This window comes from Rhizobium sp. B21/90 (assembly GCF_019355815.1).
Lineage (GTDB): Bacteria > Pseudomonadota > Alphaproteobacteria > Rhizobiales > Rhizobiaceae > Rhizobium > Rhizobium rhododendri.
The window spans coordinates 890,001-945,870 of record NZ_CP072162.1 but is presented as its reverse complement, the minus strand read 5'-3'; the positions used below and the strand labels follow the sequence as shown (position 1 = coordinate 945,870).

The 55,870-nt window shown below is 61.0% G+C and carries 56 protein-coding genes and 2 tRNA genes (1 of these 58 running past the window's edge); 23 read left to right on the top strand and 35 right to left on the bottom strand.

Features of this window, described 5'->3' with window-relative positions:
• Positions 1-1,884 carry the 5' portion of a PrkA family serine protein kinase gene (locus tag J5278_RS04570; RefSeq protein ID WP_209184990.1) on the bottom strand. 63 nt of this gene lie to the left of the window's left edge, so only the first 1,884 of its 1,947 coding nucleotides appear in the window; it begins with the start codon at positions 1,882-1,884; the stop codon falls past the left edge of the window.
• A 372-nt stretch (positions 1,885-2,256) separates the two neighbouring features.
• Positions 2,257-3,696 (bottom strand): NAD-dependent succinate-semialdehyde dehydrogenase, encoded by a 1,440-nt coding sequence (locus J5278_RS04565; RefSeq protein ID WP_209184991.1) that lies wholly within the window; start codon positions 3,694-3,696, stop codon positions 2,257-2,259.
• A 15-nt stretch (positions 3,697-3,711) separates the two neighbouring features.
• On the opposite strand from J5278_RS04565, the gene J5278_RS04560 reads away from it, so the two are divergent.
• From J5278_RS04560 to J5278_RS04535, 6 genes are all read left to right on the top strand, one after another.
• Positions 3,712-3,921: a hypothetical protein gene (locus J5278_RS04560; RefSeq protein ID WP_209184992.1), complete on the top strand. Its 210-nt coding sequence runs from the start codon at positions 3,712-3,714 to the stop codon at positions 3,919-3,921.
• Positions 3,922-3,959: 38 nt separating this feature from the next.
• Positions 3,960-4,370: a BA14K family protein gene (locus tag J5278_RS04555; protein ID WP_209184993.1), complete on the top strand. Its 411-nt coding sequence runs from the start codon at positions 3,960-3,962 to the stop codon at positions 4,368-4,370.
• A gap of 577 nt (positions 4,371-4,947) precedes the next feature.
• Positions 4,948-5,250 (top strand): hypothetical protein, encoded by a 303-nt coding sequence (locus J5278_RS04550; protein WP_209184994.1) that lies wholly within the window; start codon positions 4,948-4,950, stop codon positions 5,248-5,250.
• Between the two features lie 903 nt (positions 5,251-6,153).
• On the top strand, positions 6,154-6,537 hold the full coding sequence (locus tag J5278_RS04545; RefSeq protein WP_209187039.1) for a transposase: 384 nt from the start codon (positions 6,154-6,156) through the stop codon (positions 6,535-6,537).
• Complete coding sequence (gene tnpB / locus J5278_RS04540; protein WP_209187038.1) at positions 6,534-6,878, top strand: IS66 family insertion sequence element accessory protein TnpB; 345 nt, start codon at positions 6,534-6,536, stop codon at positions 6,876-6,878. The genes J5278_RS04545 and tnpB overlap by 4 nt, the downstream gene beginning before the upstream one ends.
• Positions 6,879-6,951: 73 nt before the next feature.
• Positions 6,952-8,550 (top strand): IS66 family transposase, encoded by a 1,599-nt coding sequence (locus J5278_RS04535; RefSeq protein ID WP_209187040.1) that lies wholly within the window; start codon positions 6,952-6,954, stop codon positions 8,548-8,550.
• An 809-nt stretch (positions 8,551-9,359) separates the two neighbouring features.
• On the opposite strand, the gene J5278_RS04530 is transcribed toward J5278_RS04535, so the two are convergent.
• The 10 genes from J5278_RS04530 to J5278_RS04485 all read right to left on the bottom strand — a co-directional run bounded on the left by J5278_RS04530 (position 9,360) and on the right by J5278_RS04485 (position 15,371).
• Positions 9,360-9,435 (bottom strand) — tRNA-Phe (locus tag J5278_RS04530).
• 193 nt (positions 9,436-9,628) lie between these two features.
• The gene (gene yacG / locus J5278_RS04525; RefSeq protein WP_111218937.1) at positions 9,629-9,841 is read right to left on the bottom strand and encodes a DNA gyrase inhibitor YacG; all 213 of its coding nucleotides are present in this window, start codon (positions 9,839-9,841) and stop codon (positions 9,629-9,631) included.
• Positions 9,842-9,844: 3 nt separating this feature from the next.
• Entirely contained in the window at positions 9,845-10,465 is a 621-nt protein-coding gene (locus tag J5278_RS04520) for a Maf-like protein (protein WP_111218939.1), read from the bottom strand.
• A 53-nt stretch (positions 10,466-10,518) separates the two neighbouring features.
• Positions 10,519-10,737: a translation initiation factor IF-1 gene (infA, locus tag J5278_RS04515; protein ID WP_004117876.1), complete on the bottom strand. Its 219-nt coding sequence runs from the start codon at positions 10,735-10,737 to the stop codon at positions 10,519-10,521.
• Between the two features lie 118 nt (positions 10,738-10,855).
• Positions 10,856-11,335 carry a low molecular weight phosphatase family protein gene (locus tag J5278_RS04510; protein ID WP_209184995.1) on the bottom strand — a complete coding sequence of 160 codons (480 nt, stop codon included), beginning with the start codon at positions 11,333-11,335 and terminating at the stop codon, positions 10,856-10,858.
• 5 nt (positions 11,336-11,340) lie between these two features.
• The gene (locus tag J5278_RS04505; protein ID WP_142830337.1) at positions 11,341-11,814 is read right to left on the bottom strand and encodes a UPF0262 family protein; all 474 of its coding nucleotides are present in this window, start codon (positions 11,812-11,814) and stop codon (positions 11,341-11,343) included.
• A gap of 3 nt (positions 11,815-11,817) precedes the next feature.
• Positions 11,818-13,116 (bottom strand): histidinol dehydrogenase, encoded by a 1,299-nt coding sequence (hisD, locus tag J5278_RS04500; RefSeq protein WP_209184996.1) that lies wholly within the window; start codon positions 13,114-13,116, stop codon positions 11,818-11,820.
• 57 nt (positions 13,117-13,173) lie between these two features.
• A complete protein-coding gene (locus tag J5278_RS04495; RefSeq protein WP_111218945.1) occupies positions 13,174-13,617 on the bottom strand; it encodes a DUF2948 family protein in 444 nt (147 codons plus the stop codon).
• A gap of 115 nt (positions 13,618-13,732) precedes the next feature.
• Positions 13,733-15,025, bottom strand: a complete 1,293-nt coding sequence (gene murA, locus J5278_RS04490) for a UDP-N-acetylglucosamine 1-carboxyvinyltransferase (protein WP_111218947.1) — start codon at positions 15,023-15,025, stop codon at positions 13,733-13,735.
• 115 nt (positions 15,026-15,140) lie between these two features.
• A complete protein-coding gene (locus J5278_RS04485) occupies positions 15,141-15,371 on the bottom strand; it encodes a hypothetical protein (protein ID WP_142830333.1) in 231 nt (76 codons plus the stop codon).
• A gap of 154 nt (positions 15,372-15,525) precedes the next feature.
• Between J5278_RS04485 and J5278_RS04480 the strand changes: the two genes are divergently transcribed.
• Positions 15,526-15,600: transfer RNA gene (locus tag J5278_RS04480), tRNA-Thr, on the top strand.
• 72 nt (positions 15,601-15,672) lie between these two features.
• On the opposite strand, the gene J5278_RS04475 is transcribed toward J5278_RS04480, so the two are convergent.
• Complete coding sequence (locus J5278_RS04475; RefSeq protein ID WP_209184997.1) at positions 15,673-16,485, bottom strand: glycosyltransferase family 25 protein; 813 nt, start codon at positions 16,483-16,485, stop codon at positions 15,673-15,675.
• 348 nt (positions 16,486-16,833) lie between these two features.
• Between J5278_RS04475 and J5278_RS04470 the strand changes: the two genes are divergently transcribed.
• Entirely contained in the window at positions 16,834-17,880 is a 1,047-nt protein-coding gene (locus J5278_RS04470) for an NAD(P)-dependent alcohol dehydrogenase (RefSeq protein ID WP_209184998.1), read from the top strand.
• A 64-nt stretch (positions 17,881-17,944) separates the two neighbouring features.
• On the opposite strand, the gene J5278_RS04465 is transcribed toward J5278_RS04470, so the two are convergent.
• Entirely contained in the window at positions 17,945-19,147 is a 1,203-nt protein-coding gene (locus J5278_RS04465; protein ID WP_209184999.1) for a multidrug effflux MFS transporter, read from the bottom strand.
• A 151-nt stretch (positions 19,148-19,298) separates the two neighbouring features.
• Between J5278_RS04465 and J5278_RS04460 the strand changes: the two genes are divergently transcribed.
• Entirely contained in the window at positions 19,299-19,958 is a 660-nt protein-coding gene (locus J5278_RS04460; RefSeq protein WP_209185000.1) for a TetR/AcrR family transcriptional regulator, read from the top strand.
• An 87-nt stretch (positions 19,959-20,045) separates the two neighbouring features.
• Here the strand turns inward: J5278_RS04460 and J5278_RS04455 are convergent, their stop codons facing one another.
• From J5278_RS04455 to J5278_RS04405, 11 genes are all read right to left on the bottom strand, one after another.
• Entirely contained in the window at positions 20,046-20,267 is a 222-nt protein-coding gene (locus J5278_RS04455; protein WP_142830324.1) for a helix-turn-helix transcriptional regulator, read from the bottom strand.
• A gap of 225 nt (positions 20,268-20,492) precedes the next feature.
• Complete coding sequence (locus J5278_RS04450) at positions 20,493-23,633, bottom strand: efflux RND transporter permease subunit (RefSeq protein ID WP_209185001.1); 3,141 nt, start codon at positions 23,631-23,633, stop codon at positions 20,493-20,495.
• Positions 23,634-23,658: 25 nt separating this feature from the next.
• Complete coding sequence (locus tag J5278_RS04445; RefSeq protein WP_219258316.1) at positions 23,659-24,810, bottom strand: efflux RND transporter periplasmic adaptor subunit; 1,152 nt, start codon at positions 24,808-24,810, stop codon at positions 23,659-23,661.
• Between the two features lie 46 nt (positions 24,811-24,856).
• Positions 24,857-25,459, bottom strand: a complete 603-nt coding sequence (locus J5278_RS04440) for a TetR family transcriptional regulator (protein ID WP_209185003.1) — start codon at positions 25,457-25,459, stop codon at positions 24,857-24,859.
• A gap of 206 nt (positions 25,460-25,665) precedes the next feature.
• Positions 25,666-26,097, bottom strand: a complete 432-nt coding sequence (locus J5278_RS04435) for an OsmC family protein (RefSeq protein WP_111218961.1) — start codon at positions 26,095-26,097, stop codon at positions 25,666-25,668.
• Positions 26,098-26,341: 244 nt separating this feature from the next.
• Positions 26,342-27,604 (bottom strand): ABC transporter substrate-binding protein, encoded by a 1,263-nt coding sequence (locus J5278_RS04430; RefSeq protein WP_209185004.1) that lies wholly within the window; start codon positions 27,602-27,604, stop codon positions 26,342-26,344.
• A gap of 49 nt (positions 27,605-27,653) precedes the next feature.
• Positions 27,654-28,082, bottom strand: a complete 429-nt coding sequence (locus tag J5278_RS04425) for a hypothetical protein (protein ID WP_142830312.1) — start codon at positions 28,080-28,082, stop codon at positions 27,654-27,656.
• Entirely contained in the window at positions 28,079-29,131 is a 1,053-nt protein-coding gene (locus J5278_RS04420) for an aldo/keto reductase (protein ID WP_209187591.1), read from the bottom strand. Before J5278_RS04420 ends, J5278_RS04425 begins: the two co-directional genes overlap by 4 nt.
• A 121-nt stretch (positions 29,132-29,252) precedes the next feature.
• Positions 29,253-29,606 carry a TIGR04076 family protein gene (locus J5278_RS04415; RefSeq protein WP_209185006.1) on the bottom strand — a complete coding sequence of 118 codons (354 nt, stop codon included), beginning with the start codon at positions 29,604-29,606 and terminating at the stop codon, positions 29,253-29,255.
• A gap of 1 nt (position 29,607) precedes the next feature.
• Positions 29,608-30,096: a DUF3830 family protein gene (locus J5278_RS04410; RefSeq protein ID WP_209185007.1), complete on the bottom strand. Its 489-nt coding sequence runs from the start codon at positions 30,094-30,096 to the stop codon at positions 29,608-29,610.
• A gap of 8 nt (positions 30,097-30,104) precedes the next feature.
• A complete protein-coding gene (locus J5278_RS04405) occupies positions 30,105-30,833 on the bottom strand; it encodes a GntR family transcriptional regulator (protein ID WP_209185008.1) in 729 nt (242 codons plus the stop codon).
• Between the two features lie 117 nt (positions 30,834-30,950).
• Between J5278_RS04405 and J5278_RS04400 the strand changes: the two genes are divergently transcribed.
• Genes J5278_RS04400 through J5278_RS04380 form a run of 5 tightly spaced genes read left to right on the top strand, consistent with a single transcriptional unit; the run spans position 30,951 to position 35,701 of the window.
• Positions 30,951-31,751, top strand: a complete 801-nt coding sequence (locus J5278_RS04400) for an ABC transporter ATP-binding protein (protein ID WP_209185009.1) — start codon at positions 30,951-30,953, stop codon at positions 31,749-31,751.
• Positions 31,748-32,509: an ABC transporter ATP-binding protein gene (locus J5278_RS04395; RefSeq protein ID WP_209185010.1), complete on the top strand. Its 762-nt coding sequence runs from the start codon at positions 31,748-31,750 to the stop codon at positions 32,507-32,509. The genes J5278_RS04400 and J5278_RS04395 overlap by 4 nt, the downstream gene beginning before the upstream one ends.
• Positions 32,506-33,414 carry a branched-chain amino acid ABC transporter permease gene (locus J5278_RS04390; protein WP_209185011.1) on the top strand — a complete coding sequence of 303 codons (909 nt, stop codon included), beginning with the start codon at positions 32,506-32,508 and terminating at the stop codon, positions 33,412-33,414. The genes J5278_RS04395 and J5278_RS04390 overlap by 4 nt, the downstream gene beginning before the upstream one ends.
• On the top strand, positions 33,411-34,400 hold the full coding sequence (locus tag J5278_RS04385; RefSeq protein WP_219258315.1) for a branched-chain amino acid ABC transporter permease: 990 nt from the start codon (positions 33,411-33,413) through the stop codon (positions 34,398-34,400). Before J5278_RS04390 ends, J5278_RS04385 begins: the two co-directional genes overlap by 4 nt.
• A complete protein-coding gene (locus J5278_RS04380; protein ID WP_209185013.1) occupies positions 34,397-35,701 on the top strand; it encodes an FAD-binding oxidoreductase in 1,305 nt (434 codons plus the stop codon). The genes J5278_RS04385 and J5278_RS04380 overlap by 4 nt, the downstream gene beginning before the upstream one ends.
• Before the next feature lie 80 nt (positions 35,702-35,781).
• On the opposite strand, the gene J5278_RS04375 is transcribed toward J5278_RS04380, so the two are convergent.
• From J5278_RS04375 to J5278_RS04345, 7 genes are all read right to left on the bottom strand, one after another.
• A complete protein-coding gene (locus tag J5278_RS04375; protein ID WP_142830295.1) occupies positions 35,782-36,498 on the bottom strand; it encodes a Bax inhibitor-1/YccA family protein in 717 nt (238 codons plus the stop codon).
• 20 nt (positions 36,499-36,518) lie between these two features.
• The gene (locus tag J5278_RS04370) at positions 36,519-37,286 is read right to left on the bottom strand and encodes an anti-sigma factor (RefSeq protein ID WP_209185014.1); all 768 of its coding nucleotides are present in this window, start codon (positions 37,284-37,286) and stop codon (positions 36,519-36,521) included.
• Positions 37,273-37,812 carry a sigma-70 family RNA polymerase sigma factor gene (locus tag J5278_RS04365; RefSeq protein WP_142830554.1) on the bottom strand — a complete coding sequence of 180 codons (540 nt, stop codon included), beginning with the start codon at positions 37,810-37,812 and terminating at the stop codon, positions 37,273-37,275. Before J5278_RS04365 ends, J5278_RS04370 begins: the two co-directional genes overlap by 14 nt.
• 64 nt (positions 37,813-37,876) lie before the next feature.
• The gene (locus J5278_RS04360) at positions 37,877-38,803 is read right to left on the bottom strand and encodes a bestrophin family protein (RefSeq protein ID WP_209185015.1); all 927 of its coding nucleotides are present in this window, start codon (positions 38,801-38,803) and stop codon (positions 37,877-37,879) included.
• Positions 38,804-39,052: 249 nt separating this feature from the next.
• A complete protein-coding gene (gene msrA / locus J5278_RS04355; RefSeq protein WP_219258314.1) occupies positions 39,053-39,790 on the bottom strand; it encodes a peptide-methionine (S)-S-oxide reductase MsrA in 738 nt (245 codons plus the stop codon).
• An 87-nt stretch (positions 39,791-39,877) separates the two neighbouring features.
• Entirely contained in the window at positions 39,878-40,372 is a 495-nt protein-coding gene (msrB, locus tag J5278_RS04350; protein ID WP_209185017.1) for a peptide-methionine (R)-S-oxide reductase MsrB, read from the bottom strand.
• Between the two features lie 124 nt (positions 40,373-40,496).
• The gene (locus tag J5278_RS04345; protein ID WP_209185018.1) at positions 40,497-40,706 is read right to left on the bottom strand and encodes a SlyX family protein; all 210 of its coding nucleotides are present in this window, start codon (positions 40,704-40,706) and stop codon (positions 40,497-40,499) included.
• Positions 40,707-40,865: 159 nt separating this feature from the next.
• On the opposite strand from J5278_RS04345, the gene J5278_RS04340 reads away from it, so the two are divergent.
• The 6 genes from J5278_RS04340 (at position 40,866) to J5278_RS04315 (ending at position 48,466) form a co-directional block, all read left to right on the top strand.
• Entirely contained in the window at positions 40,866-43,223 is a 2,358-nt protein-coding gene (locus J5278_RS04340) for an FdhF/YdeP family oxidoreductase (protein ID WP_209185019.1), read from the top strand.
• Between the two features lie 202 nt (positions 43,224-43,425).
• On the top strand, positions 43,426-44,262 hold the full coding sequence (locus J5278_RS04335) for a metallophosphoesterase (protein ID WP_209185020.1): 837 nt from the start codon (positions 43,426-43,428) through the stop codon (positions 44,260-44,262).
• Entirely contained in the window at positions 44,259-45,422 is a 1,164-nt protein-coding gene (locus J5278_RS04330) for an ABC transporter ATP-binding protein (protein ID WP_209185021.1), read from the top strand. Before J5278_RS04335 ends, J5278_RS04330 begins: the two co-directional genes overlap by 4 nt.
• On the top strand, positions 45,415-46,341 hold the full coding sequence (locus tag J5278_RS04325; RefSeq protein ID WP_209185022.1) for a carbohydrate ABC transporter permease: 927 nt from the start codon (positions 45,415-45,417) through the stop codon (positions 46,339-46,341). The genes J5278_RS04330 and J5278_RS04325 overlap by 8 nt, the downstream gene beginning before the upstream one ends.
• Entirely contained in the window at positions 46,338-47,174 is an 837-nt protein-coding gene (locus J5278_RS04320; RefSeq protein ID WP_209185023.1) for a carbohydrate ABC transporter permease, read from the top strand. The genes J5278_RS04325 and J5278_RS04320 overlap by 4 nt, the downstream gene beginning before the upstream one ends.
• Positions 47,175-47,200: 26 nt before the next feature.
• Entirely contained in the window at positions 47,201-48,466 is a 1,266-nt protein-coding gene (locus J5278_RS04315) for an ABC transporter substrate-binding protein (protein WP_209185024.1), read from the top strand.
• A gap of 198 nt (positions 48,467-48,664) precedes the next feature.
• On the opposite strand, the gene J5278_RS04310 is transcribed toward J5278_RS04315, so the two are convergent.
• Positions 48,665-49,147, bottom strand: a complete 483-nt coding sequence (locus J5278_RS04310) for a hypothetical protein (protein ID WP_209185025.1) — start codon at positions 49,145-49,147, stop codon at positions 48,665-48,667.
• A 498-nt stretch (positions 49,148-49,645) separates the two neighbouring features.
• Positions 49,646-51,232: an aldehyde dehydrogenase (NADP(+)) gene (locus J5278_RS04305; RefSeq protein ID WP_209185026.1), complete on the bottom strand. Its 1,587-nt coding sequence runs from the start codon at positions 51,230-51,232 to the stop codon at positions 49,646-49,648.
• Positions 51,233-51,472: 240 nt separating this feature from the next.
• On the opposite strand from J5278_RS04305, the gene J5278_RS04300 reads away from it, so the two are divergent.
• Positions 51,473-52,978 carry a cyclic nucleotide-binding domain-containing protein gene (locus J5278_RS04300; RefSeq protein WP_209185027.1) on the top strand — a complete coding sequence of 502 codons (1,506 nt, stop codon included), beginning with the start codon at positions 51,473-51,475 and terminating at the stop codon, positions 52,976-52,978.
• A 178-nt stretch (positions 52,979-53,156) separates the two neighbouring features.
• Here the strand turns inward: J5278_RS04300 and J5278_RS04295 are convergent, their stop codons facing one another.
• Positions 53,157-53,666 carry a Dps family protein gene (locus tag J5278_RS04295; RefSeq protein ID WP_209185028.1) on the bottom strand — a complete coding sequence of 170 codons (510 nt, stop codon included), beginning with the start codon at positions 53,664-53,666 and terminating at the stop codon, positions 53,157-53,159.
• Between the two features lie 318 nt (positions 53,667-53,984).
• On the opposite strand from J5278_RS04295, the gene zwf reads away from it, so the two are divergent.
• Both zwf and J5278_RS04285 read left to right on the top strand, forming a co-directional pair.
• The gene (gene zwf, locus J5278_RS04290; protein WP_247749811.1) at positions 53,985-55,577 is read left to right on the top strand and encodes a glucose-6-phosphate dehydrogenase; all 1,593 of its coding nucleotides are present in this window, start codon (positions 53,985-53,987) and stop codon (positions 55,575-55,577) included.
• 128 nt (positions 55,578-55,705) lie between these two features.
• Entirely contained in the window at positions 55,706-55,852 is a 147-nt protein-coding gene (locus J5278_RS04285) for a hypothetical protein (protein WP_209185029.1), read from the top strand.
• Positions 55,853-55,870: the final 18 nt, after the last annotated feature.

The window sequence follows — 55,870 nt, the reverse complement described above, 5'->3', positions numbered from 1 at the left end:
GCCGCGCGAAGTCATGCGCTCGACGAATTGCCCATGCTTCTTCTCCGTGTCGCCGTCCTTCTTCGAGCCGAAGGAAATCACCGGCAACAGGTCTTCCACCTGGCTGAACATCCGCTTTTCGATGACTTCGCGGATTTTCTCGTAACTCGTCCAGGATGGATTCTTGCCGCCGTTGCTCGCTCGCGACCGCAGGCAGAATTTTACCACCTCGTTGCGGAAGTCTTTCGGGTTGGCAATTCCTGCCGGCTTTTCGATCTTGGTCAGTTCCTGGTTGAGCAGGTCCCTATCCAGCATCTGGCCGGTATCCGGATCCTTGAAATCGACATCCTCGATCCAGGCATCGGCATAGTCCACATAGCGGTCGAAAAGGTTCTGGCCGTAGTCGCCATAGGATTCGAGATAGGCCTTCTGGATCTCGTGGCCGATGAATTCCGCGTAGCGCGGCGCCAGTTCCCCCTTGATATACTCCATATACTGCTTCTCGATCTCGGCCGGCAGTTGCTCCCGCCGGATCGACTGTTCGATGACATACATCAGATGCACCGGATCGGCCGCGATCTCTGTCGTGTCGTGGTTGAAGGTCGCAGCCAGAACCTTGAAGGCAAAGCGCGTCGAGACGCCGTCCATGCCCTCGTCGACGCCGGCTGTGTCGCGATATTCCTGCACGCTGCGGGCCCGGGGGTCCGTTTCCTTGACGCTCTCGCCATCGTAGACGCGAAGCTTGGAAAACGGCGTCGAGTTTTCATGCCGCGTCAGCCGCGACAGAACCGTGAAGCGCGCCAGGGTTTCCAGCGTCGACGGCGCGCACGGCGCCTGGCTAAGCTCGGACTCCTCGATCAGCTTCTCGTAGATCTTCTGCTCTTCCGTCACCCGCAGGCAATAGGGCACCTTGACGACGCAGATACGATCGATGAAGGCCTCGTTGTTCTTGTTGGCCTTGAAGGTCTGCCACTCCGCCTCGTTGGAGTGGGCCAGAATGACGCCTGAGAACGGGATGGCGCCGATATTCTCGGTGCCGATGTAATTGCCCTCCTGCGTCGCCGTCAGCAGCGGATGCAGCATCTTGATCGGCGCCTTGAACATTTCAACAAATTCAAGCACGCCCTGGTTGGCGCGGTTGAGACCGCCGGAATAGCTGTAGGCGTCGGCATCGCTCTGGGCGAGGCTCTCGAGCTTGCGGATATCGACCTTGCCGACCAGCGAGGAGATATCCTGGTTGTTCTCGTCGCCGGGCTCGGTCTTGGCGATGGCGATCTGGCGGAGCCGCGACGGCTGCATCTTCACCACCTTGAAGCGCGAGATATCGCCGCCGAATTCTTCCAGCCGCTTCAGGCACCAGGGGCTCATCAGCCCTGTCAGCCTTCGCTTCGGAATACCGTAGCGCTCCTGCAGCATGTCGCCCATCGCGGCCGGATCGAACAGGCTGAGCGGGCTTTCGAAAACTGGGCTGAGTTCGTTGCCGGCCTTCAGCACGTAAATCGGATGGACCTCCATCAGCGCCTTCAACCGTTCGGCCAGCGACGACTTGCCGCCACCGACAGGGCCGAGCAGGTATAGGATCTGCTTGCGCTCTTCCAACCCCTGCGCCGCATGGCGGAAGAAGGCGACGATTCGCTCGATCGTCTCTTCCATCCCGTAGAAGCCCTCGAAGGCGGGATAGGTCCGGATGGTCCTGTTGAGAAAGATACGTCCAAGGCGGGAGTCCCTCGACGTGTCTACAAACTGTGGCTCACCCATCGCGGCAAGTAGTCGCTCTGCCGCATTGGCATACATCAGTGGTTCGCCCTTGCAGGCTTCCAGGTATTCAGAGAAAGACATCTCGACTTCGCGCCGCGCTTCAAAGGAACGGGCGAAGGTGTTGAATAGTACATCCGTGTTGTACATGGCGCCTCATCGAGGTTGCTATTGCAAATACGCCTGATCAGCTGGATAACAATCCGCTGTATTCATATTTCGGTGACGTTTCTATGAAAGTGAAATGTGACCGTGAATCAAATGCTACGCTTGATTCGGCAATGCAGCAATATCCGAGGCAATCCCAAGTCACCGATTTAATGATAAAGATGCTCAGGGTTGCGCAATATTGAATGCGAATATACCTGAAGTGGCGAACGCGAGTGTGTGGTATTCAAGCGATATGCGCCATAAAACCGGTACCAAGCCATTGATTTCATAACAATCAATGCGAGTGGCACCGATAGAGGACGGCAAAATTGCCACATGCCGTCCGATTTTTTCCACAGAGCCTGTTTGTTATCAGGCGTTCATCTGGGAGATGAGGCGCGTTTCCAGATAGGAATCCACCGCCTCTGAGCCGCCTTCCGTGCCGTAGCCGGAATCCTTCATGCCGCCGAACGGTACTTCTGGAATAGAGAGACCGTTGTGGTTGATGGTCAGCATGCCTGCTTCCATCCGCTGTCCCAGCGCATGCGCCGTGTTGACTGACGTGGTGAAAGCATACGAGGCAAGCCCGAACGGCAGGCGGTTTGCCTCAGTGATCGCATCGTCGACAGTCGCGAAACGATTGATGATGGCGACGGGACCGAAGGGCTCCTCGTTCATGATGCGCGCATGGGTGGGCACGTCGGTGATGACGGTCGGCTCGAAGAAATTGCCTTCGTTGCCGATCCTGCGGCCGCCGGTGCGCAGCGTCGCGCCCTGCGACACGGCATCGTTGATCAGCGCTTCCAGCGCCGGGATCCGGCGCTCGTTGGCCAGCGGCCCCATCTGCACGTCTGCCTCGAGCCCGTTGCCGACCTTGATGGCCTTGGCGGCCGCGACAAACCCATCGGTGAACTGGTCCATGACGCCGTTCTGCACGAGGAAGCGCGTCGGCGCGACGCAGACCTGGCCGGCATTGCGGAACTTCGCCAGCGACGACACTTCGATGGCCTTGGCGATATCGGAGTCATCGAAGACGATTGCCGGCGCGTGCCCGCCGAGTTCCATCGTCGCCCGCTTCATGTGCAGGCCGGCAAGCGAGGCCAGCTGCTTGCCGATGGGGGTGGAGCCGGTAAACGAGATCTTGCGGATGACGGGGTGCGGGATGAGATATTCGGAGATCTCCGCCGGCACGCCATAGACGAGGTTGACGACCCCGGCCGGCATGCCCGCGTCGGCAAAGGCGCGAATCAACTCGGCCGGCGACGCCGGCGTCTCCTCGGGCGCCTTGATGATGATCGAGCAACCGGTCGCAACCGCTGCCGACAGTTTACGGACGATCTGGTTGATGGGGAAATTCCAGGGCGTGAAGGCCGCGACAGGGCCGACTGGCTGCTTGATCGTCATCTGCAGCACGCCGGTGTGGCGCGCCGGGATGATCTGGCCATAAGTGCGGCGCGCCTCTTCGGCAAACCAGTCGATGGTATCGGCAGCCCCGAGCGTTTCCGCCAGCGACTGCGCCAACGGCTTGCCCTGTTCACGTGTCATCACCCAGGCGATCATGTCCTTGCGCTCGCGCAGGAGATCGGCCGCACGACGCATGATCTTCGAGCGCTCGAAGGCGGACGTATCGCGCCAGACCTTGAAGCCCTTGTCGGCCGCAGCCAGCGCAAGATCCAGATCGCCCCGCTCCGCATAGGCGATCTGCCCGATGGTCTGGCCGGTCGCGGGGTCGCTGACAGGGATCGTCTTCTTCGAAAGCGCATCGCGCCATTCGCCATCGATGAAGAGTTTGACGTCGGGATAGGTATGCATGGAGAACCTCTTTGGATGATCAGGGCCGGCTTTCAGCAGATGCCGCAGGAAGCGGCGGTGCGACAAGCCTCCAACCGACCGTCGTCGATCGATAATGCTTTTATGGGAGCGCTGTACATGGTGTCAACGACGGCACAATTCCAGCCACTGGTCCAGCCACAGGTCCTGCCACTGGCGGCACCGGCCGAGGATCACGAAAACGCGAACAACTCTGGATTTCATTAGAAGAAGCGCCATATTCGTCTCACAAAAGGAGCGAGAACATGAAAAGACTAGCAATTATCGCGGTGTCGCTGATGACGGCATTCACCGCCATCACGCCTGCCGAAGCATTCCCCGTATCCGCTGCGCCGGTAGCCACGATCCAGAATTCGGATGTCGTGAACGTGCAATACAGCGAGTACAGGCACCATGGACGCCGAAACGGCGATCGGCGCAATTACTATCGCGGACGCGGCCACGATCGCCACTATGACCGCGGCTATCGTCGCCACAACAATACGGGTGCAATCATCGGCGGCCTAGCAGCCGGCGCAATCATCGGCGGCATCGTTGCCGGCTCCCGCTCGAACGGCAGCTCCCACGCCCAGTCCTGCGCCAACCGCTACAGAACATACCGCGCTTCGGACAACACGTATCAGCCGAATAATGGACCACGGGTGCAGTGCCGGTAAGCTATCGGTTTGAATGAGTTTGTGTGATGTTAGGCCGCCCGTGACGAGAGTTGCGGGCGGTTCTTTGTGTTTGCAGCCGCGCGAGACCTGCGCTTTTAAAGTCACGTAGTTTATAAAGATCGTCTAACCCCAAGGAGACGATGATAACAGACAAGGCATCCGGGTCCTACCCTGCGGGCACTATACGCCGAGCTAGCGGTCGACCCAAAGAAGACGCGATGCTGTTCGCGATCCGCAGAAATATCCAGAACTAGCTAAGCCGCAGTCGCGTTCGCCTTGACAATTGGTGAGGGTCTGGTGACGAAGAAGGGCGGAGAACTATTTACCGAAGGACTTGTCTAGAATCGGAAGAAGAGCCCGGCCTTTGCTAGGCAGCGCTGTTTTAAGTCAAGAGCTTTTGAGAGCCTATCATGTCTCCAACCGCTTTTGCAGGCGGTTGGTATTTTCCGGGATGACTACTACCGAATACAAGCCTTGGCAGTCGACTTATTAAACAATGCTGACCGCCCAAACGTAGGAATAGTTTGAAAGCGTTTGATGGATGAGGAAGTATCACTGCCAAGAGGAGCGTGGTGATATGGAAAAACAAGAATCGCAAAGGCGGATGAATATTGTCGTGGAGGAGTGGGACGGCATATTACCGTATTTCGAGGCTTTCTACCTTCACTCGATCATGTATGCAGCAGGTCAAGCTGCGATAGCGTTTGAGGGGTACGAGGGAGCCGTTAAAGAAAATCGATCAGCAGCTATCATATTCTCTGAGGTACAGGAGGGGCTTGCCTATTCCGCAGCGTTGTCAAGATTTTTTTGGCCAGTAAAAAAAAGGGAAATACTCTCTCAGATGCTCGTGGCGCTAAGCTGCGCGTGGCATTCGGATTGAATAATCTTTCGCCACTGAAAAGCCGTGAACTTCGAAATGCATTCGAACACTTCGATGAGGACTTGGACCGGTTCTTGCTGGAGAATGATGTGGGCTATTTCTTTCCCGCACCCATGGTCGACGACCATACGCTCGCGAACGAGGCTTCGGGAAAAATATTTAAGCTTGTTGACCCTGCCCACCACATATGTGTGCTTCTAGGTCGAAAATTCGATTTCAAATCCATTCGCACCGAGGTGACGAAGGTGTTGAACCAAGCTATTGCAATGGACAATGCAGGTTCAAGACTGACAGACCCGAGAAAACGATAGCGCGAGCAGGCCGCACTTGAACGGTTACAAGATCGCCCCTCGGCAGTCGATAGCCTCTTGCCCCGCGACTAGCCGTGTCGCAAAAAACGACCTCTCTATACCTGTGGGCATGAGCGGCCAAAAACCTTTAGATTTATACACCTACAACTATCTGAAGATAGGCAATAACAAATCGGCTGCCCCCTGAGTTTCATCGCTAGGGTTGTGTTTAATGCATTGATAGCGAACGCTTTAGATCAAACATGGGTATTTTCGTTACGGCCTACGACAAAGAACAGTGCTGGATTTGCGGATCAAAGGACAATCTTACTCGGGAGCATAAGTTCAAAGCCTCTGATATCCGTCGCCACTACGGTCGGCAAAACATGTATGTCGCCCGAGAGGTAGAAGATGGCTTTCAAAGCCTTCATGCCCAAGGGCCGAATTCTAAACATCTTAAATTTGGAAGCGTGATTTGCCATCACTGCAACTCTACGCTGACGCAGGCGTCAGACCGCGCGTACGATCAGTTCGCTGTAAGCGCTAAGGCTACCCCACGTAGCATTGAGCAGGAAAATCGCTCATTTTCAGTGTGAATCATGCTGGGAAACCTATGAGTGAAGATATGAATCAGGGTCGTACGTTCGAAATTCTGACGGCTGATCCTGTGCGAACGCGGCGGAAGCCGAAGTTGTGGTCAGACGAGGAGAAATCTCAGATCTTGGAGGAAGCGCTTGCTCCTGGCGCGAATGTGTCTGCGGTTGCGCGTGCTCATGGAATGGACCCGTCGCAGCTTTTTGGTTGGCGGCGAATAGCGCTTGCGTCTGGTTCGGTTCAGCGCCTGAGCGCAGCCGGAGATGGCGAGGCCTTTACCCGTTTCGAAGCAGTCCGAACGGACACCGTCGAGATAAAGGTTGGCGACGCGACACTTCGCGTCAGCGCCTCGATCGATCCGGCGCTGCTGAGCGGCATTGTCAGAGCGGTACGGCAGGCATGATCGCTTCGGGTGTCGTGGTCTACGTGTCGTGCCAACCGGTCGACTTCCGCAAAGGAGCCGCGTCGCTGATGGTCCTGGTGCGGGATGGCGGCCTTGACCCCTTTAGTGGCGCACTTTTTGTCTTCCGGTCGAAGCGAGCAGACCGGATCCGGATTGTTTGGTGGGATGGGACAGGTGTCTGCCTTTACGCAAAAATTCTTGAGGAAAATGGCTTCTGCTGGCCAGGGCAGTCCAGCGCCCGTATCCGTCTCGACCATGCGCAGTTGATGGCACTTCTAGCCGGAATGGATTGGAAAAAGATCCATCCCGTCCAAGTGCGCCGACCACTGTCAACGGGCTGAATTGCCTGCGACAAGATGAATCATGTCGCTGTAAGTGTTGGGAAATCGGCCGCTTTTGTGCTTTACTGGCATCATGATTTTACCCGGTCCCGCCCTTCCCGACGACGTCGATGCGCTGAAAGCGATGATCATCGCTTTGAACGCGGAGAAGGCTGCGACTGATGCTGAAATCGCTCGAATGAAGGTTGCCCAACAGAAGGCCGACGAGCGGATCACCAATTTGACGGCAATCTTAAAGGTTTTGCAGCGTGCTCAAAAAGGAACGCGCTCCGAGCGTCTGCGGCTGGCGATCAACGACGACCAGATCGACTTCGCCTTCGAGGAGGTCGAGACTGACCTTGCCGCGATTGATCGTGAACTCAGCCAGGTCGGCAGAGAACGACCAAAGAGGCAAGCCCGTCCTCGCAAAGGTTTTGCAGCCCATCTGGAGCGCATAGAGGAAGTCATCGAGCCGGAGATCCCAGAAGAATACCAGGGCTTGGAGAGGGTTCTGATCGGCGAAGATCGATCAGAGCGGCTCGATGTCATCCCGCCGAAGTTCAGGGTCATCATCACACGCCGCCCCAAATACGCGTTCCGGGAGCGTGACGGTGTGCTACAGGCTTTGGCACCCGCGCATATCATCGAAGCTGGCCTGCCGAGCGAACGGTTGCTGGCCTATATCGCTGTCTCCAAATACGGCGACGGTCTTCCGCTTTATCGCCAGGAGGCGATCTATCTGCGCGACAGCGTGGTTCTCAGCCGCTCCTTGATGGCCCAATGGATGGGGCATCTGGGCTTCGAGCTGCGGATCCTTTCGGATTACATCTTGGAGCGTATCAAAGCCAGCGAGCGGATATTTGCGGACGAGACGACCTTGCCGACGCTGGTTCCAGGCTTTGGCAAGACAATGACGGCCTGGTTATGGGCCTACGCTTGCGATGACCGACCTTTTGGCGGGTCTGGCCCGCCTATGGTTGCCTATCGCTTCGAAGTCAGCAGGGGTGGGAAGTGTGTCGCGCGTCATCTCGAAGGCTTCAGCGGCATCCTGCAGGTTGACGGCTACTCGGCCTATACCAGCATGCTCAAAGAACGCGCCAAGTCCGGCAGCAATGAAACGATCAAGCTGGCCGGATGTTGGGCGCACGTCCGCCGCAAGTTTTATGAACTGCACGTCGGTGGCATCAATGACGCCGCGACAGCGTCGATCACCGCGATGACGGGACTTTGGCAGGTTGAGGACGAGATCCGCGGCAGCGACGCCGAGACCCGCGCAAGGCGTCGTCAGGAGACGTCCGCTGGCATCGTCGCCGATCTCTTCCAGGTGTGGGAAAAGGAGCTATCCAAAGTCTCCGGGAAGTCCAAGACAGCCGAGGCAATCCGCTACGCTCTGACACGCCGAGAGGCGCTGGAGCACTTCCTGAATGATGGCCGTGTCGAGATAGACTCCAACATCGTCGAACGCGCGATCCGGCCACAGACAATTACCAGAAAAAATAGCTTGTTTGCGGGAAGCGAAGGCGGTGGAGAGACTTGGGCAACGATCGCCACACTCTTGCAAACAGCGAAAATGAACAACGTCGATCCGCTTGCCTGGCTTTCCCAGACGCTGACGCGCATCGCAAACGGTTGGCCCGCCGCCGATATCGAGCTGCTAATGCCCTGGAATTATAAGGCAGACGCTGTCGGCTAAACGCTTACAGTTCGCTCACGTTGTCGGAAGCGAGAGTCATGCGGAAATAGCATGTCTACGCGCCTACGAATATCTAGATAAGATTAGGGAGAGCGAGGAATACCTCAATCTTTTTAGATATTTTGCAAAGCTCCTTGGCTGCCATCTAGCGGATCTCGGCGCTCCGATCCCAACACATTTATCCAAATTCGTGGCACGGGAGATCGATAGAAACTGTATTTGGCTTGGGGTGCAGCCAGATCATGGCTACACCGATATGGTATCCCGCGTGGGTAGCCACGGTCCTTACGTTGCACATGGAGGGCTTATCGTGATCACCAAGAAGCCGAAATTGTTGCCATCGAGATTTCATTCGACCTCTACGGTTGGTCCAATTCAATTCGTGTATTATTACAATCTAACTCTACGCGAGCTATTCGAGATGCGAGTAAGACATCCAAGCTTCATCAAATGGTGTGCTGAATACGCAAACGCGGCAATCGTTAACCCAATACTGGAGGAAAAGCTAAAGCATCTAGGCTTCTGACGGAAATCTAATTGTCCGACTGACACTTAGACCAATCATTGATCTGTCGTGTCATCGCCCGCCGCATCGGCCGCGCTTTTTCTGCGGACAATCACCGGCAACGGTCTCAATCACATTTCAAATTCTTCCATCCGCACCGTAAGATTTTGACCGGTGCCGGAAAACCGGTTTTCCCGAATCTGCGTGTCAAATTATGGGACTTGGGCGTCCGGTTACGCGCCTTTGGCTTCGGAAGCCACATCAGGCACACGCACCACAAAACATTGATTTTGCGAAATAAGAGTGGTGCCCGGAGGCGGATTTGAACCACCGACACGCGGATTTTCAATCCGCTGCTCTACCAACTGAGCTATCCGGGCATACCTGCTTCATCCCGAAGGATTTGCCTCGCTTGAAGGCTTGGGGAGCTTGGTTTTCCCCGGAAGCGTGGGCGTTATAACATCTTGTTCGGCCATGTCCAGCATCAATCGCTACTTTTTCGACAGGAAATGCAAGATCGGCAATTGTTGAACGCCATCAATGCCTTGCCGTTCGTTTCCGACAGGTTTGTGACTATTCCTCGTCCTCGTAGTCGGCCTTCGTCTCGTCGTCGGCAACCGGAATGGCATAGGAACCGCTTAGCCAGCGCGACAGGTCCATCTCTCGGCAGCGGTCCGAACAGAAGGGATAATGTTCGCGCATCGAGGGCCGGCCGCATTCGGCGCAGGCGCGCGGCTTGCGCAGGGGCTCGACCTTGGCGCCGAGCTTAATCTCGTTTTCCGACATGGATCATCCTTCCTGCCAATGGGCGTGAACGTCGAATCCCTCGCCTGAAAGCAGCAGCATGGTCTCGTAGAGCGGCAGCCCGACGACATTCGTGTAGGAGCCGACCAGTTTCTGGACGAAACCGCCAGCCAGCCCCTGAATGGCATAGGCGCCTGCCTTGCCGCGCCATTGACCGGAGGCGAGATAAAATTCCATGTCGTTGCCGGAAAGCCGCTTGAAACGGACCTTCGTCTCGACGACCTTCTGGCGCATCTTGCGATCCGGCGTAATCAGGCAGATCCCGGTATAGACGGTGTGGCTCCGACCCGAGAGCAGGTGCAGCGCCGCCGATGCTTCCTCGACGAATTCGGCCTTCGGCAAAATGCGCCGCCCGACGGCAACCACGGTGTCGGCCGATAGAAGATAGCTGCCCTGCCAGGCGACGTCGCCCTTCAGCGCCGCATAGGCCGCCTCGCCCTTCTCGGCCGAGAGACGACGGGCCAGCGAGCGCGGATGCTCGGCCTTTTTCGGGGTCTCGTCGATATCCATCGGCATGAGGCGCGCGGGTTCGATACCCGCCTGGTGCAGGAGATCAACGCGGCGCGGCGAACCGGAAGCCAGTATCAACGAATGTTTCAGCGCCATAAAACCTCGACGTCAGCGGGAAGACGGGGGAGCCGGCGTCAGAACCCGCCGGACTACTTGAAGCGGTAGGTGATGCGGCCCTTGGTCAGATCGTAGGGAGTCATTTCCACCAGAACCTTGTCGCCAGCCAGAACGCGGATACGGTTCTTGCGCATGCGGCCCGCCGTGTGGGCGATGATTTCGTGTTCGTTTTCGAGCTTGACGCGGAACGTTGCGTTCGGCAGCAATTCGGTCACGACACCGGGAAATTCGAGGACTTCTTCTTTAGGCATGTAAGACGGTTCTTCCTGTCGTTTGACGCCGGGGCTGATGCCGCCGGAAAATTTGCGCGGAAACTACACAATCGACGCGGTCTTGTGAACCTCGTTGATCAGGCTTTCTGCATTTGTTTCATGCCGATTGCGCGGCAATTCCATTTCGCCGGGCCAGCCGGCTGTCGATCAGCCCGTACAGATGGTCGCGCACGCCACGATAGGCTTCGACGATCTGTTCGCGCGTTCCGGATATAACCGTTGGATCGAAGGTTGGCCAGTAGATGACCTCGACCGCCTGCGACCGCGTCAGTTCCAGCGCCGTGTGGTGGGCTTCCGGCGAGAGCGTGATGATCAGATCGAAGAAGTCGTCTTCCAGCTGCTCCAGCGTTTGCGGCTGGTGGCGACCAAGATCGAGGCCTATTTCGTCGAGCACCGCATCCACGAAGGCATTCCGCTCGCCGGCCCTAACGCCAGCCGACATGATATAGGTGCCCGATGGCAGAATGCTACGGGCGATGGCTTCCGCCATGGGCGAGCGGATCGAGTTCATCCCGCACATGAACAGCACGGCCTTGGGCGTGTGGCTTGGCGTCGGAAAGCGATCCTGCGTTTCCATGGCGCTTAACCCCGCCAGTAGAGAACGCAGACGAGCGTGAAAAGCCGTCGCGATGTGTTGAAGTCGATGTCGATCTTGCCTTTCAAGCGGTCGCTCAGCGTCTGCGACCCTTCGTTGTGGATACTGCGGCGACCCATGTCGATGGCCTCGATACGGCTCGGCGTCGCCGACCGGATCGCCTCGTAGTAGCTCTCGCAGACCAGGAAGTAGTCCTTGACGATACGCCGGAATGGCGTCAGCGACAGGATATGCGTGGCAACCTGGGGCTCGCCTTCGGCACTGATATCCAGCACCAGCTTGGAATCCAGCAACGACAGTTTCAGGCTGTAGGGCCCACCGGCATGACCGATGGGCTGGAAGAAATTTTCCTCGACGAGGTCGAAGATGGCAACGGCGCGCTCGTGTTCGACGTCAGGGCTAGCGCGGCCGATCGTATCGTCGAGGACCACATCGGTCAGCCGGAAGTCGCCCGCCGCCATCGCCTAGCCTTCGAGGTTGAGCCGGATCGCCACCGAGCGGGCATGAGCATCGAGACCTTCGGAATTGGCAAGCGCGATGGCCGCCGGCCCGAGCGCCCGCAGCTGTTCGGCCCCGAGCTTCAGCACCGAGGTGCGCTTCATGAAGTCAAGCACCGAAAGGCCGGATGAAAAGCGCGCCGAGCGGGCAGTCGGCAGCACGTGGTTGGAGCCACCGACATAATCGCCGATAACCTCAGGCGTGTGCTTCCCGATAAAGATGGCGCCGGCGTTGCGGATGCCGAGCATCAGCGCGTCGGGATCGTCGACCGCAAGCTCCAGATGTTCGGCAGCGATGCGGTTGGCGAGCGGGATCGCGTCTGCGAGGCTCTCGACGATGATGATGGCGCCGAAATCCCGCCAGCTCGCCGCTGCGGTCTCGGCGCGGCCAAGCGACTTCAGCTGCCGCTCGACAGCCTGTTCGACGGACTTGGCAAGCAGAGGATTATCGGTAATCAGGATCGACTGGGCACCCCGGTCGTGTTCCGCCTGGGCAAGAAGGTCGGCCGCGATCCAGTCGGGATTGTTATCCTTGTCGGCAATGACCAGCACTTCGGAAGGACCGGCGATCATGTCGATGCCGACGGTACCGAACACATGGCGCTTGGCGGCCGCCACATAGGCGTTGCCCGGCCCGGTGATTTTGGCGACCGGCGCAATCGTCTCCGTGCCATAGGCGAGTGCCGCGACTGCCTGCGCGCCGCCGACGCGGTAGATTTCCTCGACACCGGCCATGCGGGCAGCAGCCAGCACGGCGGGATTGACCACGCCCTCCTTCGCCGGCACCACCATGACGACACGCTCGACACCGGCGACCTTGGCCGGGATGGCATTCATCAGCACCGAGCTCGGGTAGCTTGCCGTGCCACCGGGCACGTAAATGCCGACCGCCTCGATCGCCGTCCAGCGCGAGCCGAGCACGACACCGAGTTCGTCTTCATAGCTGTCATCGCGCGGCAGTTGGCGGCGATGGTGCGACTCGATGCGTACGGCGGCAACCTTCAGCGCGCCCAGCACTTCCGATGGCACCTCTGCGATCGCAGCATCGATTTCCTCCGAAGTCACCCGCATCGGCGTCGCATCGAAATCGATACCGTCGAAGCGGACGGAATATTCCATCAACGCAACATCGCCACGCGCCCGAACGTCGGCGATGATGTCGCGGACGACGGCGTTCACATCCTCGGACACTTCCCGCTTCGTGGTCAGGAATGCCGCGAACTGCGCCTCGAAACCTTCCGCCGCCTGCTCAAGCCAGATCGCCAATGCCGATATCCTTTGCTTTCAAAAACCGCCGCAGCGGCAAGAACCAGTCTCTGCCACTCAGGCAGCGTCGTCGGGATGCGTCGGTTTCTTGGCCGTTTCCCATGCGCCGCCGATATCGGCCAGCTGCACTTCGATGCATTCCACGTCGAGCGCCAACGTGGCGTTGCCGGCAAGCGTCAGTTCGATCGTGCCATCCGGCCCCTCGCCCTTCTGCTCGAAGCGAATGGCCAGAAGCGAAAGCACCGTCTCGCGCCTACGGCGGTCGATGCCCAGCGTCCGCACGGCCAGCACCCGCTTGAACACGAGCGCCGCGCGATGGCGCTGATAGCCCTTGGCCTTGCCATCTGCCTTTTCCCAGTCGAAGCGGTTTGCCGTCAGGGAAAACTGCAGGCCGCGCGGCTCATAGGCCATGTCGCCGACCTTGAAGACGGCGTCCTGCATATGGGCAGAAACAACCGCCAGGTCTTCGCCATCGAGCGCCACAAGCTTCAGATCTGCCATGCCTTAGTTCCCCACATCGTCAGCCGCCACATCCAGCGGCCCGTTCCACCCCGAGATAGGGTGCCTGGGGCTTGGACGCAACGGCAGATGCGGCTCCCGGCAACGCTTTCAGGGCCTATTCGCTGAGCCGTTCGACGATGGCGCCGCAGCGCGTAAGCTTCTCTTCCAGCCGCTCGAAGCCACGGTCGAGATGGTAGACGCGCGAAACGACGGTTTCGCCTTCTGCGGCAAGCCCGGCAATCACCAGCGACACGGAGGCACGAAGGTCCGTCGCCATGACAGGCGCACCGCGCAGCCGCTCGACACCCTCGATCTTCGCCGTTTGGCCGGACAGCGAGATCCTTGCGCCGAGACGGGCAAGCTCCTGAACGTGCATGAATCGGTTTTCGAAAATCGTCTCCGTGATGTGCGCCGTGCCGGATGCCCGCGTCATCAGCGCCATGAACTGCGCCTGCAGATCTGTCGGGAAGCCCGGGAACGGGTCGGTGACGATATCGACCGGCCGGATGCCGCCGCCGTTGCGGCGCACGCGCATGCCGTTGTTGGTCGGCGTGATCTCGGCGCCGGCGCGACGCAAGGTTTCGAGCGCCGTCTCGAGCAGCGACATGTCGGTATTTTCAAGCGTGACGTCGCCGCCGGCCATCGCAACCGCCATGGCATAGGTGCCGGTCTCGATACGGTCTGGCAGCACGCGGTGGCGGGCGCCAGAGAGGGATGTGACGCCATCGATGGTGATGGTCGAGGTGCCGGCGCCGGAAATCTTGGCGCCCATGGCGATAAGGCAGTTGGCGAGATCGACGACCTCAGGCTCGCGGGCGGCATTGCCGATGACCGTGGTGCCGCGCGCAAGCGTTGCCGCCATCATCATCACATGAGTAGCGCCGACGGATACCTTCGGGAACGTGTACTTGGCACCGATCAGGCCGCCCTTCGGGGCGGTAGCGTTGATGTAACCGGCATCGATATCCATGTTGGCGCCGAGCGCCTGCAGGGATTCGATGAACAGGTCGACCGGCCGCGTGCCGATGGTGCAGCCGCCCGGCAGCGATACGCGTGCCTGGCCTTCGCGGGCGAGCAGCGGCCCGAGCACCCAGAAGCTGGCGCGCATCTTCGAGACCAGCTCGTAGTGCGCCGTGGTATCGACGATCGTCCGGCAGGTGAAATGGATCGTGCGGGAATAGGCGTCGTCCTGACGCTCGCGCCGGCCGTTGACCGAGACGTCGACGCCGTGGTTGCCGAGAATGCGCAGCAGCAGTTCGACATCGGCCAGGTGAGGCACGTTTTCGAGCGTCAGTGTGTCGCTCGTCAGGAGCGACGCAATCATCAGCGGCAATGCGGCATTCTTGGCGCCGGAAATCGGAATGACGCCATTGAGCTCATTGCCGCCGACAATCCTGATACGATCCATGTGCGATTACGGGCGAACCCGCCTTTCTGAAATCTTGATGCCTTGCAGAGGAAGGCGGTGTTTAAAGGAAATCGGTCGCCGCTTCAATTCGTTTGCGGCGTGTAAGACCTAATCATTACAATTCGTCCATTTTTGCGGCAGGCAGGCCATCCGTCTCGTCAGCCTCGCCGGCGCGCCGTGCGCGCACCTGCTGCTTGCGGCGAGAAAGATTCTCCTTCAGCTTGGCAGCCGCCCTCGCCCGCCGCCGATCCGCTTCGCTGAGCAAGGGCTGCTGCGGTTTAAGCAAGGGGCCATCTGCGACCGTGGCACTCGTGCCGCCACCACTACTTTGTTCGTCTTCGTTCATGTCTGCCTTGATAGCGCAGATGACGATATTTCAAAAGCCACGCCGACGTTTTCCCGTGCTTGTTTCAAGAAGATTGGATTTTGCGGCTTGCGCTTGCCGATCAGCTATGGCAATAGCCGCTTCGCCCGATACGGCGCATCCGCTGCGCCACGATGCTGCTATAGCTCAGGGGTAGAGCACTCCCTTGGTAAGGGAGAGGCCTGGGGTTCAAATCCCCATAGCAGCACCATTTTCCCAAACGATATTGCCGCCTCATCCATCACAGATAGACACATTGCGTCGATCGGCCGCGTGAAAGCGCCTAACTATCTGCCTGCGTCGGCACCGCAGCGGATTGGTACCAGCGCGTCTGCGCCCTGGATCGAGGGACGAGCACGTAGGCGAGGCGCCGGAAGAAATCGACGGTGCGGAAAAGATGGGCCGGAAGGCGCTTCCAGGCAGACAGCTTGGCCGCGCGGTAGTCCCGGCGACGGCCGATCATCGTTTCGCGTTGTGATTTGTTGAAGCCGACGAGATTGGTCTTGCTGGAAAAAACCGAAATATCCATATCCCACCCTCGCTCGATGGCGACGTCCCATGGCAAGGACATGACCGCGAGCGACTGGGCTATTTTCTCTGCACCGCGCCGCGTCACCAGATAGCAAGCCGTGGACCCCTGGGGTCCGAACAGGCAGCGGCCGATAGTGTCACCACGTTCGCTGCGGGCGTGGAAACGGAAGCCTTTCCAGCGGTGATTGACGAGCTTGATCATGTCGGCGCCGGGCACAGCACGGCTGGCGGCCAATGCCCTCGCAATGAATTCACCATCAAGCGCAATATCGTCCTCGATGATCACGGCCGCCTCGTTGCCGCTTGCGATAAACTGGCGTAGCGCCAGCAGGTGGCTTCGGTAGCAGCCGTACTCGCCCGGAAGAATACGCCTGCCATGACGGTTACCGAAGCGCTTCTGGTCGACGTCGACCCATTGCGCCTCTGGCACCAACAACCCGTCGACGCCCTCCACAAGCTCTATGGCGATGCCGAGTTCACGGCCGCGAGAGCAAACTTCCTGCAGTCTCTCCTTCGCCCGAGCGATATTGATGAGATAAACCGGAAGAGGCTGCAGGGTGGACATAAATGGCCTCGGTACGCGTAAATGAAGGTGGACAGAACCGGATGCGCTCAGATCACGCAACCATCCTACGAATCGATCAGGCGGGCTTAGTGCAGGGCACAGTTAAGAACTCGGCCGCTCCATAACAAGCTGGCGGCGAGACCGCCACCCTCACACTTTGTTGTTCAAAGCCACTGAATTTTGTTATCCCGGCAAGGTCGCTGTCAGCACAGATTGCAAAACCCAAACGCCCGTTTGAACAAACCGCTTTCCCTTTCTATAGTCGCCTCGAACGGACATTCCAATGTCGTCCCTTCCGCTACCCTGGCGGCAGAAGCGACGACCCTATCGACAACGGAGGAGAAGACGATGACGAAGATGCGTGCGCTGGTTCTCGAGCGCCAGCACGAACTGGCCTTACGCGACATAGACCTGCCGCAGGAAGTCGGCGCCGGACAGGTGAAGATCAAGATCCACACGGTCGGTGTCTGCGGCTCCGATGTCCACTACTACACCCATGGTCGGATTGGCGGCTTCATCGTCAATGCACCGATGGTGCTGGGACACGAGGCAGCCGGCACGGTGGTCGAGATCGGCGCCGGCGTGACCCACCTCAAGATCGGCGATCGCGTCTGCATGGAACCGGGTATCCCCGATGCCAATTCCCGCGCCAGCCGGCTTGGCATGTATAATGTCGATCCCGCCGTCGTCTTCTGGGCGACCCCGCCGGTCCATGGCGTTCTGACGCCCTATGTGGTTCACCCGGCCAATTATACCTTCAAGCTGCCTGACAATGTCTCGTTTGCCGAAGGCGCCATGGTCGAACCATTCGCCGTCGGCATGCAGGCGGCAAGCAAGGCGCGCATCGCGCCTGGCGATACCGCAGTCGTGCTCGGCGCCGGCCCCATCGGGACAATGGTGGCAATTGCAGCGCTTGCCGGCGGCTGCTCGCGCGTCATCGTCGCCGATCTCGCCCAGCCGAAGCTCGACATCGCCGCGCAATATCAGGGGATCATTCCCGTCAACATCCGCGAGACGAAGCTGCTCGACGAATTGAACAGGTTGACGGACGGCTGGGGAGCGGATGTCGTGTTCGAATGCTCGGGCTCACCAAAGGCCTGGGAGACGATCATGGAACTGCCACGTCCTGGAGGCGCAATCGTTGCCGTCGGCCTGCCGGTTGCACCTGTTGCCATCGACGTCTCGATCGCTACCACCAAGGAGGTGCGGATCGAGACGGTGTTCCGCTATGCGCACCAGTATGACCGTGCCATCGCCCTGATCGGCTCCGGCCGCGTAGACCTGAAGCCTCTGATTTCCGAGACTTTCGGCTTCGAACAATCCATTCAGGCGTTCGAGCGCGCCGCAGAAGGCCGGCCCAGCGACGTCAAGCTGCAGATTGTCATGGACCAATAGGAGAAAGCCAAAATGCCCGCACGACATCCGTGCGGGCATTTGCAGAGAGGCGCTTAAAAGCCTGCTATTCGGCGGCCGCTTTGACGCCGCTGGCGTGTCGACCCATCGTCAGCTGTGCAAGCAGGAATGCAGTGACTGCAGCGCAGGCGATGGCTACCGTCATCGGCACGGCTGTTCCGTTGGCAAACAGGCTGGCCAGCACCATCGCAATCGCGCCGGTGGTGAACTGCAGCGTGCCCATCAGCGCCGAGGCCGTGCCGGCGATGGCACCATGCTCCTCGAGTGCGAGCACCGCCGTCGTCGGGATGACAAGACCGAGAAATCCAAATCCGACGAACAGAAGGACAACCAGCACCGGAAGTTGCTCGAAGCCGAGGCTCATCGCTGCGACCAGAGCCACCATCGACGCAGCAAAGCCCGTAACGGCGAAGCGCATGACACGCACAAGCCCATAACGCTGGCCAAGCCGGCCCGTCAGTTGCGACACCGCAAAGAACGACACCGCGTTGACGGAGAAGGCAAAGCTGTATTCGGTCGGTGTCAGCCCATAGTGGTTGATCAGCACGAAGGGCGAGTTGGCGAGATAGACCAGGAAGCTGGAAATGCCGAAACTGCCGATGAGGGACAGCGTCATGAACGTCCGATCTCCGAGCAGATAGACATAGGCCGCCATCGCGCTGCGGAAACTGCTGCCGGCGCGGTCTTCTCTGGAGCGGGTTTCGGAAAGCTGCGTCGAGAGCAGGACCAGGCCAATGAAGGCAGCGATGGTCACAGCCCAGAAGACACCGCGCCAGCCGAAGAAGGCAATGACCGCGCTGCCGGTCAGGGGCGCCAGGATTGGCGATATGCTGAACACCAGCATCAGCAGCGACATAAGCCGCGCCGCCTGCACACCGACATGCATGTCGCGGACAACCGCCCGTGGCACCACCATGCCGGCGGCACCGCCGATGCCCTGAAGGAAGCGGAAGGCGATCAGCATTTCGATACTGGTAGCCAGAGCGCAGCCGATGCTGGCGACGGCAAACAGACCGATGCCGATATAAAGTGGTGCCTTACGGCCGTACATGTCGGCCAGCGGACCGTAGAGCAGTTGAAATGCAGCGAAGGGAATGAAGAAGGCAAGCAGGCTCATCTGAACCAGATTGTCCGGCGCACCGAGGTCATGGCCAATGGATGGCAGCGCCGGCAGGTACATGTCGATGGCAAAAGGCCCGATTGCTGACAAAAGGCCAAGAATCAGCGCGATGCGAAAGAAGGGTGTCATGGGGCGAATACTCTCGAAAATTGGATATGGGCCGATTTCGCTGGAAGCGCGGTAACGGATGCCGGATGCAGTATAGCCCGGTCACATTTTGGACACTGGTGTCAAATTAGACAGACTTGTCTAAAACGTCAATGCGACTTACTCTCCGATCATGACAAATGCGCGAACTGCACCACCGCAAACCATTTCAGACGTCCGGCGTGGGCTTTCGACCAAGCGGGTCTCCGTTCTCACGGCTGCAACAGAGGTTTTCTGCCGCGAAGGTTTTTCCGGAGCCTGCATTGATGAAATCGCCGAGCAGGCCGGTGTGTCGCGCCAGACGATCTACAACCACTACCGCGATAAGGAAGCACTCTTTGTCGCCATCGTCGAAGACATCACGGCGCGCACCGGAGAGGCGCTTTCATCGACGATCGCCACCTTTCCAGACATGCCAGCCGACATAGAGACGGAAATGACAGCGTTGGTGTCCCTGCTGGTGCGCAACTGCCTCTGCAACCGCGATGGTCGCTTTATGCGCAAGCTGCTGCAATCCGAGGGCGAGCGGTATCCGCAGTTGTTCGCGACGTGGCGCCAAAAGGGCTCGGGCTTGCCGGCCGAGGCGGTCTCTGGCCTTTTCACGCGCATCGCCAAAGCGGGTCTACTGGATATCGACGATGCAGACCTAGCGGCCCGGCAATTTCTGGCGCTCATCCATGCAGACTTGCAGACGACCACCTTGTTCGGCGGCATTCCCGAAGATGAGGATGTGGCGCGAGCAGCCCGCAACGCCGTGCGTACATTTCTCCGCGCCTACTCCGTACCGGCATAAGGCCGCAGTCCGGCTTGAGGTAGGGTAGAAAATAAGGCGCCCATATCGTCGTCACATCGACGAGGATACATCAGGCGCCTGAAAGCATCAGGCGTCCGGCAAGTCGATTTTCAGGGCAGATGCAATTCGCTTGATTTTGAGCGGATCAGTGTCGGTGCCGGCCTCTATGGCGACGATTTCGTCAACTGTCAGTCCAACTGTCTCGGCCAGATCGTCGACGCTGTAGCCGAATGAGCCGCGCGTAATGCGAATTCGCGTTCCGACATCGGCGAGCTGGGCGGACGGTGTGTCATGGATGGGGTTGGACATGGAGTTCTCCTTCGCCGCCGGTGATCGTACTCGACCGCTGGCGACATCGTTTACCAATGCCGACCCTCTTTATTGCCGCAATATCGAATCGGCAAGCAGAATTGCTGCAGAGCACAAAAGGATTGCCCGCCGGTTAACCGGGCCGCCATCGTCCCCAATGTCACCCCGGTTCACCGAATGACGAGGAAAACAACGCCTCTAGACGCTGTTAAAACCAGGCGAAGCCTACTCCGCAGCCATTGCCGGCGGCATCGGTTGTTGCTGTTCGTCCACCGTCCCGGCCTCGTTCTTGCCGGCCTTTAATTTCGGCTCCTTGCCGAAGAACAGGGCATAGGCGGCGGGCAAGACGATGATCGTCAGGACAGTAGCCACCAGGATACCGCCCATCATCGCATAGGCGAGCGGCCCCCAGAACACGCCGCGCGAGATCGGGATCAGAGCCAGAACGGCGGTGAGCGCGGTTAGCATGATCGGCCGGAAGCGACGCACGGCTGAGCCGATGATCGCCTCCTGACGCTCCATGCCAGCAGCGATATCCTGATCGATCTGGTCGATGAGGATGATCGAGTTGCGGATGATGATACCGAGCAGCGCGATGACACCGAGGATGGCAACGAACCCGAACGGCGCACCGCTGATCAGGAGCGCAGCCGCAGCGCCGATGATGCCGAGCGGTCCAGTCGCCAGCACCAGCATCGCCTTGCCGAAGTGCTGCAGCTGGATCATCAGGAGCACGACGATAACGAGCAGCATGATCGGTGCCTTGGCGGCAATGGAGGCCTGACTTTCCGCCGCATCCTCGGTACCGCCCTGCACCTCGATCTGATAGCCGGGCGGTAGGCTGTCGCGGAGCGGCTTCAGGTCGGCGTAGAGTTTTGTCGTCACGTCGTTTGCCTGCACATCGTCGGGCAGCGTAGCCCGCACCGTGATCGTCGGTAGGCGGTCGCGGCGCCATTCCAGTCCCAGTGTCATGGTCGGCACGACCTTTGCCACCTGCGACAGCGGCACGAAACCGCCGGCATCGCTCGGCACGGAGATGGAATTGACCGCCGACAGCAGATGCCGATTGGCTTCCGGCTCGCGTGCCACGATCGACACGGTCTCTTCGCCTTCGCGGAAGTCGCCGAGCGAGGCCCCCGTGACGGCAGCGGCCAGCACCTGGCGAATGCGCTGCGACGTGACGCCGAGGGCCCGTGCCCGATCCTGATCGATCACCAGGCGCATTTCGGGCACCGGCTCGAGCCAGTCGTCGTGGATCGCACCCATGCGGGGATCGGCGGCGAAACGCTGCTTCACCTGGTCGGCGATACGACGAACCTGGAGAAGGTCGGGGCCAAGCACCCGCATCTGCACGGGCCAGCCAGTCGGCGGACCGAGGAACAGCCGGTCGACCTTGGCGCGGATGTCAGGGAAGTCGGCGGCGAGAATGCCGCGCAGCTTGACGATCAGCCGCTCGCGAGCGGGTTCATCGTTGGCAAGCACAAGCAATTGCGCGAAATTCGGATTGATAAGCTGCTGGTCGAGCGGCAGGAAAAAGCGCGGCGCGCCCTCGCCGATATAGCTGGCAACAAACCGCTTGTCCTTGTCGTCGGCAATCCGGGCCTCCAGCGCCGCCGCCTGCTTTTCAACCTCGGTGATGCTGGTACCCTCGGGAAGCCAGAGGTCGACAAGGATCTCAGGCCGCGACGATTGCGGGAAGAAATTCTGCGGAATGAACTGGAAGGCCCAGAGACTGGTGCCGAAGGTCAGCAGCATCAACGCCAGCACGATGATCCGATGCCGCACGGCCCAGCCGACAGTGCCGCGCAGGCGACGGTAGAAGCGGGTATCGAAGACGTCGTGATGGCTGCCCGCATGATGCCGCTGCTTGAGGATCATGTAGCCGAGCCACGGTGTGAAATAGACGGCGACGAACCAGGACGTCACCAGCGCGATGCCGACCACATAGAACAGGGTGCGGACATACTCGCCGGCGGTAGACGCTGCAAAGCCGACCGGGATGAAACCTGCCGTGGTGATCAGCGTTCCTGTCAGCATCGGGAATGCGGTTGATGTATAGGCAAAGCTGGCGGCGTCGAGCTTGACCATGCCCTCCTCCAGCTTGCGCTCCATCAACTCGACGACGATCATGGCATCGTCGACCAGAAGGCCCAGCGCGATGATGAGGGCACCCAGCGAAATGCGCTGCAGGTCGATGCCGAATTCGTACATGATGGCAAAGGTCGCGGCCAGCACCAGCGGAATGGCGATGGCAATCACCAGACCCGAGCGCCAGCCGATAGACACGAAGGAGACGATCAGCACGATGACAAGCGCCTCACCCAGCGCATGCATGAACTCGCTGACCGCGTCGGTGACGACATCGGGCTGGTTGGCGATCTGGTCGACGGCAACACCGAGGGGCAGCGACGATTCGAACCGCTGGTAGACGGCATCGACGGAATGACCGACGTCGGTGACCTTATAGCCTTTGGCCATGACCACGCCGACCTGTACGCTCTCATGGCCGTTATATTTGAATTTGGCCGTGTAGGGGTCCTGCAGCCCCGCATAGACGGTGGCAATGTCGCCGAGACGCGTCACCTGGTTTCCGGCCTTCAACCTCAACTCACGGATATCTTCGATCTTCCTGACATCGCCCTCGACGGAAATACGCACCGACCTCAAGCCGGTATCGACGGAGCCGGCCGAATCGACGCTGTTCTGGCCCGTGACGGCAGCACGAAGGGTATCGAGCGTTAGTCCGCGCTCGGCCAGCGCCTTCGACGAGACGTCGATGTAGATTCTCTCCGGCTGGTCGCCGATGATCACCGCTTTTTCGACGCCCGGCACGGTCAGCAGCATGTCCCGCGCCTGGATGGCGAACTTCTTCAGCTCCGGATAGCTGTAGCCGGTGCCGCTGATCGAATGGAGCGTGATGAAGGTGTCGCCGAATTCATCGTTGAAATAGGGTCCGAGGAGGCCCGACGGCAGCTCGCTCTGGATATCGCCGACCTTCTTGCGCACCTGATAGAAAGCGTCGTTCACCTCGGCCGCGTTGGTGTCGCCCTTGACCTGGACAGTGATGATGGCGCTGCCGGCGCGGGTGTAGGATTTTACCCAGTCGAGATGCGGCGTCTCCTGCAGCTTGCGCTCGATCTTGTTGACCACCTGGTCTTCCATCTCGTCGATCGACGCACCGGGCCAGACGGCCTGCACCACCATGACGCGGAAGGTAAAGTCGGGATCTTCCTTCTGGCCCATGTGGGTCAGGCCGAGGGCTCCGGCGATGATGATCAGCCCGAACAGGAAGCGGGCGATACTCGGATGGCCGATTGCCCAGCGCGAGAGATTGAATGGCTGCTTGGGTTCAGTGGGTGTGGTCATCATCTTCATCCGCTTTCGAGTGCGATCAGCGCATGACGGCCGCAGACGCAGCAGCGTCTACAGGCTCTGCGGCGGCGGCCTGCTGCCCACTGCCATCGGGTAGCTTGACCTGCATGTTTTCGGCCATGTACTGCGTGCCTGCGGCGACGACGAGATCGCCGGCTTTCAGGCCATCGGAGACCCGGACGCCGACCCCGGTAAACTCGGCAAGCCTGACGTCCTGCGCATGCACGGTGGCCGTTGTCCTGTCGACCAGCCAGACGACCTTGCGACCGTCCTTCTCGGCAAGCGCACTGAGCGGTATGGACACGAAAGGCACGGCGTTTTCCGCTGTCGCCTCGACGGTAGAAGTCATCCCGAGAAGCACGCGCGGGTCGTTCGGCAGGCTGACCCGGACTGAGAACGTGCGCGATTGGGTATCGGCGCTGCCGGAAACCTCGCGCACCTTGCCATCGAATACGAGGCCGTCGTTCGCCCAGAAACGCGCCTTGACCGTCTTGCCGACGCTGAACTGGCCAACATCGGTTTCCGGCACGGCAATAGCGACTTCCTTCTCTCCGTCGACCGCAACGGTGATCACCGGCGTGCCAGTGCTGACCACCTGGCCGACATCGGCATTGACGGCGGTGACGATGCCATTGAGATCCGATGCGAGACTGGCATAGGCGACCTGGTTCTTGGCCTCATCGAGCGACGAGATGGCCGAATCGCGCGTTGCGACGGCCTGGTCGTAAGCCAGCTGTGCCTGCTCGAGTTGCGACTTCGAGGAGACGTTCTTATCGAACAGCTGCTGGGCGCGATCGCGAGAAAGCGTTGCGGTCTGGACCTGCTTCTCGGCGGAAAGACGATCCGCCTCTGCACGCTTGACCGCCAATGCGTAGTCCGTGGCATCGATTTTCGCCAGCACGTCGCCCGGCTTGACACGCTGACCGATATCGACACGACGCTCGACGATCTTGCCGCTGACGCGAAAGCCGAGATTCATCTCGGTGCGGGCCCGCACGGAGCCGGAATAATCCAGTGTCCGCGTTGTTTCCGCCTTGGCAATCTCGACGACCTTGACGGGGCGGATGACCGGCTTGGTCTCGGCCTGCTTCTCGTTGCGGCCGGAAATGACAGCCGCAGCCACGAGGAGGACAAAGGCGGATGAAAGGCGCAGTTTGATTGGCGAAATCATGATCGCACTCCTCGGGTCGACGGCGGATGGACGGGCAGCAGGCAAATTATCTCAAGGCACGAATGGCGTATTCCACGAGATCGTCGGGCATCGCCCGGTTCTCCTTGGCAAGACACTGCGCCACCATCTGCGGGTGACAGAGGGTAACCGTCGCCGCGCCAAGACACTTCGACGCGATATGGGGGTCCTGTGCGGCAAACTCGCCCGCAGCGATTCCTTCGGAAATGATCCCGGCCATGACGTCGTGGATGCGATCGATATGCTTTTCGATCACATGCCAGTCACGCTCGATGGCGACGACGACCATCTCATGGACTTTCTCCTCATCGAGCATGGTATCGAGGGTGAGCTTGTACTGGCCATGGACGAGCGCACGCAGCCGGTCCGCGGCACTCGCCTGCTTCCGCGCTGCGCCGAGGGCAAGCTCATAACCGGTATCGAGCATCCGCCCGCAGAGCGCCTGGTGGATTTCGATCTTGGAGCCAAAGAAGCGATAGATGTTTGCCGTCGACATGCCGAGATCCTTGGCGATGTCGGCTACCGTTGTCTTGGCATAGCCGTAGTGGCGGAAAAGACGCTCGGCACAATCGAGGATGCGCGCAACATTCTCCTGGCGGTTGACCTCTGAGGAATCGGCGATGGCGTTCATAAGGCACTTTCGATTTACGACTGACGAAATTCTATTTTCGTCATTCGTAAATCGAAAGTCATACTTTGTCAACGCACTACCAGTCACCTGGCGCGGGTTTCACTGTGCGGGAGTTGATAGCCGAGGCGTGCGGGGCTCGGAGTCCACGCTGCATTAAAAAAATGCCGGACCATCGGCTGGTCCGGCATGTCAGGCAGCAGTTTTTCTTAGGAGAACTGCACGTCGAGCGTCATTGGCACGGCGGCAAGCGCCTTGGATACCGGGCAACCGGCCTTCGCCTGTTCAGCCAGTTCCTTGAACTTGGCCTCGTCGGTGCCGGGCACGCTGGCAACCAGGGTCAGGGCGATACCGGTGATGCCGAAGCCGCCTTCGACGCTCTCGAGGGTGACCTTGGCAGTTGTCTGCATGCTCGTTGCCTTCAGGCCAGCGCCATCGAGGATGCCGGAAAGAGCCATCGTGAAGCAACCGGCATGGGCAGCGCCAATGAGTTCTTCCGGATTGGTGCCGGCAACGCCTTCGAAACGGCTGGCATATCCGTAAGGATGCTCCTTCAGAGCGCCGCTCTGGGTGCTGATCTCGCCTTTTCCATCCTTGATTCCGCCAGCCCAGTGGGCCGAGCCCGTGCGTGTGATCTTCATGTGGTGCTCCTTATGATTGGTTGTCGGGAGACGGCGGCTGCCGCTCCAGGGCAATCGATCGGAAAAACCTCAAAAGGCTCCCCCATCGGCAATATAAGGTTTTCCCCGCAAAAGACGACCGCGGCAGCATGAAACTTCAAAAACGGCCAAGGCTTCTTTTCCAAGGCATGAAAAGCCCCGCGATCCGTCGGGATCGCAGGGCTCTTCGAAGACCGTGCTAGACTATGGCTAGTTCCGCCCAGCCTTACTTGTTGAGCGTCGCCTGCAGCTTGTTGACGTCGTCCGTCGACATCTCACCATCGGTGGCGACCTTGCCGTCGGCAATCTTCCAGAGACGGAACGGGCCGGTGATATCCCCGTATTTGTCGAAGGCGACGGGACCGATGACGCCTTCGTAGCGGATCGGTTTGCCATCCTTGATCAGGCCGAGTGCCTTGGTGAACTCTTCCTTGCCGGCATAGATTGGCGTGCCCGAGGGATCGACGGTCTTGTAGATCGCATCCTTGATCTTGGCCGGATCTTCCGAGCCGGCAATGGCGATGGCAAGCCCCGCAATTGCGCCGGCATCATAGGAGCGGTCGGCAGCCGGATTGGAAGGCTCGATGCCGGAGAATGCCTTGTAGTTCTTCATGAAATAATCGGTCGAGGCCGTCGGGCTGGTGCCGGAAGACGTGCCGTAGGCTTCCTTCAGGTAATCGGCGCCGACAGACTCGATGAAGTCAGGGCTGTTCATGCCGTCGTTGAGCAGGAATTTCTGCACCCCGCCCTGCGACACCCAGGTACGGGCAATCGTCGCACCGTCGACCGGGGTGCTGATCAGGTAGAGGCCATCCGGGGTGCCGGACATGGCAGCGGTGACCTCGGAGGCATAGCTCGACTGCTTTTCGTTGTACGGCGTGTCGGAGATGATCGTGCCGCCGAGCGCCTTGTAGGCGCGCGAGAATTCGGCCGACATGTTGACGCCGAAGTCGCTGTTGACGTGGATGATGGCGAGCTTCTTGAAACCCTTGTCGACTGCGTATTTGGCAGCGGCAACGCCCTGCAGCGCATCGGACGTGATCGTTCGGAAGAAGATGCCGTTGGTCTTGCCATCGCGGCCGAGCGCCGTCAGCGTCGGGGACGAGGAGGCAGGCGAGATCTGCACGACTTTGGCAGGCGCCGTCACCGAAGTCAGGATCGGAATCGACACCGACGAGATGATACCGCCGATGATCACAGGCACCTTCTTGACCTGAACGAGCTGGGTTGCCGCATCGACGGCGACGTTGCCCTGGCTCTGGCTGTCGCGGGTATCGGTGACGAGGTCGCAGCCGCGCACGCCGCCGGCAGCATTGAGGTCGCGGAAGGCCATTTCGACCGACTTGGCGCCGGCCTGGCCGTATTCTCCGGCAGGACCGGTCAGTTCCATGACGAGGCCAACAGTAATCTTGCAATCGGCAGCATTGGCAATGCCCGCGGCCGCGATCAGGCCGAGCGCTGTGGTTACGGAAAGAAGCGTCTTTTTCATGATTGTTCCCCTTGTTAGGTACGACTTCTATTTTTACGCAGTAATCCTGTCAGGTCTCCGGTGTCTGCAACCAGGTTTCTTGCAGATGCCGCCATTGGACGCCCGATGGCGCCGATGAACTCGCGGTAAAAAGGGCACTCGCCTGCCGACGGGACCGGACGCCCCTGCGGCACTGCACCTCGACATAGGTGACGACGACAGTATCGTCGGTCTGGAAGCCCGCGCGGATGTCCTCGATGTCGATCGAGAAATCGCCATGGAAGGTGGCGCGATTGGCCCGGATCAGATCAATGGTCGCCGCCCTGTCGAAAACGCGGCCGGTCGGCGGTATCATCTGGAAGCCGTCTCCGAACGCCTGCTCACAGCGTCCGAAATCCGTCAGGTCAGCCGTCGCCGCATCGTACCAGCCGACGAAGAATTCGTGGAAGGCGATGACCTCGGCGCGGGCACACTCGAAGAGTGACTGATCCTGGCTCATACTTTCCCCGCGTTGAGATTGTAGTGCATGATGGAGCCATGCCTGCCGTTTCGGTCGCGCTCCAGCGTGTAGACGTCACCGAGGGGGCCCTTGCTTTCAGCGATGATCGCTTCGATCTGCGCGATGTCGCCTGCCGAAAGCACGACATCCATGATGCCGGCATTGGCCAGCGCATGCGCCTGGTTGCGGGCGCCGACGATGACCGCAGCCACCTGCGGCTGACGCAGCACCCAGGCGCTGGCGACAGTGGCGATATCGACGCCATGTCGGTCGCCAATGACTTTCAATGTCGAAAGCAGCGATTGAAATAGATCCCAGCCGCCGAAATCGTCGATGATCAGCTTGTATTTGACCAGCGACCGGTTCTCCAGCGGCATCTCCGGCTCCGGCTGGCCCAGCCACTTGTCGCTGAGGAAGCCGCCGGCAACAGAACCATAGCACAGGAATTTCACATCATTCGCAGCAGCCAGCGTAGTCAGGCTGTTGGCCGGTCGCTGGTCGAGGACGGAATATTGCAGCTGCTGGCTGACCAGCGGGATGCCCGCCTTCAGGATCTCGGCAACATGCGGGGTGTCGAAATTCGTAGTGCCCACATTGCGGACCTTGCCCTCCCCGTGCAATTCGTTGAGCCAGCCCAGCGCATCGAGATAGCCGTCGAGCGAGTAATCCCACCAGTGAAACTGCACCAGATCCAGGCGCTCCGTGCGCAACCGCCGCAGCGACTGCTCGACGATGCCACGAATATAATCGCGGTTCATGTTGCCGAGCTTCTCGAGATCGGGCACCAGCTTGGTGTGCACCTTCATCTCGGCCGCCGCCTCGCTCCCGCGCTCATGGCGCAGGCGGTCCCGGGCAGCGCCGATCAGTTCCTCGACGCCGGTATAGATGTCGGCACAGTCGTAGGTCCTGATGCCGGCATCGTAGGCGGCGATCAGGTCGGTCACCGCCTGGTCGCGATCGATCGCCCCATGGCCACCGGCCAGCTGCCAGCCACCGCGAATGACGCGGGAAATGGCATAGCCGGGGCGAAGTTCGAAGGTTTTCGTCATGTCATGCAGCTTTCAAATTGGTAGAACTGTGGAGCGCATATTGCTCCCCCTCATCTGCCCTCTGGGCATCTTCTCCCCACGGGGAGAAGAAAGATATCGCTCCTGCGCCGCGCGCCTTCGTTCAGGCCTCGTCACCCGGCAGCGGCACCGCCGTCGTCTCGGCATGGCTGAAGCGACGCTTGCCCGTGCGCACGATCCTTAGCCGGCTAGCGCAGCTCGGGTCGGGACAGGCGATCTCGGCATCCGAGGTCATCCAGTCGTTCCGGTGCGTCGGCCGCTGCTTTGCAGCCAGGAGCGGCAGCACGGCGGAAATCGAATAGATGGAAAATCCCTGGCCTGCAGGCATCGACAGCATCTCGCCTTTCAGTTCGAAATAATCACCCTCGCTGGCACCACAATAGATCGGCTTGCCCTCGGGGATCACCGCCTCGACACGCAGGTCGTAAAGCTCGAAACTGTCGTCGATTTCGCTCACCTCAAACCTCCGTCAGCGCGAAGGTGACGTCGCAGCCGCCGTTGCGGCGGATGATGCCGCAGGCGGCAGCGAAATGCTCGCGCTCCTCCGGCCGCACCTGCGCCATGACGCTGCCGGCCAGCCAGCCGATCGGGAACAGCAACCGCGCACCCTGCCCGTAGAACAGGCCGATGTCGAAAATGGCGTTGGGGCTGCCGCCCCACATGCGCGCCGGCACGTAACTCAGCACAATATCGCCAGGCTGCGGCGTCACCGTAGCGTTCTCGGCCGGCAGCGCGGTTGCATAGGCGGCGCCCTCGAGATGAGCCACCGGTATAGGGCAGGAGATTTCCGGGCCGGTCCACATCGCATGGATGCCGGGCACGATGCGCGGCTCGGAGAGATATTGCATGAAGAAGGCAACGTTCTCCGGCGCCTTGCCGGCCAGCAGCGGCGCGATCACGGACAGTCCGGAACGGGGCTCGGTGATGTGGATCGCATTCTGGCTCATGATCGGTCTCAAATCCTGGCTGCGTCTGTCTGCAGCTTGTTGCGCAAGAAGGTGAAGGGCCGGCTGATATCGGCTACCAGCGCGGCCCGTGCCGCGTCGGCATCCTGGGCGGCCAATGCCGCGACGATGCTGCGATGGTAATGGGCGGTATCGACCTCGCCGGCTTCGGAGAAGGCATAGATCGCCACCCGGATACACGGGCCCGATTGCAGCCACAGGCTTTCGATCATGGGGATGAGCACAGCCGAGCCGCAGGCCCGGTAGATCTCGAAATGGAATGTCTGGTTGAGCGTGACCTCGCGGTCGACGTCCTTCTTCTGCTTCAGGGCGCGCATCTCGTCCCATTCGTGCAGCATGGCCTCGATGACCGTGATATCTTTCGGGCCCATGCGTTTTGCGGCCAGCGCGATGGCTTCGCCCTCTATCAGCATACGGGCGCGCAGGAGATCGTCGATACGCTCCAGCGTGATCGGCGGGACACGTACCGAACGGTTGGGCAGTGCCTCCAGCGCCTTTTCGGTGATCAGCCGCCCGAGCGCCTCGCGCACCGGCATGGTGCTGGTAACAAGCGCATCGGCAAGTCCGCGGATCGTCAGCACCTGGCTCGGCTCGAAAAGCCCGCCGATGAGCGCCCTGCGAAGCTCGGAATAGACACGGTCCTGAACGGTTTCGCGGCCAACCGGGGCCAGTTGGGCGGCAATCAAATCATTGCTTTTTTCGGCTGCGGCCTTTTGCATTGCGATCCCGTTTTTGACTTGCAGAACGGATTAAAGCTGAATAGCGTGATCAATGCAAGTGTGATCACAAATCAAAAATCAGGGTGCGACAACGATCGTTCCCGGCCAGAGGGATCCATGAGTTTACCATCTGAACGGCAGGGTGAGGATACCCGGGAGCCTGTTCTGAGTGCGAAGAATATCGTCCGCCGGTTCGGCGGCATCGCCGCCGTCAACGACGTATCCTTCGAAGTGCGGCACGGCGAAATCCTTGGCCTGATCGGCCCTAACGGCGCCGGCAAGACGACGATGTTCGATCTCCTCTCCGGCAGCGTCCTGCCGACGAGCGGTGAAATCCGACTGAACGGCACAGTCGTTTCCGGCGAATCCGCACACCGGCGCATCGGTCGCGGTCTCGGCCGCACCTTCCAGATCCCCCGCCCGCTGCCCAACATGACGCTGATCGAAAACGTCATGCTGGCCGCCCAGCACCAGACCGGCGAAAAATTGTTTGCGAACTTCCTGGTGCCATGGCGTGTTGCCGCCGAGGAGAAGAGTGCCCGCGATAAAGCGATGGAGTTGCTCGATCTCGTCCTGCTGACGCGGCTGGCCCACGAGCCGGCCCGCGTACTCTCCGGCGGCCAGCGCAAGCTTCTGGAACTCGCCCGGGTGATGATGGCAGATCCCGCGATTATCCTGCTCGACGAGCCGGCGGCCGGCGTCAACGCCACGCTGCTGGAAGTCATCATCGACCGCATCCGCGATATCAACGCCCGCGGCATCACATTCCTGCTGATCGAGCACAATATCGACATGGTCACCAGGCTCTGCAATCGCGTGCTTGTCATGGCTGGCGGCCAGCTGCTCTGCCAGGGAACGGCGGAAGAAGTGGCGCGCGACCCCCGTGTCATCGAAGCCTATCTCGGAGGTGCGGCATGAGCGAACCCGTTCTCCTCGTGCGCGATCTCGTCGCCGGCTACGAGCCCGGCGTGCCGATTGTCCGTGGCGCCTCGATTACCGTCAACAAGGGCGAGATCGTCGTCGTGCTCGGCCCCAACGGTGCCGGCAAATCGAGCTTCATCAAGGCTGTCGCCGGCCTCGTGCCGATCTCCGCCGGCACCGTGCTGCTCGACGGCAGGGATATCACTGCGGCACCGGCCCACATGATGGTTCGCCTCGGCCTTGCCTTCGTGCCGCAGACGGAAAATATCTTTCCGCAGATGTCGGTGGACGACAACCTGAAGGTCGCCTGCGGCATCCTGAAGCCGAATGACGTCCCGTCCCGCATAGAGGCGATGTACACCGCCTTTCCGGACCTTGCCCGCCATCGCAAGATCGCGGCAGGAAATCTTTCCGGCGGACAGCGGCAGATGCTCGCCGTTGCCCGCGCGCTGGTCGTCGACCCCAAGGTGCTCGTCCTCGACGAGCCATCGGCTGGTCTGTCGCCGAAATTCGTGTCGATGGTGTTCCAGATGCTGACCGAGATCCGCAAATCCGGCGTCACAATCCTGCTGGTCGAGCAGAATGCCAAGGCGGCGCTAGCGATCGGCGACCGCGCCTATGTGCTGGTCGAAGGCAAGGACCACCATGAAGGCATCGCCTCCGAGCTTTGGAACGATCCCGTCGTGGCCGAACTCTATCTGGGCCAGCGCCCGAGCCAGCCTGCCAGACCGACCGAGACCGGAGGTGCCGCATGAACCTGCAATTCATTGTCGACGGATTGCTGACAGGCTCGATGGTCGGCCTCGGCGCCATCGGCGTCACGCTGACCTATTCGATCCTGCGCTTCTCAAACTTTGCCCATGGTGACTTCATGGCCTGGGGCACCTACGCCACCCTCACCGCCGTCAGCGCCATCGGCGCTATGTTCGGCAAGATCGCTCCGATCGGTCCATTTTCCTTCGGCTGGCCGCTGATCGTTGCCGTCGTCATCGGCATGGCTTTTACCGGGCTGATGGCGCTGCTGCTCGACAAGATCCTGTTTGCGCGGCTGCGGGCAAAGGGCCAGACGATCATCGTCGTGATGGCCAGTTTCGGCGCCTCGATGGCGCTGCGCAGCCTGCTGGAGTTCATCTTCACCTCGCGTCCGGCCTATTTCAGCCGCTCGATCCAGATCGCCATGCCGGTCGGGTTCGGCATCCGCATTACGCCCGACCAGATCGTGCTGCTGCTGATGACGGCTTTTCTGGTGCTGGCCGTCCACCTACTGATGACGCGCACCCAGATCGGCCGCTCGATGCAGGCCGTCAGTCAGAACCCGGCGCTCGCCCGCGTCGTCGGTATCGACGTCGCCAAGGTAGTGCGCGTGACATGGTTGGTCGGCGGGGCGCTTGCCTGCATGGCCGGCGTCATGATCGGCATCCTCGTGCAGATCCGGCCGCTGATGGGCTTCGACATGATGCTGCCGATGTTTGCCGCAGCCATTCTCGGCGGTATCGGCAGCGTGCCCGGCGCTGTGCTCGGCGGTCTGATCATCGGCCTGACGGAAGCCGGCGCCGTCCAGTTGATCGGCGCAGAATGGCGCGCGGCGGTCTCCTTCGTCATCCTGATGGCGGTGCTGCTGGTCCGGCCGATCGGCCTCTTCGGAGTGAGAGAGAGATGATGGACATTCTTGGCTATGGCGCCTTCTTCCTGACGACGGCGCTGATCTTCTCGCTGATCACCCTCGGCCTCAATCTGCAATGGGGGCTGACGGGCCTTTTCAACGTCGGCCTCGCCGGTTTTGTCGCCATCGGCGCCTATACCTCGGCGCTGCTGACGACACCCGATACCGTCGGCCGCTTCGGCGGCTTCGACATGCCGATTGTAGTTGGCTGGCTCGGTGCGATGATCGTCACGGCTCTGGCTGCCGCCATCACTGGCGTAGCCACGTTGCGGCTGAAATCCGACTACCTTGCCATCACCACCTTCGGCGTCGCCGTGGTCGTGCAACTGGTAGCTCTGAATGCGCAGAAACTGACTGGCGGCCCGTTCGGCATCGGCTTCATCCCGCGCCCCTTCGCAGCACTTGCAGAAACGCCCGTGCTCTTCAACTTCTCCAACCTCGCTGTCGTCGCCGTCGTCACGCTCGTTACCTATCTGGCTCTGGAGCACCTTGCCCGCAGCCCATGGGGGCGCGTGCTGAAGGCCCTGCGCGAAGACGAGCGGGCCGCCATCTCGCTCGGCAAGAGCGCCCGCTTCTACCGGGTCCAGGCCTTTGCCGTCGGCGGCGCGATCATGGGACTGGCCGGCGCGGTGCAGGCGCATTTCATCGGCTTCATCGCGCCAGACAACTACATGCCGACGCTGACTTTCCAGGTCTGGACCATGCTGATCGTCGGTGGTTCCGGCAGCAACAAAGGCGCCATCCTCGGCAGCGTCCTCGTCTGGGCGATCTGGGCGGGCTCCGGCGCGCTGACCAGCGCAGCCTTCCCGACCGACCAGCAGGCCCGCGCCGCCTCGCTGCAGATCGTCGCCATCGGCTTCATGCTCTGCGTCATCCTGCTGGTGCGCCCTAACGGCATCCTCGGCAACATGCCGCGCCGCTTGCGCTGGTTCGGCAAGAAGCAGCCGCCGGCCATGCCCGACCAGAATGGTGCCGCCTCGTGAGCAAAGCAGACACCGCATCGCCGGACGCGCCGTCCCTCTGGCACGTCGTCGGCCGCAACCGGCGGCACCGGCCGCAACTCCAAGGCCCGCTCGATGCTGACCTCGTAATCGTCGGCGGCGGCTTCTCCGGCCTGTCGACTGCGTTGCATGCGGCAGAAAAAGGTCTCTCCGTGATACTGCTGGAGGCCGGGATCATCGCCTGGGGTGCCACCGGTCGCAACGCCGGCTTCGTGGTTCCAAACTTTGCCAAGGTGGACCCGGATAACGTCATCCAGCAACTGGGCCCCGAGCGCGGAAAGCGGCTTGTAGATTTGGCAGCCGGCAGCGGCGACCTGGTCTTCGAGCTGATCCGCCGCCACGCGATCGAGTGCGCCGCGCAGCAGAGCGGCTGGATCCAGCCGGCCCATTCCGCTACCGCCCTCGAAAAAGTACAGTCCCGCGCCTCGCAATGGCAGGCCCGCGGACGCCCGGCGGAAGTCATGGACCGACAGACGATCCGCGACGTGATCGGTGCAGACGGCTATTTCGGCGGCTGGACCGACAAATCCGGGGGCGTGCTCAATCCCGTCGAATATGCGCGCGGCCTTGCCGACGCTGCGGAAGCGGCTGGCGCCCGTATCTTCGAGCGCTCGCCCGTATCAGCCATTGGCCGCGCAGCGGACGGCTGGCTGCTGCAGACGCCGACGGGCAGCCTGCGCGCCGGCAAGGTCGTGGTCGCGACGAATGCCTACGGCGGAAGGCTCAATCCGGAACTCGCCCGCACCTATTTTCCATTGAAGGTATTCCAGGTCGCCACACACCCGCTGCCGGTCGCAATCCGCCAGCGGCTACTGCCGGCAAATCAGTGTGTTTCCGATACCAGGCGCAACCTCTTCACCTTCCGCTTCGATGCCGACAATCGGCTGATTTCGGGCGGTATGCACATCTTCGGCCCCGGCGCCGACGCCCGCGTGCCAGCAACAATCCATCGACGCATGGCCGAAATGCTCGGGCTCCCCGACCTACCGCCGCTGGAATTCAGCTGGTCTGGCCTTGCCGCTGTCGAACCGGATTTCCTGCCGCATCTGGTCGATCTCGGACCCGGACTGATCGCCGGCTTTGCCTGCAACGGACGCGGCATCGCCATGACGACGGCGATGGGCAGGGAGCTTGCCGCCTGGTCTACCGGGGTAGATGCCCGCGATCTCGCGATCCCCTTCGGACCGCCGGCACCGATACCGTTCCATGCTCTCCTGAAGCACGCGCCCAATGCGCTGCTGCCGTGGAGCATGATGCAGGACCGGCTGGACGAGCGAGGCTAACTCCCAAACGCAATGCGCCCGCCGATCCCATGACAGATCGACGGGCGCCCGCTCACTCCTGGCCCCACCAGGAGGAGCTGTTACTCGCGGTCGCCCGTAAAGTTGAGCAACAGCTGGAAGATGTTGACGAAGTTCAGGTAGAGCGACAGGGCGCCCATCACAGCCATTTTCTGCTGCGATTCCTGGTCATAGTTCTCGGCATACTGTTCCTTGATGTTCTGCGTATCCCAGGCGGTCAGGCCGACGAAGACGGCGATACCGATCACGGACACGGCAAACTGCAGGACAGTCGAGCCGAGGAAGATGTTGACGACGCTGGCGATCACGACGCCAATCAGGCCCATCATCAGGAACGAGCCGAAATTGGCGAGATCCCGCTTCGTCGTGTAGCCATAGAGACTTGTCGCGCCGAACATGGTGGCTGCGATGAAGAAGGTACGCGCGATGCTGGCGCCGGTAAACACCAGGAACACCGAGGCGAGCGATAGTCCCATGACTGCGCAGAAGGCCCAGAACATCGCCTGCGCGCCGCTGGCGGACATCGACTGGATCTTGAACGAGAAAAACAGCACGAAGCCGATCGGTGCCAGCATGACGACCCACTTGAGAGGCGACGAGAAGATCGGCACATAGAGCGCCGGCGTCGTGCCGACGACGAAGGCAACGAGCCCCGTCACGACCAGACCGATAGCCATATAGTTGTAGATGCGCAGCATATGCTTGCGCAGTCCTTCGTCGAACAGAGCCTGGGTGCCGGCGTTAACGCCGAAACCGGAGCGGGGATTGATCGGGTTCATGATCTGTCTCCTTGATTGCGTTAATAGAGTGTCCGGGAAAGCCGCTCGGCCTCCCCGTCGAGATTGTTGGCGGCGGCATCGGCAACCAGCGCGTAGGCGACATCGCCGATCTGCCAGTAGGATGCCTGCACGCCGTCGAGGGCGATGTGGTCGACCTTGGCGACGGCAAAACTGCCGGGCCGGACTGCAAACAGCGATAGCCGCTTGCCATTGGCATCGACGGTGACTTCGATGCTGGGTCCGAAAGCCGACGGATAGATTTCGGCATCGGCCACCTTCCAGTCCGCAGGCAACGTCGGCATGACGATCGCCGTGGCTGCCCGGATATCGTCCGGGTTGTAGCTTGCCGACTTCGGCTGCGATGCGACCTGCGCCCTCAATGCCGAGGTCCGGAAAGCCGCAACCGCATCGTCGACGAAAGCCGGCGGCGGCACGGATGCCGAGACCTCGGTGGCCGAGAAAGCGCCGAACGAATTGTGTGCCACCCAGCCCGATGCCACCAGAACGGCAACGGCAGCAATGCGCTGCAATGACTGGAATACGCGACCGTAGGCGAGCCCTCGCTCCAGACGACGGGCGGCCTCGCGGGTCTGCACGCCGCCGGTTACGGCCTCGGTCGCCAGTGCCAGCCGCAATTCGCCGCGCAGGCTCAAGTCGGCCATGACCTTGGCAGCCGTAGCCGGATGCTCCGAAAGGTAGGATTCCACCGCGATGCGCCGCGATACATCCAGTTCGCCGTCGACATAGGCATCGAGATCGGCGTCGATGATCGGATCAACTGACGTCATGATCGTTCCCTCCGATAACACGCAGATGCGACGCGGCAGGCGCCTTGTCCTCGAAATCCCTCAACTGGGCGCGCGCCCGCGAAATCCGCGACATCAGCGTGCCGACCGGAATGCCGAGGGTCGCTGCGGCCTCATTGTAGGACATGTCCTCGATGGCAACGAGATGCAGCGCCGCGCGCTGTTCTTCCGGAAGCCTGAAGAAGGCGTCGCGCACCTGCGACAGCCGGACGGCATGCTCCTGGCCGGCCGCCAGCGACTGCTCCATCTCGACCGCCGCGCCATCATGGCGCCGCGCCATCGACCGGTCCCGACGCAGGCGGTCGATATGGGCGTTGTGGACGATGGAGAGAAGCCAGGAGCGCAGGTTTGCGCCGCGACGAAAAGTCGACTTGCGCTCATAGGCCCGCAGCAAGGCATCATGCACGAGGTCTTCCGCATCGTCGGCGTTGCGCACCAGCGAACGGGCGTAGCGTCTCAGGGATGAGAGCTGTGCCAAGACATCGAATGTGCGTCCGTTGCGTTCCATGACCCAGTATACGGACACCGATGCGAACTTATTCCCGGCACGATCAAAAAAATCGCAATGCGGCCTACATCAGGACGAAATTGGTGGGCGTCGGCAGCGGGGGCAGATCCGTCTCGCCCATGGCTTCGCGCAGATTATGCTCGATAGCATCGGCAAGCGCACCGATAGGCAAAGCATTTGCCTCCTTGCTGAACGGATTTTCGAGCTCGTCACCGAGCGCATCCAGACCGAAGAAGGTGTAGGCGATGACCGCCGCCGCAAACGGCGTTCCCCAGCCGAGCACGTCGACCGAACCGAACGGCATGAGGAAGCAGAACAGATAGGCCGTGCGATGAACCAGCAGCGTGTAGGCAAACGGCAACGGCGTGTTTCGGATGCGCTCGCAGGTCGCCGGCACGATTGCCATGTCGGTGATTGTCCTGTCGAGCATCTGGTACTGGATATCTGTTATCCGGTCGCTCGCCCGCATTCTTGCCAGATCGGCCGACATCAGCCGCATCAGCATTTCAGGCCTGTTCGATGCAGCGTGATAGAGGGGCTGGACATCGTCCGGCAATAGCCGCTCGACCTTGCTCTGGTCGCCGTCCGGCCGAAGATGCTGGACAAGCGCATGCGGCATGGCCATGGCCAGCGTCAGCAGGCTGCGCCTGACCTGCCGCCCCTCCTCGCCGTGCATAGCTTCCAGCAGCATGGTCTGGCGCGAAAACGTCCTTGCCGCGTAGACCAGTTGTCCCCAGCTGTGTCGGGCCTCCCACCAGCGCTGGTAGCAGGCATTGTTGCGGAAAGACAGAAACACCGAAAGCGCCGTGCCGAGCACGGCGAAGGGCACACCGCTGACCGACAGGATCATGCCCGGGCGCTCGTGATGGCCCCAGGTGATGAGGCAGGACATAACGAAAATCACGATGATCTGCGGCAGAATGCGGGGAACGATCGATCCGCGCATGATGAAGAATAGCGGGAGTAGCCCCGGGCGCTCGCGGACGATCATGCTGGATGCTCTGTTGTATCTGCCTGTGGCACCACCCTTACCGGATAACGATAGGCTGCCTAACTGATATTGGCACAAACGATGCACTGGGGGCATGCGCCCATTTGTCGCCTCGCACCAGAGGGACGCCGACCGAGTGAGATATCGGATATACGCTATGCCTCGGATAAATATCCGCCGCCCTTGCGCCAGACCTCAGGAGTGCCAACCGCTCCGTCAGGTCGCGCCTGACGGAGCGGTAGTCGTCGATCAGTTGCTGGCGGTCACGAGTACCGGTTCGGCGCGATAATCCTTGGGGAATAGGCGCTTCAGGTCGTCGATTTTCGGCATGTCGTTAATCGCGATATAGGGATAGGTCGGATGGGTCGTCAGGAAATTCTGATGATAGGTCTCGGCCGGATAGAAGCTCTTCCCAGGCTCTATCTTCGTGACGACAGCCTCGCCGAAGACGTGCGCCTTGTTCAGTTGCTCGATATAGGCCTTGGCGACTCGCGCCTGTTCAGGCGTGGTCGGAAAGATTGCCGAACGGTATTGGGTGCCGCTGTCCGGCCCTTGGCGGTTCAATTCCGTGGGATCGTGTGCGACGGAGAAGTAGATCTGCAGCAGATGGCCAAGGCTGATCTTGTGTGGATCGAACACCACCTTCACGGTCTCGGCATGGCCCGTGCTGCCGGTGCTGACAGTCTCGTATTCAGCAGTATTCTTCGCGCCGCCGGCATAGCCGGACACAGCGCTGACCACGCCGTCGACATGCTGGAAGACGCCCTGCACGCCCCAGAAACAACCCCCGGCAAGCGCGATTGCCTCGGTGCCGGAACCCGGCGCCTCGTCGACAGTGGCTTTCGGAATCTCGCGGGCTTCGCCGGCCTGGGAAGGTGTGAAATGCAGCACAGTGCCGCCGACCAGAAGGACCGCAACAGCGGTGCCGGCCCGTCGGCCATAGTGGGACAAGGCTTCGCGCATGGAATATTTCAAAGGCATGGTCATGGAAGATCTCCCGTCAACCGGAGGTGAATGCGTAGGTCTGAAGTCTAAGCCCAAATGCTGGGCAGAATTGGCGTTTCAGCAGGTGCGTCACGCAGATGACGCCTGGAACGTCATGGCCATGCCGTTCATACAGTAGCGAAGGCCGGTCGGCTTGGGCCCGTCGTTGAAGACATGGCCGATATGGCTGCCGCAACGGGCACAATGCACGGCGTTGCGAACCATGCCGTAGGACGTATCCTTGACAGTCCCGACGGCCTTCGGCAGCGGCTGCCAGAAACTCGGCCAGCCCGTGCCGCTCTCGAACTTGGTTTCCGAGGAAAACAGCGGCGATGCGCAGCCGGCACAGGCGAACCGTCCCTTGCGGTGTTCTTCGAGCAGCGGGCTGGTAAACGGGCGTTCCGTACCCTCGTTGCGCAGAACCTCGTATTGGTCTGCGGTCAAAAGCTTGTGCCATTCCGCATCGGTATGGGTCAGGGGAAACGTCGCGGCAGCCGCAGTTGCCGGCGATCCGTTCCAGTTGCGCGCGGAAAACACCGCCGCACCGGTCGCCACAGTCATCAGCAATGCGCGTCTCGTCTGCATTCCGGTCCTCCCGGTTTTATTCATCATACAGCAGATACGAACGCGGCCGTCGTTTTGTTACACAAAGCCGCGTGAGACACAGAAATGTTACCGCTATCCAGGCGCGGCCCCGGCAATACGGGGATCAGTAGTGCGGCGGTTTTGCGTTGGCCGGTGCGTCGGCAGTTTCTTCCTCGAGCGTCATGAAACGCTCGACCAGACGTTCGAGCTTGTAGCGGGTTTCCTCGACCACCTTCCACTGCGCCGTCAGCTGGTCGGAGAGTTCGTCGATGGTTTTTGCCTGATAGGCGACAACTTCCTCAAGCTGGGTAATGCGGCTTTCCTGGTCGGACATCTCGGCTTCCTTTCGATCGTGCCATTGTCGCGACACACCAGCTTTCGGCCCGGTTGGCAAGAGCAGCTCAAATCTTGCGCGGGAGGCCCGCCACCTCGGTGGAACTGATCGCCTCGAGGCAAGTTACGAAACGCGGCCTTGTGCAAGCGGGAGACGATAATGTCCGACACTCCGAAAATCGAACAGAACGATGCTCCGGCCGGCGGGTGGGGATCAGTCAGATCGCTGGCCCATCAGGCGCGGGAAAACGGCCAGCCGCTCAGCGTCGTCGCCGGTCTCGCCAAGCAGAACAAAACCGATGGCTTTGCCTGCGTCAGCTGCGCCTGGGCAAAGCCCGCCAAGCCGCACACGGCCGAGTTCTGCGAGAACGGCGCCAAGGCGACATTCTGGGAACTGGCCGCCGCGCGCGCCGACGCGGATTTCTTCGCGCAGCACACGGTTACCGAACTGCGCGACTGGAGCGACTACGATCTCGAAAATGCCGGCCGGCTGATGCAGCCGATGCGCTACGATGCCGCGAGCGACCGCTATGTTCCCGTCTCATGGGACGACGCCTTTGAGGCGATCGGCCGCGAACTGAAGGCAATCCGTGCAGTCGACCCCAACAAGGTCGTGTTCTACGCCTCCGGCCGGGCCTCGCTGGAAACGTCTTACATGTATCAGCTCATGGCCCGGGTCTACGGCACAAACAACCTGCCTGACAGCTCCAATATGTGCCACGAATCCACCTCTGTCGCACTTCCTGAGAGCATCGGGATTCCCGTCGGGACGGTGCGGCTGGACGACTTCGAGACGGCGGAAGCGTTCTTTTTCTTCGGCCACAACACCGGCTCCAATGCGCCGCGCATGCTGCACCAGCTGCAGGAAGCAGTAAAGCGCGGCGCCGAGATCGTCACCTTCAATCCGCTGAAGGAACGTGGCCTCGAGCGGTTCGTCAATCCGCAAAGCCCGCTCCAGATGGCCACCAACCATGCCACTGAGATCAGCAGCCAGTATCACCAGGTCAAGGCCGGTGGGGACATTGCCGCTATAGCCGGCATCTGCAAGGCACTGCTGGCAACCGACGACGCCGACCTCGCATCCGGCGGTAACGGCGTCCTCGACCGCGAATTTCTGGCAGAACACACCCACGGCGCCGAAGAGTTCATCGATTATGTCAGGTCTCAGGACTGGGACGTCCTCGTTCGGGAATCAGGCCTGCCGATTGCCGCAATGGTCCAGGCGGCGGATACCTATAGTCGCGCCAAATCCGTGATCGGCATCTATGGCATGGGACTGACCCAGCACAAGCTCGGCGTCCAGGCGGTCCAGATGCTGGTCAACCTGCTTCTGCTGCGCGGCAATATCGGCCGGCCCGGCGCCGGCATCTGCCCCGTGCGCGGCCACTCGAATGTTCAGGGCCAGCGCACGGTCGGCATTTCGGAAAAGACCAAGCTGGTTCCGCTGGACAGGCTGAAGGAACTCTACCACTTTGAGCCGCCTTACGAGGATGGCCTGACAACCGTTGATGCTTGCCAGGCAATCATCAAGGGCGATGTCGAAGGCTTCATCGGGCTCGGTGGTAATTTCCTTCGCGCCGTGCCGGAACGGGAATTGATGGAGGAGCGCTGGCCGGCCATGCGCCTGACAGTGCAGATCGCCACACGGCTCAACCGTGGCCAGCTGTTCAACGGCAGCGTCTCCTACCTCCTGCCGTGCCTCGGCAGAACCGAAATCGACGAGCAGGCAAGCGGTCCGCAGGCCGTCAGCGTCGAGGACAGCACGTCTTGCATCCACGGCTCCAGAGGTTTTCACGCTCCCGCAGGCCCCGGGCTTTATTCCGAGACGAAAATCGTTGCCGGGATTGCCAAGGCCACCCTTCCCGAAAATCCAGACATCCCATGGGACGCCTGGGTCGATGATTACGGCAAGGTGCGCGACGCAATAGAGGCGACCTACCCGAAGATATTCAAGGATTTCAACAAGCGGCTGTTTACCCCCGGCGGCTTTGAAAAACCGCTCGCCGCCCGCGAGCGCGACTGGCAGACGGACACGGGCAAGGCAAATTTCAAGGTGCCGACCGCACTGTCGGCAAGTTTCGCGGAAGACCACGCCGACATCTTCCGGCTCATGACGCTACGCAGCAACGACCAGTTCAACACCACCGTCTATGGCTATAGCGATCGCTTTCGCGGGGTCGAGGGCACACGCATGGTAGTCTTCCTCAACACAGCGGACATGCAGAGGTTCGGCATCGCCAAGGACGACAGTGTGTCGTTGGTCACCGCTACCGATGACAATATCGTCCGCCGGCTGGATGGCCTGCGCGCCGTCCCATACAGCATCCCTGAAGGGTGCTGCGGCGCGTATTATCCTGAGTGCAACTCCTTGATACCGCTTTGGCAACATGCCGAAAAGAGCAAGGTGCCCGCCGCCAAATCCGTCCCGGTGTACATCGTGAAGGACGGAAGCAAGCTCGCGCCGATGCCAGTTTACAGCCGGATTGATGCCAGTCAGCCGGTCGGCATCGAGACCTGACAGCGAGCGATCCGAGCTTCCCGAAACGCGATCCGGGAGCCACTCGCACGACATTTCGCGACAACCCGGCGAAACTTTAAATGGCCGTGCGGCTGTTATTCAACTGACATGAGCGAGCACTAGAGAGAGCGGCAAGAAGCGCCGGCCTCCTCTGGAGCGCCGCTCACCGAAGGCGCTTCCATCTTTATTTCGGAGACGCCGCATGAAAATCATCCAGATTACCGACACCCATGTCAGCCCCGGAAAGCCGCATTTCAACGGCAACTGGGAACCACTGGCACGCTGGATCAACGACAGCGGCGCCGATCTCGTCATCCACACCGGCGACCTCAGCGTCGACGGCGCCGACAAGGACGAGGACCTCGTCTTCTCGATGGATCTGATGCGGCAGGTCGCCGTGCCGATGCTGATTGTCCCCGGCAATCATGATGTCGGCCATCTCCCTGGTTCGGCCCAGCCCGTCAATGCCGAGCGGCTGGCCCGCTGGCGGCGCCTCGTCGGCCCCGACCGCTGGGTTGAAGATCGAGGCAATTGGCGTCTGATCGGCCTCAACAGCCAGTTGATGGGCTTTGAGGATGGCGAGGACGAAGCCCAGTTCGAATGGCTGCAAACAACGCTTGCCAGCCGGGGCGACCGCCGCGTCGCGATCTTCGCCCACAAGCCGCTCTTCGTCGACACGCCGGACGAGGGCGACACCGGCTACTGGAGCGTCCGGCCGACCCCGCGTCAGCGCCTCTACGATCTGATTGCCGCCCATGATGTTGCGCTGTTTGGCAGCGGTCACCTGCACTGGGCCTGGAAGGGCGGCTTCAGCACTACCGCCACCGTCTGGGCACCGCCCGCCGCCTTCATCCTCGACAAGATGGAACGGGAAATGCCTGGCGAACGCTTTGTCGGCGCCGCTATCCACACGTTTGCCGATGACGTCACCACCGAGCTTGTCGCGGTTCCCGGCATGACCGCCTATTTCCTCGACGATGTCGTCGAGGAGGTTTATCCCCAGGCAGCCCACAAGGTCGTCCGGGATGCGGCCCAATGAGCGCGCTCTCCCTTTCTGGCATAACCAAATCCTTCGGTGACACCGCCATTCTCAAGGGCGTCAGCCTCGAGGTCGAGCCGGGCGAGTTCATCGCGCTGGTAGGCCCTTCCGGCTGCGGCAAGAGTACGCTGCTGCGCATCCTCGCAGGCCTCGATCATGCCGATAGCGGCGAGATCGTCATCGGCGGCAAGGAAATGTCCGGGACGGCGGCGGCCGACCGCAACATTGCGATGGTCTTCCAGTCCTACGCCCTCTATCCGCACCTGACCGCTGGCCAGAACATCGCGGTGCCGCTCGCCATGCGCCGGCTGTCTCGCAGCCAGCGCCTGCCCCTCATCGGCAACTTGATGCCCGGCCAGCGCAGCACCCGCAAGACGATCCAGGGCGACGTCGCCGAAATGGCGCGTTCGCTGAAGATCGACCACCTGCTCGATCGCAAGCCCGGCCAGATGTCCGGCGGCCAAAGGCAACGCGTCGCGCTGGCCCGTGCCATGGTCCGCCAGCCGAGCGTCTTCCTGATGGATGAGCCGCTGTCCAACCTCGACGCCAACCTGCGCGTCCATGCCCGCGGCGAGATCGTCGATCTCCACCGTCGCGCCGGTGTGCCGACGGTCTACGTCACCCACGACCAGGCCGAGGCCCTGTCTATGGCCGACCGCGTCGCCGTCATGATCGGCGGCAACTTGCTGCAGCTTGCCACGCCGCAGGTCATCTATGACGACCCGGCCCATGTCGATGTTGCCCGCTTCGTCGGCCAGCCACGCATCAACCTGGTTCCGGCGCTGGCCGAGAACGGCATCGTCTCGTTCGGCGGCATCCGCATGACGCTCGCCGACAGCCACGTCGATGGCACCGACGTCACCATCGGCATTCGCCCCGAGTTCGTGCGCCTGTCGGACGTCGGCAAGGATGCGCTTTCCGCCCGTGTCGAGCGCGTCGAATTCCTCGGCTCCGAGGTCATCGTCTACTGCAAGCTCGACGCCATCGGTGAAATCATGATCGCCAAGCTGACGCCGGCCGAAGCATCCGGCATTGCCGTCGGCAAGCCGGTGGGAATGATCCTCTCACCCGACCGGGCAATGGTCTTTGCTGCTAATGGAAAACGCCTCGCCGCCGCTCACGTCAGCGTCGACGCAGTGCGGGAGCACGCCCATGGCTAGCATCGCCTTCGACGCCGTTCCCGCAAAGAGGACGGCCGACATTCACGCCCGCAGCGAAGCGCGCACCGCCTGGCTGCTCGCCTCGCCGGCCATCGTCTTGATGGTAGTCTTCGTGCTCTTGCCGGTGATTGCCGTCATCGGTCTCGGCTTTACCAATTTCGAACTCGGCATCGACAAGTTCCGCTTCGTCGGCCTGGACAACTACGCCCACCTCTTCAGCGACCGTACCTTCAAGAAGTCGTTGTGGAATACGACGGTCTACACGGCCATCGTCGCGCCGGTCTCCATCATCCTCGGCCTTGGCGTAGCGCTACTGATCGAGAGCGAGACGACGGCGCGCAGTTTCTTCCGCACCGCCTATTTCCTGCCGGTCGCCTCGCTGATCGTCGCCATGGCGACCGTCTGGCAATATCTGTTCCACCCGACCATCGGCCCCATCAACGCCATGCTGGCCATGGTCGGCCTTCCCGGCCCGAACTGGCTGGGCTCTGCCGGCACCGTGCTCTACAGCCTGTCGATCATCGGGGTCTGGCAATCGGTCGGCTTCAACATGGTGCTGTTCCTAGCTGGTCTCACCGCCATCCCGCGCGAGCTCTATGCCGCTGCCGAAGTCGACGGCGCACGCTCGGCGATCGATCGGTTCCGGCTTGTCACCTGGCCGATGCTGGCGCCGACGACGCTGTTCGTCACCACCATCAGCATCATCAATGCCGTCAAGGTGTTCGAGACGGTCCAGACGTTGACAGAAGGCGGCCCAAACCGGGCGTCGGAAGTCCTGCTCTTCACCATCTATCACGAAGGTTTCGTCTACCTGCATGTCGGCTATGCGTCGGCAATGACCGTCGTCTTCCTCGTCATCCTGATGGTGCTCACCTTCCTGCAGTACAACGTCCTCGACAAGCGGGTGCACTACTCATGAGCACAGCCACCTTTTCAACGGGCCGCGCCATCCGCCTGACCGTGCTGTCGCTCGGTGCGCTGGTCTTCCTATCTCCCTACATCTTCATGCTGTCGGCGGCCGGCAAGACGCAGAGCGAGATCTTCACCTCGGCGCTGTCGTTGATACCGCAGACCTTCTATTACGTCGCCAACTTCACCAAGGCGTTCAGCCGGGTGCCGATGGGCACGCTGTTGTGGAACGGCGTTCTCGTCTGCGGCCTGATCTTCTTTTTCCAGGTCATCGTCGCAATCCCCTGCGCCTACGCCATGGCCAAACTCAAGTTCCGCGCTGCAAAACTGATGATGGCGATGGTCATGCTCGGGCTGCTGGTGCCAATCCACGCGACGGCACTGCCGCTCTACGTCGCCTTCGACAGCGCCTCGCTGCTCAACAGCTACACCGCGCTCGTGGCGCCGTTCTCGATCTCGGTCTTTGCGATCTTCATGTTCCTGCAATTCTTCCGCGCCATGCCGGACGACCTGATCCATGCGGCCCGCCTCGACGGCATGTCGGAAATCGGCATCGTCGCCCGCGTCATCGTGCCGAATGCCTGGCCTGCCGTCACCGCCTTCGCGATCTTCTCGGTGGTTGCCCACTGGAACGATCTCTACTGGCCGCTGATCGTCATCAGCAAGCAGGGCTTTGCCACGCCGCCGCTCGGGCTGATGTATTTCCGCGCCGCCGAAGCCGGCGACGACTACGGCGCGCTGATGGCCGCCACCATGGTCATAACCCTTCCCCTCGTTGCCGCCTTCCTGCTCGCGCAAAAGCGCTTCGTCGAGGGAATTACCATGACCGGTCTCAAAGGCTGACCGGTCGTCAAACAGGAGAACGCTCGATGAAATATTTCACCAAGCTCGTTGCCGCCGCTGCCATCGCGATGGCCGTGTCGGTGCCGGCCTATGCCGAAACCACGCTGACGGTGCATTACCCGATGCCCGGCTTCTTCAAGGACGTGATGGACACGATCTCGAAGAAGTTCATGGAAGAAAACCCTGATATCAAGATCCAGTTTGCCAGCCCGTCGGCCACCTACGAAGACGGCATCCAGACGATCCTGCGCCAGGCCGGTACTGACGCCATGCCCGATGTCACCTTCATCGGCCTCAACAGGCTCCGGATGATCTCCGAGCGCAACGTTGCCCTCGACCTCGGACCGCTGATCAAGAAGGACGGCAACATGGCCGAGGAAGGCTTCTCGGACACGATCCTGAAGCTCGCCCAGGTCAACGGCAAACAGCTCGGTCTCGCCTTCGCCACCTCAACCCCGATCATGTACTACAATGCCGATCTGGTGAAGGCTGCCGGCGGTAATCCCGACGTCCCGCCGACCACCTGGGACGAAGTCATTGCTCTCGGCGGCAAGATCAAGGCGCTCGGCAACGGCGTCGATGGTATCGATTTCCGCTGGCAGGGCGACGACTGGATGTTCTCCGCACTGCTGTTCGGCAACGGCGGCACGATGCTGAATGCCGACGAGACCAAGGTCGCATTCAACGGTCCTGAAGGCCTGAAGGCTGCCGAAACCCTGCAGCGCATGGTCAAGGAAGGCGGCCTCCCCGTCTTCACCAAGTCCGCCGGAGAACAGGCCTTCGCCGCTGGCAAGGTCGGCTTCGAGTTCCAGACGACAGGCGCTCTGCGCAATACTATCAAGAATGTCGGCACCAAGTTCGACCTGCGTACCGCCAAGCTGCCTTTGCTCGATCCGGCCAAGGGCCACCTGCCGACCGGCGGCAACGCTGTTGTCATTCTTGCCAAGGACCCGGTCAAGCAGGAAGCCGCCTGGAAGTTCGCCAAGTTCGCCGCCGGCCCCTATGGCGCCTCGGTCGTCGTCCCCGGTACCGGCTATGTCCCGAACAACGAACTCGCCGCCAAGTCCGACAAGTATCTCGGCCAGTTCTACAAGCAGAACCCGCTGTTCCAGGCCGGCCTCAACCAGATGTCGTTGATGATCCCATGGTACGCCTTCCCCGGCTCCAACGGCGTCAAGGTCACCCAGACCATCGTCGATAACCTGTCGCGCATCGTCGACGGTTCGGCCGAACCCAAGGAAGCCCTCGACGACGCAGCCGCCGACGTCGAAGGCATGCTGCCTCGCAGCTAAGCCAGACAGGCTATGGCATGATTAGCGCCGTCTTCCGAAAGGGAGGCGGCGTTTTGCTGGGACCAAGCTGGCTTCGGAGACTGCTGCCTCTACCCGCGGCGCTCCCATCTCTCAAACGGTATGAGACCGCAAAGCACAAGAGACAGAGCCGGCACGAGCGGCAGAATTCATGACGTCGACGAACCGGACGTTGGTATCTTATTTGCGAGCTGTGTAGCTGACCGACAAGAGATCACCGGTCTGGCTGAGTTCGACAACATCCCCCGCTCGCTCCCAGTCGGCGATTAGACCGAGCTCGAATTTGTCGAGCTTGGAGGGCTTGCCGAAATGGGAAAAAAAGGCGCTGAGCAGCGCTGCTCCGTCACCTGGTGCATAAAGCGAGCACGTTCGGGTTGAAACCGGTCCTGTCGAAGTCCAGAACGAGAGGAGGCCGTCGCTATCTTTTGCGCCGCGCCGCCAACCGACAACGTCGACCGATCCGCCGTTGTAGTTCTCGAAGCTCTTCTTCCAAGCCTTGTCCTCCACCGGTTGCCATCCCAACACATCACCTTTCTTCGAGGCCTCGACAACAGTTGAGGATTCGCAGATGTCGATGAGCTGATCGGAAGTGAGAGGCGTGGGTTGCTGTGCGGCCGAAACCGTTGCGGCGACAGCGACTATGAACGAAAGGGTTCTAAGCACACGAAACTCCGGACGGGACCATCTCGCAACGCACCTAGTGCAGACGCGCATCATGTCATAGACAGACAGAAAAATCAGATGGTCTCCTAAACAATGACCCGAGGTAGACCCGCCACGGTTTTGCGCAGGGAGGGACGCCGGCGCTCGTGACAAAAAAGCCCATTCACCGTGAGCCCAAGCGCTCACTACCGATGCGGACGCCGTCCAATGGATGCGGCGCCCCCCTCTGTCGACCTGGCCGACATCTCCCCCACAAGGGGGGAGATCAAGTCGCCGCGCCGGCTATCCGAAACAGTGACCTCAGGAATTCTGCGATGTCGAAGCCAGTGAGACAGGCAATGGCGCTCCAGCCAATCTCCCCCTTTGTGGGGGAGATGCCCGACATGGCAGAGGGGGGTGAAGCCCCAGAGACGATCTCGCCCGCAACCAGCCAAGCCCCAGAACAAAAAAGCCGCCGTCCTTTCAGACAGCGGCTTCATATTAACAGTGAGCCCAAGGTTACTTCCCGGCGCGCACGCCGTCGAGAAGGTGCGGCAGCGTCTTCACGCCGTCGTTGCTGAGTTCCGGCGGCAGCAGGCCGTCCGGGAGGTCCTGGTAGGAGACCGGGCGCAGGTAGCGGCGGATGGCCATGGTGCCGACCGAGGTGGTGCGGCTGTCCGAGGTGGCCGGGAACGGGCCGCCATGCACCATGGCATGGCTGACTTCGACGCCCGTTGGCCATCCATTGGCGAGAATGCGACCAACCTTGCGTTCGAGCACCGGCAGCAGCTTGCGCGCATCGTCATGGTCGGCGGGGTCGAGATGCAGCGTTGCCGTCAGCTGGCCTTCCAGCTTCTCGGCAATCGCCACCATCTGCGCCACGTCCTTGCAATGGACAAGCAGGCTGGCGGCACCGAAAACTTCGTTGCCGAGGCTTTCGTCTGCCATGAAGTGCTCGGCGTCGGTCTCGAAGAAGATCGCCGGGCTGCGGTTGGCGCCTTCGGCAGGCTTGCCCTGGGCGACCGTCTTGACGGCCTCGTTGCCGGCAAAGGCAGCGACGCCCTTGTCATAAGCAGCGTGGATGCCGGGGGTCAGCATCGGGGCAGGTACGCTTTCGGTAAGCGTACCGGTGGCAGCAGCGATGAAGGTGTCGAGGTCGGGGCCGTCGACCGCAAACATCAGGCCCGGGTTGGTGCAGAACTGGCCGGCACCCATGGTCAATGAGCCGACGAAAGCCTTGCCGAGCGCTTCAGCGCGGGCGGCAAGCGCTGCCGGGAACAGATAGACCGGGTTGACGCTGCTCATTTCGGCATAGACCGGGATAGGCTCGGGACGGGCAGCGGCAATGGCTGCAAGCGCCAGGCCACCGGCACGCGAACCGGTAAAGCCGACTGCCTTGATGTGCGGGTTCTTCACGAGCGCAGCACCGGTTTCATTGGCACCGGTGACCAGCGAGAACACGCCCTCCGGCAGGCCGCAGGAGGCAACGGCAGCGCGGATGGCGCGGCCGACCAGTTCGCCGGTACCGGGGTGGGCAAGGTGGCCCTTGACGACAACGGGGCAACCGGCGGCAAGCGCCGACGCCGTGTCACCGCCGGCGACCGAGAAGGCGAGCGGAAAGTTGCTGGCGCCGAATACGGCGACCGGGCCGAGCGGGATCTGGCGCAGGCGCAGGTCCGGGCGCGGCAACGGCTGGCGCTCAGGCAGGGCCGGATCGACGCGCAGGTCGAGCCACTCGCCGGCACGCACGACAGACGCGAAGAGACGCAGCTGGCCGACGGTGCGGCCACGCTCGCCGGTGAGGCGGGCGAGCGGCAGGCCGGTTTCGGCATGCGCACGCTCGAGCAGCTGGTCACCGATCTCGAGGATATTGGCGGCGATGGTTTCGAGGAAGACGGCGCGGGCCTCAAGGCTCACGGCGCGGTAGGCGTCGAGAGCCGCCGCTGCCAGATCGCAGGCACGATCGACATCGGCAACACTGGCGACGGCGAAGGCCGGTTCCAAGTTTTCGCCGGTGGCAGGATTGATGGCGCGCACGGTTCTATTGTCGCCGGTGGAATCGGCGCCGATCAGAAGGTCGCCCTTGATGTCGAATGCCTGGGTCATGAAATTTCCTCGAGTGTTTGGAGGACGCCGCGAAATGCGCCCGGAAGCCGGATATCAATATCGGATGACAGCTATAAGATGATGGCCCGCGCTGCAAGTTCAAGTCGCGCATCGGGGTAAGTCATCGTCAACGATCGCGTGGCGTCAGGGATGGAACTGTGCCGGCGTTCGTGCGACTGTAACGCCAGCTCAGCCTCGGCCGCGCACCTCGTTTCTTTCCGCGTAGACGATTGGTCCCTCATGACGTTCGAAGATATCGCCAATCCGGTCGTCCAGTTCTGTTTCGTCATGATCGTCGGTTTTGTTGTCAGCCGTATCCTGCTGCGCCGCCGGCAGGTCTGGCGTCTGGTTGCGCAGATCGCACTGTTCATCCTGCTGACAGTGGTGCTGCTCCACAACGACATCGTTCCCTATGAGAAAGCCGGACTGGAAACCTCGGTAACGCTGCGCATCTTTACGACCTTCGCCAAGATCGTCTGGTGGATCAATGGTGCCTGGACGCTGGTTGCCTTTGTCCGCGTGTTCCTGATCTTCGAGCGAAAGCCACGCGAGGGCCGGCTGCTGCAGGACCTCGTCGTCGGCGTCATCTATATGAGCGCCGGCCTTTCCATCGTCGCCGACGTCTTCGGTGTCCCCGTCGGCACGCTGCTCGCCACGTCGGGCGTATTTGCCATCATCCTCGGCCTCGCACTGCAGAGCACGCTGAACGACCTGTTTTCAGGCATCGCTCTCAACCTCGGCCGGCCCTATTCGGTCGGTGACTGGGTGGTGCTCGACGACGGGATGCAGGGAAAGGTGATCGAGACCAACTGGCGGGCCACCTATCTGTTGAACGGCACCAACGGCCTGATCGTCATTCCGAACAGCGCGCTGGCCAAGGCGCGGCTGACAAACCTGTCAAGCCCGGATGAACAGCACGGCGTCACCATCACAGTTCGCCTGGTGCCGACGACGGCCCCCAAGTTCATGGCAGAGGTCATGCGGAATGTCCTGCTCAGCAGCAATTCGATCCTCGCAAACCCGGCACCGTCGGTTTCCATAGATGCCCTGGACAGTCAGGCCGTACAGCTCGGCCTCTCCTTCAGCGTCAAGAACATCGCCATGACGACAACGGCCAAGAACGAGATCTTCGACCTGATCTACCGCCACGTCAAATCCTCCGGCTACAGGATGGCGCCGCCGGTGGGCAGCGGCATCTACGGCGATGCGGAGGCCTTGGCGGATACGGACAAAGTCCGCAAGATTAGCACTCCGCTCAGCCTGCTCAGCAATATCCCGCTGTTTGCGCCGTTGACATCGGAGGAAAAGGAGGCCCTTGCAGGCCAGATGACCCGGCGGACCTATCGCAAGGACACTGTCATCGCCGCCCAGGACAGCCAGCTTACGGCATTGATGATCGTGCGCACCGGCGTCGTCAGCATCACGCGCAGCGAGGACGGTCGCGAGATCGAGCTGACCCGGCTCGCGCCTGGCGACTGCTTCGGCGAAGGTGGCGTGCTGATGGGGGCAAACGAAGTCGGCAGCATCCGGGCGCTGACTTTCGTGGTCATCTACGAACTCGGCCAGGAACAACTGTCGCCCCTGCTGAAGGACAGGCCGATGATTGCCGAGGAGCTCGGCCAGATCATGTCGCAACGCATCGATGCTGAAAAACACCTGTTCGCCGGCAGCGGCGCCATCGGCAATGCACAGGGCGGTTCGCTCGCAACCCGCATCCGCAACCTGTTCCAGCTTCCGCACGATTGAAGCTTACGGAAGCAGCGCTGCCATCCAGTAGTTTGATGACGCGGAGACCTGTTAAAGAACAACGGAAAGATCTGCCTTACAGCCCTCTCAACGCAAACGCCCGGCTTCGTTGCCGGGCGCGCATATGTTTTACGGTAATCGGGAAGCGGCCAATCGCCGGCCGCCCGGATGCCCCTGATCAGTTTTGGCCGCGGGTAGCCTCGAACAGGAACCAGGCACGACGCTCGGCAAAATCCGTCCAGGTGTCGATGACGCCGCTGGTGGCGTTGTCCTTGGCGTCGTCGGCAAGTTCCTTGGCCTGGCGCAGCGCCTCGACCAGCGAGAGATTGTCGGCATGTAGCTCCTTCAGCATCGCAACCGGCCCAACGAACTCGGCATCGTTGTCCGATATCGACTGGTGACGCGCGATGTCGCCGACAGAACGTAGCGTGGTGGCGCCGATCTTGCGGACGCGCTCTGCGATGTCGTCGGTCGTGCCGATGATCTGGGCGGCCTGCTCGTCGAGCATCAGGTGATAATCGCGGAAATGCGGGCCCGACATATGCCAGTGGAAATTCTTGGTCTTCATATACAGCGCGAAGGTGTCCGCGAGGATACCGTTCAGCGCATCGGCGACCTTCGTCCTGTCGTTACGGCCGAGATCGGTGGGGGTTGCGAGAGCTGCTGAGGATGCACTGTTCTTGGTCATGATCTTCCTCTGATATTTTGGCGCGGACCATCGCCCGCATCGGTAAATCTGTCATGTTCTCATTCCCGGATATCTGTCGGCGGATTGCGCGAGGGCAAGTGCCGCCATGCCGCTTCTCATTCCGGGTGGACACGCCGATAAGCACGCGACGCGGCAAAAGGTTCCTTGACCTCGAGGCTATATCGTCTTGACCTCTGCCGCAACAATGCCAGCTTTACAACGCATGCCATGCAGGCGCCGGAAAGGCCTTGCAGGCCATTGACGAAACGATCACAACGAAACCGCCACCTCCGATTTCCAATCCCCAAGGAACTGCCGATGTCTGCAACTGCGCCCGAGATACTGGCCGCCAAGGCCGATGACACACGCACCACACCCGCGCCGGCTGATCCCTGCGCTATGGTCCTGTTCGGAGCCGGTGGCGACCTGACCCGCCGCCTGGTCATTCCGGCGCTCTATAACCTGCTGCTGTCGAAGACCCTACCGGACAAATTTGCCCTGATCGGCGTCGACCTCGCCGATGGCAACGTCGAGAGCTGGGCCAAACGCCTGCGCGAAATGCTCGAGACTTTCATAGGCAACCGCTCTTCCGACTTCGACATAACCGCCATCGACGAGGCCGCCTGGACGACGCTGGTGTCGAAAATGGTCTATATCCAGGGTGACCTGACCAAGCCGGACCTTTATGCCGAGATTGGCAAGGCGCTGGAAGCCGCCAAGTCCGGTCATGACACCCAAGGCAACGCCATCTTCTATCTGGCAGTCGCCGGCCAGTTTTTCGGAACCGTCATCGATCAGCTGGGTGCGGCCGGTCTCGTGACCCAATCTGACGGATCGGATGGCGGGGCGAAGTTCTGGAGACGGGTCGTCATCGAAAAGCCCTTCGGCCACGATCTCGCCTCTTCGCAGGCCCTGAACGCGCAGATTCTGAAGGTCCTGAAGGAGGATCAGATCTACCGCATCGACCATTTCCTCGGAAAGGAAACGGTGCAGAACATCATGGCCTTCCGCTTTGCCAATGGCTTCTTCGAGCGCATCTGGAACCGCGATGCCATCGAGCAGGTGCAAATCACCGTGACGGAGACAGTCGGGGTCGAAACGCGCGGCAAATTCTACGAAAACACCGGCGCCCTGCGCGACATGGTCCCGAACCATCTCTTTACCTTGCTGTCGATGGTGGCAATGGAGCCGCCGACCTCCTTCGACGCCGCCTCCATCCGTTCGAAAAAGGCGGAAGTGGTCGAAGCCATCCGTCCGTGCCAGCCATCGGAAGCCGTGCGCGGCCAGTATGACGCCGGTTCGGTGCTCGGCAAGACCGCAGTTCCGTACCGATCCGAGGCCAATGTCGATCCGGCTTCGCGCATCGAGACCTACGTCGCCATGCAGTTGTCCATCGACAATCCGCGCTGGGAAGGTGTGCCTTTCTATGTGCGCACCGGCAAGCACCTGACCGAACGGCGGACCGAGATCGCCATCTCCTTCAAGGCAGCCCCCGGCCAGCCGTTCCACAAGGAAGGCGAGGCCCCGCAGCCAAACTGGCTGGTGCTGCGCACAGCACCCGACGAAGGCATATTTCTGTCCCTGCAGGTCAAGCAGCCCGGCCCGGAAATGGCGCTTGCCAATGTCGGCATGCTGTTTCGCTACGACGACTGGTTCGCCGATTTCCCGAATGTCGGCTACGAAACGCTGATCTATGATGTGATGGTCGGCGACGCCACGCTGTTCATGCGCGCCGACATGGTCGAGCAGGCCTGGCGGGTTGTCCAGCCGTTGCAGGACGCCTGGGCGAAGGAAGAACCGTCCTTCCCGAACTACGCCTCGGGCAGCGCCGGTCCGCAGGCATCCGACGATCTCCTCGCCCGCGCCGGCCACGCCTGGCGGACGCTAAAACCCTACGCTCCCAAGACCTGAACCAATCACCCGTAAACAAACCCGGGAGGCCGTACCGGCCTCCCCACGCCTACTCCATGAAACGATAATGCCCTCGAGGGAACGTTCCCTGCGGCAATCCGTTGTCCCGCAATTGGAAGGATGTGGCCATGGAATCCCGGTTTGCACAACGCCTGATGATGACCCTGATGGTCATAGGCTTCATCATGTCGGCAGCCTACGCCCTCAGCAGCTCCCGCCACCACAAGGACGCCGACCCACCAGCAGCCACATCCGAAGCACCTGCCGCGAACTGAACATTGGCTAGAACGCGA

Excerpts from the sequence above, each read along its gene's own strand:
- J5278_RS04295 (WP_209185028.1), bottom strand. The coding sequence starts at position 53,666 with ATGACCAAGAACAGTGCATCCTCAGCAGCTCTCGCAACCCCCACCGAT.
- J5278_RS04470 (WP_209184998.1), top strand. The coding sequence starts at position 16,834 with ATGACGAAGATGCGTGCGCTGGTTCTCGAGCGCCAGCACGAACTGGCC.
- J5278_RS04550 (WP_209184994.1), top strand. The coding sequence starts at position 4,948 with ATGGAAAAACAAGAATCGCAAAGGCGGATGAATATTGTCGTGGAGGAG.
- J5278_RS04440 (WP_209185003.1), bottom strand. The coding sequence starts at position 25,459 with ATGAACGCCATCGCCGATTCCTCAGAGGTCAACCGCCAGGAGAATGTT.
- J5278_RS04465 (WP_209184999.1), bottom strand. The coding sequence starts at position 19,147 with ATGACACCCTTCTTTCGCATCGCGCTGATTCTTGGCCTTTTGTCAGCA.
- J5278_RS04365 (WP_142830554.1), bottom strand. The coding sequence starts at position 37,812 with ATGGAACGCAACGGACGCACATTCGATGTCTTGGCACAGCTCTCATCC.
- J5278_RS04495 (WP_111218945.1), bottom strand. The coding sequence starts at position 13,617 with ATGGCAGATCTGAAGCTTGTGGCGCTCGATGGCGAAGACCTGGCGGTT.
- J5278_RS04475 (WP_209184997.1), bottom strand. The coding sequence starts at position 16,485 with ATGTCCACCCTGCAGCCTCTTCCGGTTTATCTCATCAATATCGCTCGG.
- J5278_RS04405 (WP_209185008.1), bottom strand. The coding sequence starts at position 30,833 with ATGCAAAAGGCCGCAGCCGAAAAAAGCAATGATTTGATTGCCGCCCAA.
- J5278_RS04285 (WP_209185029.1), top strand. The coding sequence starts at position 55,706 with ATGGAATCCCGGTTTGCACAACGCCTGATGATGACCCTGATGGTCATA.
- J5278_RS04510 (WP_209184995.1), bottom strand. The coding sequence starts at position 11,335 with ATGGAAACGCAGGATCGCTTTCCGACGCCAAGCCACACGCCCAAGGCC.
- J5278_RS04325 (WP_209185022.1), top strand. The coding sequence starts at position 45,415 with ATGGCTAGCATCGCCTTCGACGCCGTTCCCGCAAAGAGGACGGCCGAC.
- J5278_RS04430 (WP_209185004.1), bottom strand. The coding sequence starts at position 27,604 with ATGAAAAAGACGCTTCTTTCCGTAACCACAGCGCTCGGCCTGATCGCG.
- tnpB (WP_209187038.1), top strand. The coding sequence starts at position 6,534 with ATGATCGCTTCGGGTGTCGTGGTCTACGTGTCGTGCCAACCGGTCGAC.
- J5278_RS04335 (WP_209185020.1), top strand. The coding sequence starts at position 43,426 with ATGAAAATCATCCAGATTACCGACACCCATGTCAGCCCCGGAAAGCCG.
- J5278_RS04560 (WP_209184992.1), top strand. The coding sequence starts at position 3,712 with ATGATCAGGGCCGGCTTTCAGCAGATGCCGCAGGAAGCGGCGGTGCGA.
- J5278_RS04555 (WP_209184993.1), top strand. The coding sequence starts at position 3,960 with ATGAAAAGACTAGCAATTATCGCGGTGTCGCTGATGACGGCATTCACC.
- J5278_RS04445 (WP_219258316.1), bottom strand. The coding sequence starts at position 24,810 with ATGATTTCGCCAATCAAACTGCGCCTTTCATCCGCCTTTGTCCTCCTC.
- J5278_RS04485 (WP_142830333.1), bottom strand. The coding sequence starts at position 15,371 with ATGAACGAAGACGAACAAAGTAGTGGTGGCGGCACGAGTGCCACGGTC.
- msrA (WP_219258314.1), bottom strand. The coding sequence starts at position 39,790 with ATGACCATGCCTTTGAAATATTCCATGCGCGAAGCCTTGTCCCACTAT.
- J5278_RS04305 (WP_209185026.1), bottom strand. The coding sequence starts at position 51,232 with ATGACCCAGGCATTCGACATCAAGGGCGACCTTCTGATCGGCGCCGAT.
- yacG (WP_111218937.1), bottom strand. The coding sequence starts at position 9,841 with ATGTCGGAAAACGAGATTAAGCTCGGCGCCAAGGTCGAGCCCCTGCGC.
- murA (WP_111218947.1), bottom strand. The coding sequence starts at position 15,025 with ATGGATCGTATCAGGATTGTCGGCGGCAATGAGCTCAATGGCGTCATT.
- J5278_RS04460 (WP_209185000.1), top strand. The coding sequence starts at position 19,299 with ATGACAAATGCGCGAACTGCACCACCGCAAACCATTTCAGACGTCCGG.
- msrB (WP_209185017.1), bottom strand. The coding sequence starts at position 40,372 with ATGCAGACGAGACGCGCATTGCTGATGACTGTGGCGACCGGTGCGGCG.
- J5278_RS04370 (WP_209185014.1), bottom strand. The coding sequence starts at position 37,286 with ATGACGTCAGTTGATCCGATCATCGACGCCGATCTCGATGCCTATGTC.
- J5278_RS04400 (WP_209185009.1), top strand. The coding sequence starts at position 30,951 with ATGAGTTTACCATCTGAACGGCAGGGTGAGGATACCCGGGAGCCTGTT.
- J5278_RS04535 (WP_209187040.1), top strand. The coding sequence starts at position 6,952 with ATGATTTTACCCGGTCCCGCCCTTCCCGACGACGTCGATGCGCTGAAA.
- J5278_RS04395 (WP_209185010.1), top strand. The coding sequence starts at position 31,748 with ATGAGCGAACCCGTTCTCCTCGTGCGCGATCTCGTCGCCGGCTACGAG.
- J5278_RS04425 (WP_142830312.1), bottom strand. The coding sequence starts at position 28,082 with ATGAGCCAGGATCAGTCACTCTTCGAGTGTGCCCGCGCCGAGGTCATC.
- J5278_RS04320 (WP_209185023.1), top strand. The coding sequence starts at position 46,338 with ATGAGCACAGCCACCTTTTCAACGGGCCGCGCCATCCGCCTGACCGTG.
- J5278_RS04300 (WP_209185027.1), top strand. The coding sequence starts at position 51,473 with ATGACGTTCGAAGATATCGCCAATCCGGTCGTCCAGTTCTGTTTCGTC.
- J5278_RS04435 (WP_111218961.1), bottom strand. The coding sequence starts at position 26,097 with ATGAAGATCACACGCACGGGCTCGGCCCACTGGGCTGGCGGAATCAAG.
- J5278_RS04410 (WP_209185007.1), bottom strand. The coding sequence starts at position 30,096 with ATGAGCCAGAATGCGATCCACATCACCGAGCCCCGTTCCGGACTGTCC.
- J5278_RS04340 (WP_209185019.1), top strand. The coding sequence starts at position 40,866 with ATGTCCGACACTCCGAAAATCGAACAGAACGATGCTCCGGCCGGCGGG.
- J5278_RS04420 (WP_209187591.1), bottom strand. The coding sequence starts at position 29,131 with ATGACGAAAACCTTCGAACTTCGCCCCGGCTATGCCATTTCCCGCGTC.
- J5278_RS04390 (WP_209185011.1), top strand. The coding sequence starts at position 32,506 with ATGAACCTGCAATTCATTGTCGACGGATTGCTGACAGGCTCGATGGTC.
- J5278_RS04455 (WP_142830324.1), bottom strand. The coding sequence starts at position 20,267 with ATGTCCAACCCCATCCATGACACACCGTCCGCCCAGCTCGCCGATGTC.
- infA (WP_004117876.1), bottom strand. The coding sequence starts at position 10,737 with ATGCCTAAAGAAGAAGTCCTCGAATTTCCCGGTGTCGTGACCGAATTG.
- zwf (WP_247749811.1), top strand. The coding sequence starts at position 53,985 with ATGTCTGCAACTGCGCCCGAGATACTGGCCGCCAAGGCCGATGACACA.
- J5278_RS04565 (WP_209184991.1), bottom strand. The coding sequence starts at position 3,696 with ATGCATACCTATCCCGACGTCAAACTCTTCATCGATGGCGAATGGCGC.
- J5278_RS04520 (WP_111218939.1), bottom strand. The coding sequence starts at position 10,465 with ATGGCGCTGAAACATTCGTTGATACTGGCTTCCGGTTCGCCGCGCCGC.
- J5278_RS04545 (WP_209187039.1), top strand. The coding sequence starts at position 6,154 with ATGAGTGAAGATATGAATCAGGGTCGTACGTTCGAAATTCTGACGGCT.
- J5278_RS04450 (WP_209185001.1), bottom strand. The coding sequence starts at position 23,633 with ATGACCACACCCACTGAACCCAAGCAGCCATTCAATCTCTCGCGCTGG.
- J5278_RS04330 (WP_209185021.1), top strand. The coding sequence starts at position 44,259 with ATGAGCGCGCTCTCCCTTTCTGGCATAACCAAATCCTTCGGTGACACC.
- J5278_RS04360 (WP_209185015.1), bottom strand. The coding sequence starts at position 38,803 with ATGATCGTCCGCGAGCGCCCGGGGCTACTCCCGCTATTCTTCATCATG.
- J5278_RS04385 (WP_219258315.1), top strand. The coding sequence starts at position 33,411 with ATGATGGACATTCTTGGCTATGGCGCCTTCTTCCTGACGACGGCGCTG.
- J5278_RS04375 (WP_142830295.1), bottom strand. The coding sequence starts at position 36,498 with ATGAACCCGATCAATCCCCGCTCCGGTTTCGGCGTTAACGCCGGCACC.
- J5278_RS04505 (WP_142830337.1), bottom strand. The coding sequence starts at position 11,814 with ATGGCGGCGGGCGACTTCCGGCTGACCGATGTGGTCCTCGACGATACG.
- J5278_RS04345 (WP_209185018.1), bottom strand. The coding sequence starts at position 40,706 with ATGTCCGACCAGGAAAGCCGCATTACCCAGCTTGAGGAAGTTGTCGCC.
- J5278_RS04315 (WP_209185024.1), top strand. The coding sequence starts at position 47,201 with ATGAAATATTTCACCAAGCTCGTTGCCGCCGCTGCCATCGCGATGGCC.